60 protein-coding genes (2 of these 60 cut by a window edge) are annotated in these 55,327 nt (G+C 57.6%); 30 read left to right on the top strand and 30 right to left on the bottom strand.

The genetic code is table 11. The annotated features are described in order from the left end of the window. The 5 genes from AC2TEM_RS14425 to AC2TEM_RS14405 all read left to right on the top strand — a co-directional run. Nucleotides 1-1,248, top strand: partial view of an ABC transporter ATP-binding protein gene (locus AC2TEM_RS14425; RefSeq protein ID WP_480856272.1) — the 3' portion only. 282 nt of this gene lie to the left of the window's left edge; only the last 1,248 of its 1,530 coding nucleotides appear in the window; its start codon lies beyond the left edge, outside the window; the stop codon is at nt 1,246-1,248. 3 nt (nt 1,249-1,251) lie between these two features. Next, nucleotides 1,252-2,346 (top strand): ABC transporter permease, encoded by a 1,095-nt coding sequence (locus tag AC2TEM_RS14420; protein ID WP_170408320.1) that lies wholly within the window; start codon nt 1,252-1,254, stop codon nt 2,344-2,346. Further along, on the top strand, nt 2,346-3,356 hold the full coding sequence (locus AC2TEM_RS14415; RefSeq protein ID WP_170423741.1) for an ABC transporter permease: 1,011 nt from the start codon (nt 2,346-2,348) through the stop codon (nt 3,354-3,356). Before AC2TEM_RS14420 ends, AC2TEM_RS14415 begins: the two co-directional genes overlap by 1 nt. A 260-nt stretch (nt 3,357-3,616) precedes the next feature. Beyond that, entirely contained in the window at nt 3,617-4,537 is a 921-nt protein-coding gene (locus tag AC2TEM_RS14410; protein ID WP_170395834.1) for a sulfite exporter TauE/SafE family protein, read from the top strand. A gap of 1 nt (nt 4,538) precedes the next feature. Further along, nucleotides 4,539-5,303, top strand: coding sequence for a TIGR02186 family protein (locus tag AC2TEM_RS14405; RefSeq protein ID WP_170597281.1), 765 nt, complete (start codon nt 4,539-4,541; stop codon nt 5,301-5,303). Between the two features lie 3 nt (nt 5,304-5,306). Here the strand turns inward: AC2TEM_RS14405 and AC2TEM_RS14400 are convergent, their stop codons facing one another. The 7 genes from AC2TEM_RS14400 to AC2TEM_RS14370 form a co-directional block, all read right to left on the bottom strand. Further along, nucleotides 5,307-6,035 (bottom strand): SDR family oxidoreductase, encoded by a 729-nt coding sequence (locus AC2TEM_RS14400; protein WP_480856270.1) that lies wholly within the window; start codon nt 6,033-6,035, stop codon nt 5,307-5,309. Then, on the bottom strand, nt 6,032-7,564 hold the full coding sequence (locus tag AC2TEM_RS14395) for an AAA family ATPase (protein WP_170566301.1): 1,533 nt from the start codon (nt 7,562-7,564) through the stop codon (nt 6,032-6,034). Before AC2TEM_RS14395 ends, AC2TEM_RS14400 begins: the two co-directional genes overlap by 4 nt. A 60-nt stretch (nt 7,565-7,624) precedes the next feature. Further along, a complete protein-coding gene (locus tag AC2TEM_RS14390; protein ID WP_170423735.1) occupies nt 7,625-8,263 on the bottom strand; it encodes an acyl-homoserine-lactone synthase in 639 nt (212 codons plus the stop codon). A gap of 83 nt (nt 8,264-8,346) precedes the next feature. Then, nucleotides 8,347-9,066 (bottom strand): helix-turn-helix transcriptional regulator, encoded by a 720-nt coding sequence (locus tag AC2TEM_RS14385; RefSeq protein ID WP_170395826.1) that lies wholly within the window; start codon nt 9,064-9,066, stop codon nt 8,347-8,349. Further along, nucleotides 9,005-9,223 (bottom strand): hypothetical protein, encoded by a 219-nt coding sequence (locus AC2TEM_RS14380; protein ID WP_152610760.1) that lies wholly within the window; start codon nt 9,221-9,223, stop codon nt 9,005-9,007. The genes AC2TEM_RS14385 and AC2TEM_RS14380 overlap by 62 nt, the downstream gene beginning before the upstream one ends. Before the next feature lie 210 nt (nt 9,224-9,433). Further along, nucleotides 9,434-10,720: a crotonyl-CoA carboxylase/reductase gene (gene ccrA, locus AC2TEM_RS14375; protein ID WP_170395824.1), complete on the bottom strand. Its 1,287-nt coding sequence runs from the start codon at nt 10,718-10,720 to the stop codon at nt 9,434-9,436. A gap of 111 nt (nt 10,721-10,831) precedes the next feature. Next, a complete protein-coding gene (locus tag AC2TEM_RS14370) occupies nt 10,832-12,214 on the bottom strand; it encodes a 1-acyl-sn-glycerol-3-phosphate acyltransferase (RefSeq protein ID WP_170423733.1) in 1,383 nt (460 codons plus the stop codon). A 145-nt stretch (nt 12,215-12,359) separates the two neighbouring features. Here AC2TEM_RS14370 and AC2TEM_RS14365 point away from each other — a divergent pair, with 145 nt between their 5' ends. The 3 genes from AC2TEM_RS14365 to deoD all read left to right on the top strand — a co-directional run bounded on the left by AC2TEM_RS14365 (nt 12,360) and on the right by deoD (nt 15,483). Continuing rightward, on the top strand, nt 12,360-14,327 hold the full coding sequence (locus tag AC2TEM_RS14365; RefSeq protein WP_480856269.1) for a methylmalonyl-CoA mutase family protein: 1,968 nt from the start codon (nt 12,360-12,362) through the stop codon (nt 14,325-14,327). Between the two features lie 115 nt (nt 14,328-14,442). Continuing rightward, on the top strand, nt 14,443-14,754 hold the full coding sequence (locus AC2TEM_RS14360; protein WP_170423729.1) for an H-NS histone family protein: 312 nt from the start codon (nt 14,443-14,445) through the stop codon (nt 14,752-14,754). A gap of 18 nt (nt 14,755-14,772) precedes the next feature. Then, on the top strand, nt 14,773-15,483 hold the full coding sequence (gene deoD / locus AC2TEM_RS14355; RefSeq protein WP_170423727.1) for a purine-nucleoside phosphorylase: 711 nt from the start codon (nt 14,773-14,775) through the stop codon (nt 15,481-15,483). A gap of 12 nt (nt 15,484-15,495) precedes the next feature. Here deoD and AC2TEM_RS14350 read toward each other — a convergent pair whose 3' ends face one another. The 11 genes from AC2TEM_RS14350 to AC2TEM_RS14300 form a co-directional block, all read right to left on the bottom strand. Further along, entirely contained in the window at nt 15,496-16,359 is an 864-nt protein-coding gene (locus AC2TEM_RS14350; protein ID WP_170423725.1) for a DUF1989 domain-containing protein, read from the bottom strand. A gap of 286 nt (nt 16,360-16,645) precedes the next feature. After that, nucleotides 16,646-16,786: a hypothetical protein gene (locus tag AC2TEM_RS14345; RefSeq protein WP_170395806.1), complete on the bottom strand. Its 141-nt coding sequence runs from the start codon at nt 16,784-16,786 to the stop codon at nt 16,646-16,648. 137 nt (nt 16,787-16,923) lie between these two features. Continuing rightward, on the bottom strand, nt 16,924-17,703 hold the full coding sequence (locus AC2TEM_RS14340) for a succinate dehydrogenase iron-sulfur subunit (protein WP_170408332.1): 780 nt from the start codon (nt 17,701-17,703) through the stop codon (nt 16,924-16,926). A gap of 12 nt (nt 17,704-17,715) precedes the next feature. Then, the gene (gene sdhA, locus AC2TEM_RS14335; RefSeq protein WP_170423723.1) at nt 17,716-19,524 is read right to left on the bottom strand and encodes a succinate dehydrogenase flavoprotein subunit; all 1,809 of its coding nucleotides are present in this window, start codon (nt 19,522-19,524) and stop codon (nt 17,716-17,718) included. A 12-nt stretch (nt 19,525-19,536) separates the two neighbouring features. Then, the gene (locus AC2TEM_RS14330) at nt 19,537-19,920 is read right to left on the bottom strand and encodes a succinate dehydrogenase, hydrophobic membrane anchor protein (protein ID WP_170395800.1); all 384 of its coding nucleotides are present in this window, start codon (nt 19,918-19,920) and stop codon (nt 19,537-19,539) included. A 13-nt stretch (nt 19,921-19,933) separates the two neighbouring features. Further along, nucleotides 19,934-20,317, bottom strand: coding sequence for a succinate dehydrogenase, cytochrome b556 subunit (gene sdhC / locus AC2TEM_RS14325; protein ID WP_170423721.1), 384 nt, complete (start codon nt 20,315-20,317; stop codon nt 19,934-19,936). A gap of 207 nt (nt 20,318-20,524) precedes the next feature. Beyond that, the gene (locus tag AC2TEM_RS14320) at nt 20,525-21,196 is read right to left on the bottom strand and encodes a DUF1194 domain-containing protein (RefSeq protein WP_370644346.1); all 672 of its coding nucleotides are present in this window, start codon (nt 21,194-21,196) and stop codon (nt 20,525-20,527) included. 66 nt (nt 21,197-21,262) lie between these two features. Beyond that, complete coding sequence (locus tag AC2TEM_RS14315) at nt 21,263-22,291, bottom strand: MaoC family dehydratase (protein WP_170423719.1); 1,029 nt, start codon at nt 22,289-22,291, stop codon at nt 21,263-21,265. Beyond that, nucleotides 22,291-22,497 carry a DUF1737 domain-containing protein gene (locus AC2TEM_RS14310; RefSeq protein ID WP_170408336.1) on the bottom strand — a complete coding sequence of 69 codons (207 nt, stop codon included), beginning with the start codon at nt 22,495-22,497 and terminating at the stop codon, nt 22,291-22,293. Before AC2TEM_RS14310 ends, AC2TEM_RS14315 begins: the two co-directional genes overlap by 1 nt. 12 nt (nt 22,498-22,509) lie before the next feature. After that, a complete protein-coding gene (locus tag AC2TEM_RS14305) occupies nt 22,510-23,064 on the bottom strand; it encodes an NnrU family protein (RefSeq protein WP_170395794.1) in 555 nt (184 codons plus the stop codon). A 6-nt stretch (nt 23,065-23,070) separates the two neighbouring features. After that, nucleotides 23,071-23,928 (bottom strand): HpcH/HpaI aldolase/citrate lyase family protein, encoded by an 858-nt coding sequence (locus tag AC2TEM_RS14300; protein WP_170395792.1) that lies wholly within the window; start codon nt 23,926-23,928, stop codon nt 23,071-23,073. A gap of 175 nt (nt 23,929-24,103) precedes the next feature. Between AC2TEM_RS14300 and AC2TEM_RS14295 the strand changes: the two genes are divergently transcribed. Further along, nucleotides 24,104-24,403, top strand: coding sequence for a hypothetical protein (locus AC2TEM_RS14295; protein WP_170408338.1), 300 nt, complete (start codon nt 24,104-24,106; stop codon nt 24,401-24,403). On the opposite strand, the gene AC2TEM_RS14290 is transcribed toward AC2TEM_RS14295, so the two are convergent. Beyond that, nucleotides 24,400-25,155, bottom strand: a complete 756-nt coding sequence (locus tag AC2TEM_RS14290) for a sulfite exporter TauE/SafE family protein (RefSeq protein ID WP_170423717.1) — start codon at nt 25,153-25,155, stop codon at nt 24,400-24,402. The two genes, AC2TEM_RS14295 and AC2TEM_RS14290, sit on opposite strands and share 4 nt — an antisense overlap. Nucleotides 25,156-25,316: 161 nt before the next feature. On the opposite strand from AC2TEM_RS14290, the gene mdh reads away from it, so the two are divergent. The 9 genes from mdh (at nt 25,317) to AC2TEM_RS14245 (ending at nt 35,954) form a co-directional block, all read left to right on the top strand. Continuing rightward, entirely contained in the window at nt 25,317-26,279 is a 963-nt protein-coding gene (mdh, locus tag AC2TEM_RS14285; RefSeq protein ID WP_170353522.1) for a malate dehydrogenase, read from the top strand. A 309-nt stretch (nt 26,280-26,588) separates the two neighbouring features. After that, nucleotides 26,589-27,782, top strand: a complete 1,194-nt coding sequence (gene sucC / locus AC2TEM_RS14280) for an ADP-forming succinate--CoA ligase subunit beta (protein ID WP_170395786.1) — start codon at nt 26,589-26,591, stop codon at nt 27,780-27,782. A gap of 83 nt (nt 27,783-27,865) precedes the next feature. Further along, nucleotides 27,866-28,747: a succinate--CoA ligase subunit alpha gene (gene sucD / locus AC2TEM_RS14275; protein ID WP_010443702.1), complete on the top strand. Its 882-nt coding sequence runs from the start codon at nt 27,866-27,868 to the stop codon at nt 28,745-28,747. Nucleotides 28,748-28,781: 34 nt separating this feature from the next. Continuing rightward, nucleotides 28,782-29,321 carry a DUF805 domain-containing protein gene (locus AC2TEM_RS14270; protein ID WP_170423715.1) on the top strand — a complete coding sequence of 180 codons (540 nt, stop codon included), beginning with the start codon at nt 28,782-28,784 and terminating at the stop codon, nt 29,319-29,321. Next, on the top strand, nt 29,318-32,275 hold the full coding sequence (locus tag AC2TEM_RS14265) for a 2-oxoglutarate dehydrogenase E1 component (RefSeq protein WP_170423713.1): 2,958 nt from the start codon (nt 29,318-29,320) through the stop codon (nt 32,273-32,275). Before AC2TEM_RS14270 ends, AC2TEM_RS14265 begins: the two co-directional genes overlap by 4 nt. A gap of 3 nt (nt 32,276-32,278) precedes the next feature. After that, nucleotides 32,279-33,793: a 2-oxoglutarate dehydrogenase complex dihydrolipoyllysine-residue succinyltransferase gene (gene odhB / locus AC2TEM_RS14260; RefSeq protein WP_170423711.1), complete on the top strand. Its 1,515-nt coding sequence runs from the start codon at nt 32,279-32,281 to the stop codon at nt 33,791-33,793. A 1-nt stretch (nt 33,794) separates the two neighbouring features. Continuing rightward, entirely contained in the window at nt 33,795-34,064 is a 270-nt protein-coding gene (locus tag AC2TEM_RS14255; protein ID WP_170395780.1) for a hypothetical protein, read from the top strand. A gap of 71 nt (nt 34,065-34,135) precedes the next feature. Continuing rightward, complete coding sequence (lpdA, locus tag AC2TEM_RS14250) at nt 34,136-35,524, top strand: dihydrolipoyl dehydrogenase (RefSeq protein ID WP_170423709.1); 1,389 nt, start codon at nt 34,136-34,138, stop codon at nt 35,522-35,524. Nucleotides 35,525-35,645: 121 nt separating this feature from the next. After that, complete coding sequence (locus tag AC2TEM_RS14245) at nt 35,646-35,954, top strand: EthD family reductase (protein WP_170423707.1); 309 nt, start codon at nt 35,646-35,648, stop codon at nt 35,952-35,954. A 17-nt stretch (nt 35,955-35,971) separates the two neighbouring features. On the opposite strand, the gene AC2TEM_RS14240 is transcribed toward AC2TEM_RS14245, so the two are convergent. The 4 genes from AC2TEM_RS14240 to AC2TEM_RS14225 are packed head-to-tail and all read right to left on the bottom strand — an operon-like array spanning nt 35,972 to nt 38,877. Beyond that, a complete protein-coding gene (locus tag AC2TEM_RS14240) occupies nt 35,972-36,577 on the bottom strand; it encodes a pyridoxamine 5'-phosphate oxidase family protein (RefSeq protein WP_170423705.1) in 606 nt (201 codons plus the stop codon). Continuing rightward, nucleotides 36,564-37,304 (bottom strand): lysophospholipid acyltransferase family protein, encoded by a 741-nt coding sequence (locus tag AC2TEM_RS14235; protein WP_170395772.1) that lies wholly within the window; start codon nt 37,302-37,304, stop codon nt 36,564-36,566. The genes AC2TEM_RS14240 and AC2TEM_RS14235 overlap by 14 nt, the downstream gene beginning before the upstream one ends. After that, the gene (locus AC2TEM_RS14230; RefSeq protein ID WP_480856267.1) at nt 37,304-38,203 is read right to left on the bottom strand and encodes a cell division protein FtsX; all 900 of its coding nucleotides are present in this window, start codon (nt 38,201-38,203) and stop codon (nt 37,304-37,306) included. The genes AC2TEM_RS14235 and AC2TEM_RS14230 overlap by 1 nt, the downstream gene beginning before the upstream one ends. After that, nucleotides 38,200-38,877: a cell division ATP-binding protein FtsE gene (locus AC2TEM_RS14225; protein WP_170423929.1), complete on the bottom strand. Its 678-nt coding sequence runs from the start codon at nt 38,875-38,877 to the stop codon at nt 38,200-38,202. The genes AC2TEM_RS14230 and AC2TEM_RS14225 overlap by 4 nt, the downstream gene beginning before the upstream one ends. 182 nt (nt 38,878-39,059) lie before the next feature. Between AC2TEM_RS14225 and AC2TEM_RS14220 the strand changes: the two genes are divergently transcribed. Then, nucleotides 39,060-39,827, top strand: coding sequence for a zinc-ribbon domain-containing protein (locus AC2TEM_RS14220; protein WP_480856266.1), 768 nt, complete (start codon nt 39,060-39,062; stop codon nt 39,825-39,827). Here the strand turns inward: AC2TEM_RS14220 and AC2TEM_RS14215 are convergent. The 4 genes from AC2TEM_RS14215 to argH form a co-directional block, all read right to left on the bottom strand. After that, nucleotides 39,824-42,310 carry a TIGR02302 family protein gene (locus AC2TEM_RS14215; RefSeq protein WP_480562823.1) on the bottom strand — a complete coding sequence of 829 codons (2,487 nt, stop codon included), beginning with the start codon at nt 42,308-42,310 and terminating at the stop codon, nt 39,824-39,826. The genes AC2TEM_RS14220 and AC2TEM_RS14215 overlap by 4 nt on opposite strands. A gap of 96 nt (nt 42,311-42,406) precedes the next feature. Continuing rightward, complete coding sequence (gene lysA, locus AC2TEM_RS14210; RefSeq protein WP_170423699.1) at nt 42,407-43,672, bottom strand: diaminopimelate decarboxylase; 1,266 nt, start codon at nt 43,670-43,672, stop codon at nt 42,407-42,409. A gap of 294 nt (nt 43,673-43,966) precedes the next feature. Then, on the bottom strand, nt 43,967-44,149 hold the full coding sequence (locus tag AC2TEM_RS14205) for an argininosuccinate lyase (protein WP_170395762.1): 183 nt from the start codon (nt 44,147-44,149) through the stop codon (nt 43,967-43,969). After that, a complete protein-coding gene (gene argH / locus AC2TEM_RS14200) occupies nt 44,149-45,537 on the bottom strand; it encodes an argininosuccinate lyase (RefSeq protein WP_170408352.1) in 1,389 nt (462 codons plus the stop codon). The genes AC2TEM_RS14205 and argH overlap by 1 nt, the downstream gene beginning before the upstream one ends. Before the next feature lie 21 nt (nt 45,538-45,558). On the opposite strand from argH, the gene AC2TEM_RS14195 reads away from it, so the two are divergent. The 10 genes from AC2TEM_RS14195 (at nt 45,559) to yddG (ending at nt 53,579) form a co-directional block, all read left to right on the top strand. Then, a complete protein-coding gene (locus AC2TEM_RS14195; protein WP_170395758.1) occupies nt 45,559-46,125 on the top strand; it encodes a TlpA disulfide reductase family protein in 567 nt (188 codons plus the stop codon). A gap of 93 nt (nt 46,126-46,218) precedes the next feature. Beyond that, complete coding sequence (locus AC2TEM_RS14190) at nt 46,219-46,548, top strand: hypothetical protein (protein ID WP_170395756.1); 330 nt, start codon at nt 46,219-46,221, stop codon at nt 46,546-46,548. A 59-nt stretch (nt 46,549-46,607) separates the two neighbouring features. Then, nucleotides 46,608-46,994 (top strand): DUF4123 domain-containing protein, encoded by a 387-nt coding sequence (locus AC2TEM_RS14185; protein ID WP_170423697.1) that lies wholly within the window; start codon nt 46,608-46,610, stop codon nt 46,992-46,994. Next, nucleotides 46,991-47,962: a sterol desaturase family protein gene (locus AC2TEM_RS14180; RefSeq protein ID WP_170423695.1), complete on the top strand. Its 972-nt coding sequence runs from the start codon at nt 46,991-46,993 to the stop codon at nt 47,960-47,962. The genes AC2TEM_RS14185 and AC2TEM_RS14180 overlap by 4 nt, the downstream gene beginning before the upstream one ends. Nucleotides 47,963-48,052: 90 nt before the next feature. Then, complete coding sequence (locus AC2TEM_RS14175) at nt 48,053-48,241, top strand: hypothetical protein (RefSeq protein ID WP_170395750.1); 189 nt, start codon at nt 48,053-48,055, stop codon at nt 48,239-48,241. Nucleotides 48,242-48,351: 110 nt separating this feature from the next. Continuing rightward, on the top strand, nt 48,352-49,185 hold the full coding sequence (locus AC2TEM_RS14170; protein WP_170423693.1) for an EAL domain-containing protein: 834 nt from the start codon (nt 48,352-48,354) through the stop codon (nt 49,183-49,185). 194 nt (nt 49,186-49,379) lie between these two features. Beyond that, complete coding sequence (locus AC2TEM_RS14165) at nt 49,380-50,555, top strand: acetyl-CoA C-acetyltransferase (protein WP_170395746.1); 1,176 nt, start codon at nt 49,380-49,382, stop codon at nt 50,553-50,555. Nucleotides 50,556-50,742: 187 nt separating this feature from the next. Next, nucleotides 50,743-51,465, top strand: a complete 723-nt coding sequence (phbB, locus tag AC2TEM_RS14160) for an acetoacetyl-CoA reductase (protein ID WP_170395744.1) — start codon at nt 50,743-50,745, stop codon at nt 51,463-51,465. Between the two features lie 303 nt (nt 51,466-51,768). Further along, complete coding sequence (locus AC2TEM_RS14155) at nt 51,769-52,716, top strand: transcriptional regulator GcvA (RefSeq protein ID WP_170423691.1); 948 nt, start codon at nt 51,769-51,771, stop codon at nt 52,714-52,716. Continuing rightward, nucleotides 52,713-53,579, top strand: coding sequence for an aromatic amino acid exporter YddG (gene yddG / locus AC2TEM_RS14150; RefSeq protein WP_170423689.1), 867 nt, complete (start codon nt 52,713-52,715; stop codon nt 53,577-53,579). The genes AC2TEM_RS14155 and yddG overlap by 4 nt, the downstream gene beginning before the upstream one ends. A gap of 4 nt (nt 53,580-53,583) precedes the next feature. Here yddG and AC2TEM_RS14145 read toward each other — a convergent pair whose 3' ends face one another. The 3 genes from AC2TEM_RS14145 to AC2TEM_RS14135 form a co-directional block, all read right to left on the bottom strand. Beyond that, nucleotides 53,584-53,748 carry a YdcH family protein gene (locus AC2TEM_RS14145; RefSeq protein ID WP_170395738.1) on the bottom strand — a complete coding sequence of 55 codons (165 nt, stop codon included), beginning with the start codon at nt 53,746-53,748 and terminating at the stop codon, nt 53,584-53,586. 124 nt (nt 53,749-53,872) lie between these two features. Beyond that, nucleotides 53,873-54,640, bottom strand: coding sequence for a methyltransferase (locus tag AC2TEM_RS14140; RefSeq protein ID WP_170423687.1), 768 nt, complete (start codon nt 54,638-54,640; stop codon nt 53,873-53,875). Beyond that, on the bottom strand, nt 54,637-54,852 hold the full coding sequence (locus AC2TEM_RS14135; protein ID WP_008755664.1) for a putative signal transducing protein: 216 nt from the start codon (nt 54,850-54,852) through the stop codon (nt 54,637-54,639). The genes AC2TEM_RS14140 and AC2TEM_RS14135 overlap by 4 nt, the downstream gene beginning before the upstream one ends. Before the next feature lie 56 nt (nt 54,853-54,908). Here AC2TEM_RS14135 and AC2TEM_RS14130 point away from each other — a divergent pair, with 56 nt between their 5' ends. Then, a protein-coding gene (locus AC2TEM_RS14130; protein WP_170395734.1) for a polyprenyl synthetase family protein crosses the window boundary here: on the top strand, nt 54,909-55,327 show its start. Its footprint extends 580 nt past the window's final position; the window shows 419 of its 999 coding nt (coding positions 1-419); its start codon is at nt 54,909-54,911; its stop codon lies off the right edge, out of view.

The raw sequence follows: 55,327 nt of genomic DNA, 5'->3' as shown, positions 1-55,327 counted from the left end.
TTCACCGTTCTGGAAAACATCGTTCTGGGTGCGGAAGACGGTGGGCTGTTGGCTCCGTCGCTGGCGAAAGCCCGGAAAGAGCTGAAAGACCTAGAGGAAGAATACGAACTGTTCGTCGACCCGGACAAACGCATCGATGAGATCGGTGTGGGCATGCAGCAGCGGGTTGAGATTCTCAAGGCGCTCTACCGCAAGGCCGAAATTCTGATTCTGGACGAACCCACGGGCGTTCTTACCCCTGCCGAGGCGGACCAGCTGTTTCGCATTCTCGACCGGCTGCGGTCCGAGGGTAAAACAATCATCGTGATCACGCACAAGCTGCGCGAAATCATGGAGAACACCGATACGGTTTCGGTTATGCGCCGTGGTGAGATGACCGCCACCGTCAAAACAGCTGATACCAATCCGCAGGCACTGGCCGAATTGATGGTTGGCCGCAAGGTCTTGCTACAGGTTGATAAGGTGCCTGCACAGCCGGGCAAACCGGTTCTGGAAATCGAAAACCTCAATGTCACCGATTCGGCCGGTGTCGAGCGTGTCAAAGGCATCGACCTAACCGTTCGCGCGGGTGAGATCGTTGGCATCGCGGGCGTTGCTGGCAACGGGCAGTCCGAACTGCTTGAAGTTTTGGGCGGTATGCGACCCGGGGTAGGCTCGATCAAACTGAACGGCGAACCTCTGGCGTTGCACGGCCCCGGATCGGACGGGCAAGCGCGGCGCGCCCGACATATCGCTCATGTCCCCGAGGATCGGCAGCGCGAAGGTCTGATCATGGATTTTCACGCGTGGGAGAACGTGGCGTTCGGCTACCACCGCGACCCTGCTTACAAACGCGGGCTGTTCATGGACAACGCTGCCCTGCGTGCCGACACCGAAGCCAAGATCGAGAAGTTCGATGTGCGCCCGCCCAATGGCTGGCTGACGGCAAAAAGCTTCTCGGGCGGCAATCAACAGAAAATCGTCGTTGCACGAGAAATCGAGCGCAATCCCGATCTGCTGCTGGTGGGCCAACCCACGCGCGGCGTGGATATCGGTGCCATCGAGTTCATTCATAAACAGATCGTCGCCTTGAGGGATCAGGGCAAGGCGATACTGCTGGTTTCGGTCGAGCTAGAAGAGATCTTCTCACTCTCGGACCGGATCGCGGTTATGTTTGACGGACATATCATGGGCGAGCGTCTGCCCGCCGAGACGGATGAAAAAGAACTGGGCCTGCTGATGGCCGGTGTTGCAGGAGAGGCCGCCTGAACCATGGAAAAAATGCCCAAATGGGCCGATGTGGTACTGATCCCGCTAATCAGTCTGCTTCTAGCCACAGTCCTTTCGGCAATCGTGATCCTGGCCATCGGGGAAGATCCGCTTGAGGCGGTAAATCTGATGGTCACTGGGGCCCTAGGGTCAACCTACGGCTGGGGCTATACACTTTATTATGCAACGAACTTCATCTTCACCGGACTCGCGGTTGCAGTTGCCTTTCACGCGCGCTTGTTCAACATCGGCGGCGAGGGTCAGGCCATGCTGGGCGGACTGGGCGTTGCCATCGTCTGCCTATCGGTTCCTTGGCCGCATTGGACTATAGCTTTGCTGGCCGCCTGTGCTGCTTCGATGATCTTCGGTGCAGCCTGGGCCGCGATCCCGGCCTATCTGCAGGCGAAGCGGGGCAGCCATATCGTGATCACCACGATCATGTTCAATTTCATCGCTGCCGCTTTCCTGAATTACATGCTGGTCAACGTCATGCGCCCGCAAGGGTCGCAAGACCCAGCAACGGCTCGTTTCCCCGAGGCAGTGCATCTCCCGACTTTCCAGTCGATGTTCTCGAGCGCCGAAAACATCGTTTTCCGAGGTGCGCCTGCCAACATCTCGTTCTTCGTCGCAATCCTTGCGTGTTTTGTTGTCTGGGCGCTGATCTGGCGAACTCGGTTGGGCTATGAAATCCGCGCCTACGGCCATTCGGAAACCGGTGCCGTCTACGCCGGTATCTCGCCTGTACGCATCACGATTATTGCCATGCTGATCTCGGGCGCTCTGGCGGGCCTGATGGCAGTCAACAACGTGATGGGCGAAGCCGAGCGGTTGGTGCTGAACGCAACCGAAGGCGCGGGTTTCATTGGAATTGCCGTGGCACTGATGGGTCGGTCGCATCCATTCGGGGTATTTCTAGCCGCTATTCTGTTTGGGTTTCTGTATCAGGGCGGGGCCGAACTGGCGCTTTGGACATCGATTCCGCGCGAACTGATCGTGGTCATCCAAGCGCTGGTCATTCTGTTTACCGGAGCACTGGACAACATGGTGCGCATGCCGCTTGAAAAGCTGTTCATGGCGCTTCGGAAGGGGTCGGCCTGATGGATTTCTTCCTGACACTCATCCAGGTTCTGGATTCGACCATCCGACTGGCTACGCCTCTGCTGCTTGCCTGTCTGGCCGGATTGTACTCCGAACGCGCGGGCATCTTCGACATCGGCCTTGAAGGCAAGATGCTGATGTCAGCATTCTTCTCGGCTGCCGTCGCCGCCGTAACCGGTTCGGTGTGGCTGGGATTGCTGGCCGGGATCGCGGCATCTCTGGTCCTTTCGGCGCTACACGGGTTTGCGTCGATCACGTTTCGGGGCAATCAGCTGATCTCGGGGGTTGCGATCAACTTTCTCGCCTCAGGTATGACCGTTCTTGTCGCCCAAAGCTGGTTCAAGCAGGGTGGTCGTACGCCATCATTGTTCGGTGAAGGGCGGTTTGAATCTGCAGAATTCCCTTATGCGATCGGTCCGGCTGACGCCGAACTGACAGGCCGTCCGGTTTCCGAGCTGATGTCTGAAACCAATGCGCTGCATATGGCCTATTCCGAGCTTCTGTCTGGCCATTCCATTCTGGTCTATGTGGCTTTCCTTATGGTGCCACTGACTTGGTGGATTCTGTTCCGCACCCGGTTCGGGCTGCGTCTGCGCGCGGTCGGAGAGAATCCTGCGGCGGTGGATACTGCTGGAGTTTCGGTTGTAGGTCTCCGCTACGCAGCGGTTGCGATTTGCGGCGTACTTTGCGGCATCGCAGGTGCCTACCTGGCCACCGCGCTGCAAGCAGGCTTTGTGAAAGAGATGACCGCTGGGCGCGGATTTATCGCACTGGCTGCTCTGATCTTTGCAAAATGGCGTCCGTGGCACGCGATGTGGGCATGCCTCTTGTTCGGGCTGTTGCAGGCCATTGCCTTGCGGTTCCAGAACATCGATTTGGGCGGGGTCGTGATCCCGGTGCAGGTCATGGACGCTCTGCCCTATATCCTGACCGTGGTGATTCTTGCCGGGTTCGTCGGCAAGGCCATACCGCCACGCGCAGGCGGCGAACCATATGTAAAGGAACGCTGATAGAGCCAGTTCAGGACTGCCCCTCAGTCCTGTTTGCTGCAAAGCGGCATACAGAGTTGATTTTGTATGCCGCAACCGCTCTAAGGGGGTATGGACGTGTCCCGCATCAGTTCCGCAGCCATGCTATCGACTATTTTCAGGTTGAGCCACGGAAACAACTAGATGGCCCCACCTGGCACGCGCGCTTCGTCTGTTGAGATTTATGTTACAAATGGCTTTGCCACACCGCGTGGTACGGCCTCACCTGTCTAGAAGAAGCCATGCAGATTTACCTCCCGATTGCCGAAGTATCCGTAAACGCGTTTCTACTGTTTGGACTGGGTGGAATGGTGGGCATTCTGTCTGGAATGTTTGGCGTTGGCGGTGGGTTTTTGATGACTCCACTGCTGTTCTTCATCGGCATTCCGCCTGCGGTTGCGGTCGCAACCGAGGCAAACCAGATTGTTGCTTCATCATTTTCTGGGGTGCTGGCGCATTTCAGGCGCCGAACCGTGGACCTTAAAATGGGCACAGTCCTTTTGGTCGGAGGGCTGACAGGCGCTGCGTTGGGTGTTGTTGTATTCAACTATCTCAAGAGCCTCGGACAGGTCGATCTGCTGGTCAAACTTTGCTATGTCGTATTTCTGGGCATCATTGGCAGTCTGATGTTTGTCGAAAGCCTGAACGCGATTAGAAAAACGCGGAAAGGCGGCACGCCGCCTCCGAAACGACGCCAGCGCGGTTGGGTGCACGCCATGCCGTTCAAGATGCGGTTTCGGACGTCGGGCCTGTACATCTCAGTCATTCCACCGCTTGTCGTAGGCCTGTTTGTCGGTGTCCTGTCTGCTATCATGGGTGTCGGCGGCGGGTTTATCATGGTGCCCGCGATGATCTATCTATTGGGCATGCCGACAAAGGTTGTTGTCGGAACTTCGCTGTTTCAGATCATCTTTGTAACCGCCTTCACCACGATGCTGCACGCCACCACCAACTATACCGTTGATGTCGTGTTGGCGGTTCTTCTGCTCGTCGGTGGCGTAGTTGGTGCCCAAATCGGAACAGTCATCGGCGCCCGAATGCCGGCTGAACAACTGCGCGTTTTGTTGGCGGCTCTTGTACTTGTCGTCTGCGGCAAGCTGGCGCTTGATCTTCTGCTTCAACCCGCCGAGTTGTATTCGCTTGGCGATGCGGGAGGGCACTAAGATGCTGCGTGTGATTGCTCTTCTTTGTCTGATCTGTCTGCCAGCCTACGCAGCCGAAGAACAGGTTGTTCTGGGCCTAAGTCAGGATCGGGTGTCGATTACCGCCAATTTTGACGGGTCCGAAATACTGGTTTTCGGCGCGGTAAAGCGCGAAGCTCCGATCCCGGACGGTCCACCGCTTGAGGTCATCGTATCGGTGGTCGGCCCATCCGAACCTGTCACCGTACGCCGCAAAGAGAAACGGTTCGGTATCTGGGTGAATACCGACAGCCTTGTTGTTGATCTGGCTCCAAGCTTTTACGCCGTTGCCACCAGCGCCCCGTTTTCCGAGGTTCTGACCCAGACCGAAGACCTACGCTATAAGGTTTCGATCGAGCGTGCCATCCGGTCGGTCGGTGCGGACATGAGCATTCAGGGCGCACAGGATTTTTCCGAGGCGGTCATCCGCATCCGCGAAGATGAAGGGCTGTACTCGATCCGGGAAAACACAGTGGCTGTGGACGAACAGACGTTGTTCCGCACATCAATCGACATGCCGTCGGACCTGACCGAAGGCGACTACAGCGCCCGTATCTTCCTGACACGAGACGGAAAGGTGGTCTCGACCTTTGAAACCTCGATCGGAGTACGCAAAGTCGGGCTTGAGCGATTCTTGTACGCGATGTCGCGTGAACAACCCATTTGGTACGGGCTTATGTCACTGGCCATCGCGATTGCCGCCGGTTGGGGCGCTTCGACAGCCTTCCGCCTACTGCGCGAGAACTGATCGTCACCCGCGACCGATATAGGGCATGGTCGTGGCCATAACGGTCATGAACTGCACATTCGCCTCAAGCGGCAGTTCGGCCATATGCAGTACCGAGCGGGCGGCATCCCCGACATCCATGGTGGGATCAGGGTCGTGGCCTTCAGCAAGCGCCTCATCGACCAGCCCCTGCACCATCGGGGTGCGCGCATTTCCGATGTCGATCTGACCACAGGCAATTCCAAAACTCCGCCCGTCCAGAGACAGGCTGCGCGTCAGACCGGTAATCGCGTGTTTCGTCGCAGAATAATGCACCGAGTTCGGGCGCGGCACATGAGCAGCGATTGAACCGTTGTTTATGATACGCCCCCCCTGCGGCGCCTGAGCCCGCATCGCAGCAAATGCAGCCCGTGCACACAGGAACATGCCGTTCAGGTTCACATTGACCGAGCCGTACCAATCCTCAAGCGCGATCTCGTCGATGGTGCCACCAGGGGCAAAAATCCCGGCATTGTTGAACAGCACGTCCAGTCGCCCGGTCTGTCGGGTGAATGCAGTAAAGGCGTTTGCAACGGCATCCGGGTCAGTCACATCGGCAACCAGCGGGATCGCCGAGGCGTTATGCTGTGCCATAGCAAGAAGTTTGTCAGCGCTGCGGGCCAGAAGCCCGACAGTCCATCCTTCTGACAGAAACAGCTCGGCGGTGGCGCGGCCTATGCCCGAGCTTGCACCGGTCACTATGATCGTCTTCATGTCTCTTCCGCCTCCAATGTCAGGGATGGTGCCGCAACCGCACGCAGGTCATCCACACGCAATGGGTGGGTCGGTTTCGACAAGCGGTTCCGCACTACCCAGATTAGCCTCTCCTGTGCGCGGGTTATGGCGACATAAGCTAAGCGCTTCCACAAAGGTTGCCCGGCCTCAGTACGGCCCATGCGGGCGGCTGCGTAGATGTCTGGCGCAAAGACCTGAACCGTGTCCCATTGCGACCCTTGCGCCTTATGGATCGTCACAGCGGCACCATGCAGGAACGTTGCCCCCATACGGGCAGCATAGGGAATGAACGGCTCCTCCTCATCGGGCTTTTCAATCTGCACGATCGACGCCGCCGAGACCTGAGGGTCTTCGGCCCCCATCACATGCAACCGCGAAAAACCCGGCTTGCGACCAGGGCCAAGATAGATGACCTGTGCGCCTTTGATCAGCCCGCGCGCCTCAAGGTCCAGCCGCTTTTTGCGGTGCTTCAACGGCAGCTCAATGCCGTCACAAATCAACGGTTCCCCTTCCAGTAGTTCAGTTTCCGGCGCGCCATGTACGGTGCGGAATGCCTGAATCAGCCGGATTCGGGTCGCATTGCGCCAGACAAGAACCGGGCTGCGCGCCATCAGATCAACTTCTACCCGCTGTCCCCAGACAACGCGGTCATCCTTTCGGGCAGTGTCCTCGATCAGACGTTCGAAATCCTCAAACCCCATGGCCGGATCGGACAGAGCATGGGCGAGGTCTAGGATCGGGTTATCCGCAGTTTGCCGATGCACGCGATGCAGGATTTGCTTGCGCGGCTCTGGCAACCCGTCAAACACCATCGAGCCCGATTGGTTGACCGGCGCCAACTGCGCCGGATCACCAAATAGCAACAATGTTGGGAAGATTTCCTTTAGATCCTCGAATTGTCGGTCGTCTAGCATCGAGGCTTCATCCACAAAACCGATATCCAGCGGCTCTTCCCGACGTTTCCAGCCGGTGATGAAATCCGAACCGCGCAACCCAGCAGCGGCCAGCGCACCGGGGATGGATTTGTTGTTGGCATAGAACGCGGCTGCGCGGTCCAGCGCTTCGTCTGTCAGCCCTTCGATCTCGGGCCGTTCGTCATTGCCCGCTAGCCATTCGGCGATCCGCTCGTATTCAGGGTCGTAAACAGGCGTATAGAGGATACGGTGGATCGTGGTCGCGGGCACCCCACGCAGCCGCAATACGCTGGCGGCCTTGTTCGTCGGCGCGAGGATCGCAAGGCTGCGCTTGTCGCGGGATTTGCGGCTTTCGAAATCACCCGAGATCAGGTTGACCCCCGTCTCGGCCAAAGCTTTGTAAAGCTCTGCCAGCAACAGGGTTTTGCCCGATCCAGCCTTGCCAATAACAGCCATCACACCAGACTTTCCGTTGCCGGGCAGTTTCAGCAGAGCGTCGTCTTCAAGGTCTACTCCGGCACCTCGCAACATCTCGGCAATGTTGTCAAAAGCGGCAGCCTGATCTTCGGAAAATGTGACTTGGGGCAAGGACATGGCGCGACCCTACAGGGACGCGCCGCGCGCTGCCAGATGCCGATTGGTTTTTCCGTATGCTTATGCCGACAAAGCGAACCGGTGCTGTGCGCCATGGCCAAATGCTGTCTTGAACCACAGGCGCGACAACTCTCGCGGGATGCCTGCGCGCGCTGCTACACGGTTGCAATCATCCGCTGAATAAGGCCACAGGCCGACCGAGATCTGATCGCGCCCTTTCCCTTCGGTGCCCAAAACCACCGGAGACGATCCGATCATACGGTAGATCCGGATCATGCGGGCATCAAAAACGCCCGCTATGTGGGTCAGGCCAAACCCTTCCATCACCTCACCGCCGCTCAGCATGATGGCCCCGGCGGTATGAGCGCTGGCGTTGCGCGAGAGGCAAAAGCGAGTGACCTCCCAGATTAGTGGGCTTCGGATCGGACTGCCCCCGGTGAGATGTCCGAATATGTCGTTCACCATGACCGGACCGGTCGTCGGTAGGATCCGCATGGACCCGCCATGGCTGCCATCTGCCTCTTCCCAAATCACATAGAGCGGGTTCAGGTCATCGTACTGATCCCGCTCTTCCCCCTTTTCATTAACCTTAACATCCCAGCCAAGGCGGGTTTTGAACTGATCCGCGCGATCCCTGAACATCCCCCTGGCCAATTCCGGAAAGTTATGCAGCTCATCGGCATACAAATAACGCAACATGACGTGTTCCCCTTATCGTCCATAGTTGGAACAAAGGGGGTACGAACACGTGGTTAATTTAAGGTGAGACCACCGTACGGTCGTTAAACGACTATTAATCCTCTACTGAGTGCAGTGGCGATTGCATGAGTCGTATTTTGCGCACCGAGTTTTGATCGTGCGCTTTCGATATAGGCCCTGAGCGTATGCTCAGAAATGGAAAGCGAGTGCGCCACCTGCGCTCGGCTATACCCCAGCGCCAGCAATGTCATTGCATCGATTTCGCGGGGCGAGAGCCCCCGCATGTTGTCCGGCTGCCGTTCTTTTGCAAATTCCAGCGCTTTTCGATTGAGGAAATGCGCCACCAATATGAGATCTCGGCCATACGTTTCGACAAATGCCTGCCATGCGATGTCATCACAGCTGTTGTTGACCGTAAACAGCGCAAACTGTCCGCCTGGCCCCCGCAGCGGGATCGAATATCCCTGATTGCCGACGCCATGTTCCTGCGCGTCCTGCAGGAAGGCCTTTACTGCTTTGCCCGACCAATTCAGCTGTTTCCAGTCCACAGCGTGAAATCGCTGAAAACAACCCAGAATAACCGGATCAATACGATGATAATTCCTGTCTCGATACCGTTCATCCCAGGCATCCGAATAAGTCGTGAACCCGTATTGATCCCCGGCCCCATCAACCCAGTGATATGTCATGTGGTCAATTTGCAGCTTGTCCCGCAACTGGACCGCTACGCTGGTCAGCTCGTCAAGCGTGCTGGTGCTTTCCAAATCCCCTAGGATCTGGCTCAAATCGAATTTTCTTCCCATTCGCGGGCGCGCAAGCCTCATCCTTTGAGGACGCAATCTCGGCCGCGGCGATCAGTCTTGTGTCGTCAAGCTGCTCGGCCAGCGCGCTCAACCCATTCGCCACTGCAAAGGCGTTGAGGTCCGACAGAACGTCCAAAATCCACTCATTTTGCGCCATCAGGGTGTCCCCGAAATAGTTAACGAAGGGTTAACACAACCATAACATGTGCAGACTAATTCGGCCTACTCGCTGCTTTCTACTCCCCAGAAATAGCGGGGTGCGATTTCTTAAAGCATTGAAAATGCATAATCATCGATAGAAACGATGAACACCCGCAAGGCGTGTTTGCGCCCTGCGGGTGTTGCAGCTGCTGTTTGCCTGAGTCCGTTAGTCGCGGGCAGCCAATACTTCTTCAAGGGTGCGCATGCCTGTATGCGGAGCCTGAACCAGCACCGACATGTTGCCCGGCTTGTGTTCGTTGCGCATCATCTTCATGTGCGCCTCAGGCAGATCCTGCCAAGTGAACACTTCGGACATGCACGGATCCAAGCGACGCTCGACCATAAGCTGGTTTGCAGCCGATGCCTGTTTGAGGTGCGCAAAATGCGAGCCCTGCAAGCGTTTCTGGTGCATCCACATGTAACGCACGTCGAAGGTCAGGTTGTAGCCAGTGGTCCCGGCGCAGATCACAACCATACCTCCCTTTTTTACGACAAAAGTAGACACCGGGAATGTGCTTTCGCCGGGGTGCTCGAACACCATGTCGACGTTCACACCTTTGCCGGTAATATCCCAGATGGCCTTGCCAAACTTGCGGGCTTCTTTGAACCATTCAGCATATTCCGGAGTATTCACCGTGGGCAGCTGGCCCCAGCAGTTGAAATCCTTGCGGTTGATGACGCCTTTGGCGCCAAGGTCCATCACAAACTCACGCTTGCTTTCATCCGATATCACGCCGATCGCATTGGCGCCCGCAGTGTTGATCAACTGTATCGCGTAAGAGCCCAGACCGCCCGATGCGCCCCAAACCAGGACGTTCTGGCCCGGCTTTAGATCGTGCGGTTCGTGCCCAAAAAGCATCCGATAGGCTGTTGCCAAGGTCAGCGTGTAGCAGGCGCTTTCTTCCCAGGTCAGGTGCTTGGGACGCGGCATCAGCTGCTGTGCCTGAACATTTGTAAACTGCGCGAACGAGCCATCAGGTGTCTCATATCCCCAGATGCGCTGGCTGGGCGAATACATCGGATCACCACCGTTGCAGTGTTCGTCATCGCCATCGTCCTGGTTGCAGTGAATCACGACTTCATCGCCGACTTTCCAGCGCTTCACTTTGTCACCAACCGCCCAGACGATGCCCGACGCATCTGAACCTGCGATGTGAAAGGGTTGGCCGTGGCCATCAAACGGGCTGATCGGCTTGCCAAGCGATGCCCAGACGCCGTTGTAGTTCACACCCGCCGCCATAACGAGAACCAGCACTTCGTGGCTGTCCAGCTTCGGGACATCAACGACTTCCAGCTGCATCGCTGTGTCTGGCTCACCGTGGCGCTCTTTCCGGATGGCCCAGGCATACATTTGCTTGGGAACGTACCCCATCGGGGGGATTTCACCCATCTCGTAGAGGTCCTTTTCCGGCGCCTCATACGACGCGATACCGCTGTCGACATCCAAAGCCATGCTGGCCTCCTTTTTCCAACTGTTGCCGCGCCGCAGAATCGCGGCTTTACAAAGACGAAATATTAGCCTCTGAGTAATATTGCAACCGTTATTGGTATCTATTTTGTAATTTTATGACCCAGCAGCTGCAGAAATACTTTCTGCACTTGCATCATTCTCAGCCCGAACAACGGGTTCTGATGCTGCCGCGTAATAAGCAAGCAGCTCTGATCGCTCGCCTGATGGGCGCAACACTCCAGCCTCGCGACGCAGAATCCGTCGCTCGACCAACTGATTGATGGCATCGTCAACAGCCTCTCCATCATCCTGGGCAACCGCGTCGCCGCCCAACGTCAGCAAACGCGCCTTCAACTCCTGCTCTGACATCTCACCTTCTTCCTGAACCAGCCGACACGCTGCAGGCACTGGAACAAAGGGAATTGCGGCGCCGATCCTGCGCATCAACTCGCGGGCCAGATCGGTCGTTAGGTCCCGTTCGTGCGCGACTCGAAATTCCTTCAGAGAAATCGGTGTCGCATACCGCACTGAGGCAATCCCGAATCTCTTGTAGCGCCCGACTAGCCTGCGCCAAATCTGCTTGAGCGACCAGCGGGTGATAACCCCGATCCGCGCGCGGAAGCGGCGTTCACTATCCTTCGCTGCCGCTGTTAATACGGTATCTTCAAGCACCCGATCATAGTTCAAAGCAACCGGAACAAACACCACATCCCGCCCCTGCGGTTCGACTCCGTCAAGGATATACTTCAACAATCCCAGCTTGGGGCGCCCCAGTTTGCCAGTCAGACTCAGCCCGCCCTCAGGGAACATGGCCTGCGTCACGCCCGCTTCGGTCGCGTGCCTTACATAGCTTGCAAGGACCTGTCGATATAGGTCGCTACCCGACTTGCGGCGAATGAAATAGGCCCCCATCGCGCGAATCAATCGACTTAGAGGCCAGACACGGGCCCACTCGCCCACAGCATAGGATAAGGTCGAATGGTCTGCCGCCAGATAGGTGACCAGCACGTAATCCATATTGCTGCGGTGGTTCATGACATAAACGACCGTCGCATCGGGATCGATACTGTCCAGCGCGGCTTTGTCCTCGTAACCCAACTGCACCTTGTAAAAGGCGTTACTCAGCATGCGGGCAAAACGGATCGCGATGCTGAAATACGCCACTGTCGAGAATGAGGGCGCAATCTCGCGCGCATAACGCCGTGCCAATTCTGAGGCAACAGCGTCAGGCACACCTTCTTCTTTGGCATGCTGCTGCACCGCGCGGCTTACTTGCGGGTCATAGATAAGCCGTTGAATCATGTCATGCCGCCCCGCCAACTTGAACGGTTGGATCGGACGCTGCAGTCGCTTGTTCAACCGTGCGACGGCGCGCTCAAGGCGGCGGCGGAAAAACCAGCGCACCGACGGAAACAAAAAATGCGAGGCAAATGTGACCGCGGCAAACAGCACGATCAGCACAAACAGCCAAAGCGGGATTTCCACAGTCTGCATCATTCGGGCACAGTGCCATCAAACGCGACCACCCACAATCTGCAGAAACCGTCGATGCCGCAACGCAGCGAATTGACATGTACTGAAAATTACTATTTACCACCATAGAACGTAATTTTGTTACCCACCGATCCGCGAGGCCCGACCCATGACGCAGTTGCAGAAAGATCGCCCCTGGCTCATCCGTACATATGCCGGTCACTCAACGGCCAAAGCGTCAAATGCGCTTTATCGTGCGAACCTAGCCAAAGGTCAGACCGGCCTGTCCGTGGCCTTCGATCTGCCAACCCAAACAGGGTATGACAGCGATCACACTTTGGCGCGCGGCGAAGTTGGAAAAGTTGGGGTTCCGATCTGCCATCTGGGGGACATGCGGGTTCTGTTCGATCAAATTCCGCTGGAACAGATGAATACCTCGATGACGATCAATGCGACTGCTCCTTGGCTTTTGGCGCTTTATATCGCAGTTGCCGAGGAACAGGGCGCGGATGTCTCGAAATTGCAGGGGACCGTCCAGAACGACCTGATCAAGGAATACCTGAGCCGCGGCACTTATGTGTGCCCACCAAAGCCATCGCTGAAGATGATCGCGGACGTGGCCGAATATTGCTACGATAACGTGCCCAAATGGAACCCGATGAATGTGTGTTCGTACCACCTGCAAGAAGCAGGCGCGACGCCCGAGCAAGAGCTGGCCTATGCTCTGGCGACTGCCATTGCAGTGCTGGACGAACTTCGCCCGCGCGTTCCGGCTGAAGACTTCCCAGCACTCTGCGGGCGGATTTCGTTTTTTGTGAATGCGGGCATCCGGTTTGTCACCGAAATGTGCAAAATGCGCGCCTTTGTGGATCTTTGGGACGAAATTCTGAAGCAGCGCTATGGCATTGAAGACCCCAAGTTCCGCCGATTCCGTTATGGCGTTCAGGTAAACTCGCTGGGACTGACCGAACAGCAGCCGGAAAACAACGTTTATCGCATACTGATTGAAATGCTTGCGGTGACGCTATCCAAACGTGCCCGCGCACGTGCGGTGCAGTTGCCTGCATGGAACGAAGCGCTCGGCCTGCCTCGTCCCTGGGATCAGCAATGGTCGATGAGGATGCAACAAATCCTCGCCTATGAAACCGATCTGCTGGAATATGGCGATTTGTTCGACGGCAATCCGGTTGTCGATGCCAAAGTCGAAGAACTTAAAAATGGCGCACGAGCCGAATTGGCTAATCTCGAATCGATGGGCGGCGCGGTAGCCTCGATCGAATACATGAAATCGCGGCTGGTCGAGTCCAATGCCGAGCGCCTGAACCGTATTGAACGCAATGAAACCGTCGTCGTTGGCGTAAACAAATGGACCGAGGGCGAAGCCTCGCCTTTGCAGACCGAGGATGGCGGCATCATGGTCGTCGACCCGGCGGTTGAACAGGAACAAATCGGGCGCTTGAACGACTGGCGTGCGGATCGGGATGACGCAGCAGTGGCCGCGGCGCTGCAAGCATTGCGCGAAGCAGCGCGATCCGGTGCCAACGTGATGGCACCTTCAATCGCTGCGGCCAAGGCCGGTGTCACAACTGGCGAATGGGCCGAGGAAATGCGCAAGGCCTACGGTACATATCGTGGACCAACCGGCGTCTCGGGATCTGTTTCGAACAAAACCGAAGGTCTGGAAGACCTGCGCGCAGCCGTAGATGCGGTAAGCGACCGACTGGGGCGCAGGCTGAAGTTTCTTGTTGGCAAACCTGGTCTGGACGGACACTCGAACGGAGCCGAACAGATCGCCTTCCGCGCACGCGACTGTGGCATGGATATCAGCTACGAAGGTATTCGTCTTACGCCCGAAGAAATCGTAACTGCGGCACAAGAAGACAAAGCGCATGTGATTGGTCTATCGATCCTCTCTGGCAGCCACCTGCCTTTGGTGAAGGACGTGATGACGCGGCTGAAAGCAGCAGGGCTAAGCGATATTCCCGTCATTGTTGGTGGGATCATCCCCGATGAGGACGCGGAACAATTGCGTTCCCTGGGTGTATCGAAAATCTATACGCCGAAAAATTTCGAATTGAATGCAATCATGGGCGATATCGTCACGTTGGTTGACCCAACGGAAATTGCGGCTGAATAGAAAAGCATATTACAGAAATCTCCATTTCTATTTCCGGTAAAATGGGAATAGATAGGTTCGGGTTTATTCAATTTCCCCTGCAATAAGTAGGGGAATAGCCGAAATGGAGAAGATTATGGCGATCGATCTTGAAATAATGTCGCGCAAAGAACTGCTCGAATTGCGCAATCGGGTCGAAAAGGCGCTAAAAACCGCCGAAGTGCGTGAGCGAAAAGAAGCGTTGAAAGCCGCCGAAAAGGCGGCGGCGGAATATGGGTTTTCGTTGTCTGAATTGTCAGGAGACAGCGCTAAGTCGGTAAAATCATCTAAAGCGAAATATCAAAATCCGAACAATCCGTCGCAAACCTGGACTGGGCGGGGCCGCAAACCGCAGTGGGTTCATGACGCCATAAAAGCCGGTACCGATATTACTGATCTGGAAATCTGATCGGGGGAAAGTGGCAAAATGACTATCCATATTGGAGCCCAAAAAGGCGAGATTGCCGAAACCGTTCTTTTGCCCGGCGACCCGTATCGCGCAAAATGGGCGGCCGAAACGTTTCTTGAAGACGTAAAGCTGGTAAACGAAGTGCGTGGCATGCTGGGGTTCACCGGCACCTGGAAAGGAAATCGTGTTACCATTCAGGGTAGTGGCATGGGGATGCCGTCTCTGTCGATCTACGTGAACGAATTGATCCGTGACTACGGCGCCAAAACTCTGATCCGGATCGGGTCATGTGGCGGGATGCAAGACAGTGTGAATGTGCGTGATGTTATTCTGGCGATGACGTCGACCACACTCAGCACCCCTTCGCGCGGGATTATGAAAGAGGTGAACTTCGCCCCTTGCGCGGATTGGGGTCTTTTGCAGTCTGCAGCATTGGCTGCACAAGCCAAAGGTACGCCAACCCATGTTGGCGGCATCTATTCATCCGATGTCTTTTATGACGAACGCCCGGACCTGAACGAACAAATGGTTCGGCACGGTATTTTGGGTGTCGAGATGGAAGCGGCAGAGCTTTACATCCTTGCCGCGCGTCACAAATGCCGCGCATTGGCGGTACTGACAGTCTCGGACCACCTGCTGACCGGCGAAGCCCTGCCCTCCTCGGACCGAGAAAGCAGTTTTGGCGACATGGTCGAAATCGCGCTGCAGGCGGCGTTCCCGGACAGCTGAATTGCGCGATATCTAGCGCCCGTGCGTGCGGTCATATCCGTTGCGCGCGGGGCTGCGCCATCCCTCAAGCGCACCTTCAGCCGGGGCAAAGGTCTCTACCAATAGGGGATAACAGGCTGCGGTATCCGATGAATGCTCGGACGAGCAATCACCGCCCGGGCACGCGCTTAGATTTCCCAGCAGGTCAATCTCGGCGAAAAACTCAAGATAGTCTCCCGGACGGACAGGTGAGGCTTTCATGAAATACTGCCCGGTATCACGCGTGAAACCGGTGCACATGAACACGTTCAATACATCATGTACCGAAGGCTCGGCTTCGGCCAAAGAGACGCCCAAATGATCCGCCAGCGCGCGTGTCAGATTCGAATGGCAACAGTGATGGTACTGGGATCCAGTTAGCAGATTACCGGTATAGGGATCACATCGGGTCCCGATCACATCGTGCACCGACCCGCCGAAATCATCGATTCCGTACCACCCCAGCGTATCTGCAATGATTGTCGCCATCGGTCGCATATGTGGAAAGCTCGACCACATGCGCTCACCCACGGTGATATGTGTGCCATGCAACGCGCGCGTCTTGCCGGAATAGAACCGCTCGGAAAGGTCGTTGAGGTTCCACAGGTTTAGATCGCCAACTTGCGATCCTTCAACAGAAGTGATCCGAAAGAAATGCCCTGCAGGCACCTCAAAGCATTGCGCATCTCGCGGTGGCACCAACACCTCACCCGTTTTGTGCGCTGTATCACGCGCAGTTTGATAGAGCCCTAGATCGGGTTTTGGTAGCCCTTCATTCGGGTAGCAAATAACGGGCGCAATCGCGCGGCGCGCATCTGCATCCATGGGTGGGCGGGGAGTATTCCGAGATTCTGACATGGGCCGAGAGTGGCGCAGTTCGGCCCGGTGGGAAACCCCAAACAGCAGCTATTGCCCTTTCAGACACTGCGTGGGCTCAACGTCAGATTTTGACACCGCGCCACAGTAAGCACAGCGCCACTGGCCCTCGCTTCGATGTTGCCGCCACCTGCAGTCGCGCGTTAGAGACGACGTGCGGGACCGCCAGAAAAAATAGGCAAATACGCCAGCGGCGAGCAGAAGCAATAGAACGGGCATAGCTCTGCATTGCCTATTGTGTCGTAATTTTCAAGCCCGCGCGACACGGTCAGGCCGCGTTCGCATATTCAAACAATTCTGGTGTTTCGTCTTTGGCCGGAACTTTGGGCTCGGGCGTATAGTAGGCCCAGGCTTGCTCCAGAAATTCCAGCGCTTTGGCCGCGTCGTGTTTTTGGTTTTGCATGTTCATCGGAGTGACCTCTTTTCGAACTCATCACTCCCCCCTGCGCGGACTTTAGATCCGCGCTTGTACAAGCGCATCGCATAGTTTTGCAGAGGCGGCATGCACTTGCCGCAACCCGGCAAGTGCTTTGTTTTGGTGCGTGATCAGACCGCGCGGTCCACCATCATCTTCTTGATTTCTGCAATCGCTTTGGCCGGATTCAGACCCTTGGGGCAGGTCTTGGCGCAGTTCATGATGGTGTGGCAGCGATACAGCTTGAACGGATCTTCCAACTCGTCCAAGCGCTCACCGGTGGCCTCATCCCGACTGTCGATGATCCAGCGGTAAGCATGCAACAGCGCGGCAGGGCCGAGATAACGGTCGCCGTTCCACCAGTAGCTGGGGCACGAGGTCGAACAACTGGCACACATCACACATTCATAGAGACCATCCAATTTCTTGCGGTCTTCGATGGATTGCTTCCACTCTTTTGCCGGACGATTGGTCTTAGTCTCCAACCACGGCATGATCGAGGCGTGTTGGGCGTAGAAATGAGTCAGATCAGGGATCAGGTCCTTGACCACTGGCATATGAGGCAGCGGATAGATTTTCACGTCGCCCTTGATCTCATCCATGCCATAGATACAGGCCAGCGTGTTGATCCCGTCGATATTCATCGCGCAGGAACCACAGATGCCCTCGCGGCAGGACCGGCGGAAAGTCAGGGTTGGGTCAATCTCGTTCTTGATCTTGATCAGCGCGTCCAGAACCATCGGGCCGCAAGTGTCCATGTCGACGAAATAGGTATCGACACGTGGGTTCTGGCCATCATCCGGGTTCCAGCGATAGATCTGGAATTTGCGCACATTGGTCGCGCCATCGGGCTTGGGCCAGGTTTTACCGGTGGTGATCCGGGAATTCTTGGGGAGGGTCAGTTGTACCATAAGTTCCTCTCCTTAGAACGTCCGCGCCTTGGGCGCGATTCTTTTCATGCTGATGCCGCCTTCGTCTTCGGTCGTCAGCGGATCAACGATAACCGGACGGTAGCTAAGCTCTACTTTGTTGCCATCGACACGGCTGACCGTGTGGACGCGCCAGTTCTCATCGTCGCGCTCGGTGAAATCTTCATGGGCGTGCGCACCGCGGGATTCCTTACGCGCTTCGGCACCAACGATGGTGGCGAGCGCGCTTGGCATCAGGTTGGTAAGCTCGAGCGTCTCCATCAGATCGCTGTTCCAGACCAACGATCTGTCAGAAACCTTCAGATCATCCATCTTGGCGGCGATCGCAGTCATCTTCTCGACGCCCTCAGCCATGGTCTTCGAGGTGCGGAAAACCGCCGCGTCCTCTTGCATGGTGCGCTGCATCTCAAGCCGCAGATCTGCGGTTGGAATTGCACCGCTGGCGATGCGCGCCGCATCGAACCTGTCAAACGCCTTATCGACAGAGGCCTGGTTCAGAACCGGGTTCGACGCGTCGGCATCCACAACTTTGCCCGCTCGGATCGCCGCAGCGCGGCCAAAGACCACGAGGTCGATCAGCGAGTTTGAACCAAGACGGTTTGCCCCGTGAACCGAGGCACACCCGGCCTCGCCCACAGCCATCAGACCAGGGACCACGGCGGTCGGGTTGTCGGCTGTCGGGTTCAGAACTTCACCCCAATAGTTCGTCGGGATACCGCCCATGTTGTAGTGCACGGTCGGCAGAACCGGGATCGGTTCCTTGGTAACGTCAACACCGGCAAAGACGCGCGCAGATTCTGAAATGCCCGGTAGGCGTTCCGCCAAAGCTTCGGCTGGCAAATGGCTGAGGTTCAGATGGATGTGATCGCCGTTGTCACCGTGGCCGCGCCCTTCGCGAATTTCCATGGTCATTGAACGGCTAACGTAGTCGCGCGGCGCGAGGTCTTTGTACTGAGGCGCATAGCGCTCCATGAACCGCTCGCCTTCCGAGTTGGTCAGGTATCCGCCTTCACCACGTGCACCTTCGGTGATCAGGCAGCCCGATCCGTAGATGCCGGTTGGGTGGAACTGAACAAACTCCATATCCTGCAGTGCAAGACCCGCGCGGGCCACCATACCGCCACCGTCGCCGGTGCAGGTATGTGCCGAGGTTGCACTGAAATAGGCGCGGCCATAGCCGCCGGTCGCCAGAACAACCATCTTGGCGTTGAAGACGTGCATCGTGCCGTCGTCCAACTTCCAGCACACGACACCCTGACACTGTCCGTCCTCAGACATTATCAGATCAATGGCGAAATACTCGATGTAGAACTCGGCGTTGTTCTTCAGCGATTGACCATACAGCGTGTGCAGGATCGCATGACCGGTCCGGTCGGCGGCGGCACAGGTCCGCTGCACAGCGGGGCCTTCGCCAAATTCGGTGGTGTGGCCACCAAATGGGCGCTGATAGATCTTGCCTTCTTCGGTCCGGCTGAATGGCACTCCGTAATGTTCTAGCTCATATACGGCTTTGGGTGCTTCACGCGCGAGGTATTCCATCGCATCGGTGTCACCCAGCCAGTCCGAGCCCTTGACGGTGTCATACATGTGCCACTGCCAATGGTCTGGCCCCATATTCGACAAGGACGCCGCAATGCCGCCTTGGGCGGCCACTGTGTGTGAACGGGTCGGGAATACCTTCGTCACGCAAGCGGTGCGCAAACCCTGCTCGGCCATGCCCAATGTTGCACGCAGACCCGCGCCACCGGCACCGACAACCACCACGTCATATTCGTGGGTTTCGTATTCATATGCTGCTGTCATTGTTCTTGTTCCTTACTGCGCATATCCGAGGGCCAGACGCGCGAGCGCAAACAGACCCGCAGCAATCAGTGTGTATGCAAAAGCTTGCGCGGCCATCAGCGCCAGCTTTTCCGCGACGCCATGCACGTAGTCCTCAATCGCTTCCTGGGCTTCGCGCAACAAATGCGGGACGACAACAACCAGTGTCAGACCCATGATAATCGCCGGGAACGGGCGGCTGTAATAGGCCAGAGCCTCTTCGTAGGTTCCACCTAGGGCGTGCCCGAAGGTAAATACAAACAGCGGTACAAGGATGACCAATGCCGCCGAGCTGAGCATCATTTGCCAGTGGTGATGTGTACCTGCACGTCCGGCCCCCATGCCCTGCGCGCGTTTACGGTCTGTGAGAAACTGCATCGCGAACCTCCCCTTAAAGCGCTACGGCTGTGATCAGAGCCAGAACAGTTGCCAGCACGAACATGCCAATGCCCATCTTCTCGGACACCTCAACATCCACGCAATATCCCAGATCCCAGATGACGTGCCGCAAACGGCCCAGCATGTGATAGAAAATGGCCCAAGCCGCGCCGAACATGATCAGATCACCCAGGAAACTGGTCATCAATCCATTGATCAGCTCAAAGGCGCTTTCCGATGTGGCCGCAGCAAGTAACCACCAGACGACCAACAAAGCCAAACCAAAAGACGCAAGACCCGTGATGCGCACCATAATCGAAGATATGGACGTCATCTGTGGACGATAGATCGTCAAATGTGGAGAAAGCGGGCGGTTGCCTCGATTTACATCGGCCATGTTGGCTCCTTTTCGGTTGGCTACCGAACGTTTTACTGTTTTTTACGACTCTGTCACGCGCTGCAGGTGCAAAATCCAGTAAATTTAACGCAAAATCGCTGATAAGCCGTGTTTGTGATCACACAAAATATTCTCGTGATCACAAATCACATTCGATACCGCCAATGTTAGCGTTTTCAATGAAAAAGCAATGTGATCACGAATCTATTATTGGAGCGGCGTCAGCCCTGCAGTCTGCTGTGTCACCTCGCGTAAAAGCTTCTTGCGAATACGTTCGGGATAATCCGCGAAGCCTGCTGCAGAGACGACAAAGGCCCCCTCGCCAACGATGACGTTCTCGAAGAAATAGGCTGTCAGATCGGGTTCACTTTCTTCAATCGCGATCGCGTTCACGGTGATGCCGCGATCCCGCAGTTTGGCGTGGATGGTCGACGGCTCGATTCCTTCATTCGAAATTCCGTCGCCCGAAAGATCAATAAGATGCCTTTCGCATTCGGGCACGTCGTCAAAGCTGGCAACCGTCATATCGAGCGCCTCACCTATCGCAGTTGAGAAGTTACGCCAGACACGAGGATCAGCTGCGACCTGATCAGCAAAACTGTCCAAGGTGTTAAAACTATCGATCCGGGTCCAGGGGATCGTGATCCTCTGGCGAGAACTGCCTGTCCATTGCACGAGCATCAGCCGAGCCTGTCCGCGCACCAAGGCCTCGGATACGATAGGGTCCCGCAGACCTGCGGCAAGACCGTCCATTTGGATACGATATTCCTCGGAATCAACCGAGCCTGAAACGTCTACGGCCAAGGCCAGAGCCAAATCACAAGCATAGGCCTGAGATGCCAGATACAGGCTGGCGGCGAGCGCACGAAACATCATCATGCGCCAAGCGTAGCATGGATTTCGCGGACCGTGATCACTTGAATGTCAGCCGCCAGAAGGCATTGGCTACATCGGCATAAGAGCCCAATAATCCAAATCTAGCAGAACGTTAGGAAGATATCTCCCCTCGTCATTGCGCAGAACGAAGGGCTCGCCGCCTTTGGTCGCAACAAGGCGCAAGCGGATGGCACCGATTCCGGGAGTTCCGGTCTCGGCCTTGTCCAAAACTTCGGACCAGGCTTTGATCGTATCGCCCGAGAAACAAGGATTGGCGTGGGCACCGCCGTTCAGACCAACGATCATCTGCGCATTCGCCAGGCCATTAAACGACAAGGCACGCGCCATTGAGATAACGTGGCCGCCATAGATCAGCCGCCCCTCTGGACGGAAGGTGAGGTCGAAATGCACTTTGGCGGTGTTCTGCCACAGGCGGGTGGCCAGCATGTGCTCGGCCTCTTCGACGGTCACGCCATCGACGTGATCGATCGTTTCTTCCGTGTTGTACGCATCCCAGCGGTGGTTTTCGCCGGATTGTACAAAATTATATTTCGAGAAATCGAGCCCCTGCGGTACCGCCAGATCGCTGACATCAAGCGCCTTTTTCAGATTGGGCACCACCGTCTCTGGTGCAGGCGCATCGAGGTTTGATTTGCGCACCATGACCCAGCGAACATACTCGATCACCACTTCGTCGCGCTGGTTCAGCCCGCGGGTGCGGACCCAGACGACACCGGTTTTGCCGTTTGAGTTTTGCTTGAGGCCGATCACCTCGGATTCGGCGCGCAAGGTATCGCCGGGATAGACCGGTTTCAGCCAGCGACCCTCGGCATAGCCCAGATTGGCGACCGCGTTCAGCGAGATATCGGGAACCGTTTTGCCGAATACCACATGGAACGCCGCCAGATCATCAATCGGGCTTTGCGGCAGGCCACAATTCCGGGCAAACTCATCCGAGGAATAGAGTGCGTGTCGTGCAGGGTAGAGCGCGTGATAAAGCGCGCGCTCGCCATCCGTCACCGTGCGCGGCACGGCGTGATGCAGGATCTGACCGACTGAATAATCCTCGAAAAAGTTACCCGGATTGGTTTTTGCCATTATTGCTGTCCCAGTTTCATGTCGGGGGTGTAATCAGCGGCGACCTCTTTGGTCACAGCCTGCGCGCAACGCATCACGTTATTTGCGGCGTCAAAGGCATAGGACGGGTCGCCATAAAGCTCCCATCCCTTTGCCAACGCGTCCGAGACCTTGTGGCAGAAGGCTGATGTGTCTTCCTCGGTCAACAAACGATAAAGTTTCGCCATTGATTAGGTCCCTTATCCACCAAACGGAGACGGACCAACCAGCCCGTGAATATAGCCCACAACGCCCAGCAGCACGATGGAGCCCACAAAGAACATGGCATCTTTGCCGTATGTGCCGGGTTCGCCCGGCGCCCAGTCTGGTTCGGATTTGTTGATCACGATCACTTCGACAATTGCCCAGGCCAGCAAGCCACCAAACAGGATGATCGAGGCCAGATCACCGTTCACCAACAGGTGCGCAAAGGCCCAGAGTTTAAAGCCACCCAGCATGGGGTGACGGACTTTGTTCAACAGGCGACCTTTGGTTCCCGCAGGGCTGGCCAGATAGAACGCGATCAACACCAGCAGGTTGTTGACGTGAATCAGAAAGGTTGGCGGCGCCCAGACATATATGAAATCGGTCATGCGATAACCGAAGATCATCAACAATACCGAGGCCACCAAGGCGAGCGCCACGACGCCCTTGCCCGCGTCGCCCATGGCGGCACGTCGTTCCGGCATCGCGCGCTTAAAAAGATGTGCGGCCCACCAAAGTGCCACACCAAGGATCAGAAGAACAAAGCCCATACTGGCTTACCCCGCTTGCAAAGCTACTATCGCCTCTGCTTTTGCCAGAGTTTCGCGGGCAGTTACAACGTGTAGGTTTTCAACAATCTTGCCATCGACAACGGCGACCCCCTGCCCCTGCGACTCGGTTTCCTCGAAAGCGGCAATCTGACGGCGAGCCAGATCAATCTCATCCTCGGAAGGGGCAAAGGCGGAGTTTGCGATGTCGACCTGGGCCGGGTGGATCAGGGTTTTGCCATCAAAGCCCATGTCGCGGCCCTGGGCACACTCGGCGGCCAGACCGTCGGTGTCCTTGAAGGCATTGTAGACGCCATCGACGATGATCAGCCCCTCTGCCTTGGCCGCCAACAGGCACAGGCCAAGCGAGGTCATCATCGGCAAACGGTCGGGGCGGAAGCGCGTCTGCAGCTCTTTCGCAAGATCGTTGGTCCCCATGACAAAGCCTGCCATCAGCGGATGTGCGGCAATTTCGGCTGCGTTCAGCATCCCGCGCGGCGTCTCCATCATCGCCCAGATCGGCAGGTCTCCGGTGATTGAGGTCAGCGCATCCACATCCGCAGCAGAACTCACCTTTGGCAACAGAACGGCATCTGCATCCATCTCGCGCACGGCTTCGGCATCCGCGCGCCCCCATTCGGTATCAAGCCCGTTGATCCGCACGATCTTGACCCGAGCGCCATAGCCTCCGGCGGCCAAAGCCGCCTTGAGGGTCTCGCGCGCGTTCTCTTTCTCATCAGCCGCAACCGCGTCTTCAAGATCAAAGATGATGGCGTCCACCGGCAATGTGCGGGCCTTATCAAGCGCGCGTTCACGCGAGCCGGGGATGTATAGTACCGAGCGATAGGGGCGTTGGCGCGGGTCCACGGGACTCTCCCATTGAAATAATGTTGCGCGGAATGGGGCATTTTTTGACGGAAAGTTCAAGAACAAAATCGCCGCAGCGCAGCATTTCCTGCGCTGCGCAACGTGCGTTGCCTTAACGCGATGTCCTTTTGCCTACGGCACGCTGCTTTGAGGAAGAGCTTGAAAGGGGTGACCAATGAAAACGATTATGCTGAAAATGACGATTGGCTTGGGCATCATGGTACTGGCAGCGCAACAAGTCAGCGCACAGAATTGTGCGCCACGCGAAGACGTGATCAAGCGATTGACAAAGTCATATGGCGAAACCCGACGAGGCATCGGTATTGCGCGTCGGGGAGCGGTGATGGAGGTTTTTGCCTCGGACCAAACCGGCAGTTGGACCATTGTTGTGACCTTGCCGGAAGGTGTGACCTGCCTGATCGCCTCGGGCCAGTCTTATGAAACACTGGCCGAAGCATTGCCGCCCAACGCCTAAACCAGCGCATCCCAAATAAGTTTGCTTCCCGTCAGGGTCAGCAAGACGTAGGCAATGTTGAAAAACAATCGTTCGGAGAGCATGAAATGCGCCCGGACGCCCAGCCAGGCCCCGAGGATCGCAAACGGGGTCAGCAACAGGTCTGCCAAGGCTGTGTGCCAAGTGAAGAGGCCCAGATAGGCGAAGGGCACGAATTTGACGGCGTTGATCACCCAGAAGACCAGCACGGTCGAGGCTTGAAATTCGGTTTTCGTCAGGCGTTGTGACAGCAGGTATACGGCGGCGGGTGGGCCGCCCGCATGGCTGACAAAGCTGGTGAATCCGGCGATAAGCCCGGCAAACAAACCCGCCGATGGAGGCAATTGGTTGGCAAAGCCCCGCACCCAGCCTCTGGTCTGGGCAACGTGCCAGATCACGAAACCGACCGATATTCCGCCAATCAACAGACGTAGCAGATCGTCATCCGTCGCACGATAAAGCCACGCGCCCAGCGCGATACCGGGTACTGCGCCCAACATCAGAAGGCGCGAATCCGGCCAGCTCCAGCGTTTCCAATACGGCTTTAACGTCGCCAGATCGATCACCATCAGTATCGGCAGCATTAGCGCTAGCGCCTGTCCTGGCGTCAGTATCAGAGCCAGAATCGACGAAGATGCAAACGCCACTCCCGAGCCGAACCCACCTTTCGAGATCCCCGCGAAGATCACCGCCGGGATCGCCACTGCAAAAAACATCAGGTTCATGTCGAACATCAGGCACCCCGGAATTATGCATGATTCACAGGCGGTTTAGCGCAATCGGCGGGGTGGGTGCAAACGGTATGCGGTGGCATGCCGCGCCGCAGAAGGCTTGCGTGACGCCGCTTTTGCGACTAGCACAACCGCGATTTCAAAACCGACCGGAGATATTCCAAATGGCCAGACCCAAGATCGCGCTGATCGGCGCAGGTCAGATCGGCGGCACGCTCGCCCACCTCGCTGCAATGAAAGAACTTGGTGACGTCGTGCTGTTCGACATCGCCGAAGGCACCCCGGAAGGAAAGGCGCTGGACATCGCCGAATCCGGCCCCTCGGAAGGCTTCGACGCCAAACTGAAGGGCACCCAGTCCTATGAGGACATCGCCGGTGCCGACGTCTGCATCGTCACCGCTGGCGTGCCGCGCAAGCCGGGCATGAGCCGCGACGACTTGCTGGGCATCAACCTGAAGGTCATGAAATCGGTCGGTGAAGGCATCGCCGCAAACGCTCCGGATGCGTTCGTCATCTGCATCACCAACCCGCTGGACGCGATGGTTTGGGCGCTGCGTGAATTCTCGGGCCTGCCGCACAACAAAGTCTGCGGCATGGCGGGCGTTCTGGACTCGGGCCGTTTCGCACACTTCTTGTCGGAAGAGTTCAATGTGTCCATGCGCGACGTCACCGCCTTTGTTCTGGGCGGCCATGGCGACACGATGGTGCCTTCGGTACGCTACTCGACCGTTGCCGGTATCCCGCTGCCCGATCTGGTTGAGATGGGCTGGACCACGCAGGAAAAACTGGACGCCATCGTTCAGCGCACCCGTGACGGCGGCGCAGAAATCGTTGGCCTGCTGAAGACCGGCTCGGCTTTCTATGCACCGGCGACTTCGGCGATCGAAATGGCCGAAGCCTATTTGAAAGATCAGAAGCGCGTTCTGCCTTGTGCAGCCTATTGCAACGGCGAACTGGGTGTCGACGGCATGTATGTCGGCGTGCCTACCGTAATCGGGGCAGGTGGTATCGAGCGCGTCGTCGACATCAAGCTGAACGAAGAAGAACAGGCCGGTTTCGACAATTCGGTCAATGCCGTTAAGGGCCTGATCGAAGCATGCAAGGGCATCGACAGCTCGCTGGCCTAAGTCACGAACCCTAAAACCAATGAACCGGCCCTCTTCACGGGCCGGTTTTCTTTTACACGGTGCCAAGCTGGCTAAAAGATGTTCGCGCAAACGTCGCAAAACTCATCTATGAATGTGTTTTGTGGGCATGATCCCGGATCATCGAATCAATTTCCACGCCCCGCAATTTTTGTGATCACACCCCAAAAACCTGTGATCACAAATACTGAAAATCTTCGACAATTTCCCGTGACCCGTCAAAAAACTCTTTAATTTTGGCGCTTAGACACCCCTATAACGGTGTAATCGTAGTCAGACGGGACAATTTCGATGAACATTCACGAATATCAAGCCAAAGCGCTTCTTCGCAGCTATGGCGCTCCGGTCTCCGATGGTCGCGCAGTTCTGCGCGCCGAGGAAGCCAAAACCGCAGCCGGTGAATTGGACGGGCCGCTTTGGGTCGTCAAGGCGCAAATCCACGCGGGTGGTCGCGGCAAGGGTTCCTTCAAAGAGGCCGACGCCGGTGAAAAGGGCGGTGTCCGTCTGACCAAATCGGTGGAAGAAGCCGCCGAAGAAGCCAAAAAGATGCTGGGCCGCACGCTGGTCACCCATCAGACCGGCCCCGCAGGCAAGCAGGTGAACCGCATCTACATCGAAGCCGGTTCGGGCATCGAACGTGAACTTTACCTGGCCCTGCTGGTGGACCGCCAGACCAGCCGTATCTCATTCGTATGCTCGACCGAAGGCGGCATGGACATCGAAGAGGTGGCCGCTGCGACGCCTGAGAAAATCCTGTCCTTCTCGGTTGATCCCGCCACTGGTTATCAGCCCTATCACGGCCGCCGCATCGCGTTCTCGTTGGGACTGGAAGGCGCGCAGGTCAAACAATGCGTCAAGCTGATGAACCAGCTCTACAATGCCTTCGTCGAGAAGGACATGGAGATGCTGGAGATCAACCCACTGATCGTCTCGGACAAGGGCGACCTGAAAGTACTGGACGCAAAAGTCGGCTTTGATGGTAACGCGGTATACCGCCACCCGGATATTGCCGAGTTGCGCGACACGACCGAGGAAGACCCCAAGGAACTGGAAGCGTCCAAATACGACCTGAACTACATCGCGCTGGACGGTGAGATCGGCTGCATGGTCAACGGTGCCGGTCTTGCGATGGCCACGATGGACATCATCAAGCTTTACGGTGCCGAGCCTGCCAACTTCCTGGATGTGGGCGGTGGCGCGACCAAAGAGAAAGTAACCGAGGCGTTCAAGATCATCACCTCGGACCCCAACGTCAAAGGCATTCTGGTCAACATCTTCGGCGGCATCATGCGCTGTGATGTGATTGCCGAGGGCGTCGTTGCCGCGGTGAAAGAGGTGGGCCTGCAGGTCCCGCTGGTCGTGCGTCTGGAAGGCACGAATGTCGAGAAGGGCAAAGAGATCATCAACACCTCGGGCCTCGATGTGATCGCAGCGGACAATCTGAAAGACGGTGCCGAGAAAATCGTGAAGGCCGTCAAAGGCTGAGTGTCATCCCGTAGGGTGGGCTTCAGCCCGCCTTTCCCAAGATTTTGGCGGGCAGAAGCCTGCCGTATAAAGGAGAACGCCAGATGGCAGTCCTCATCGACGAAAATACCAAAGTGATCTGTCAGGGCTTTACCGGCTCGCAGGGCACATTCCACAGCGAACAGGCCATCGCCTATGGCACCAAGATGGTCGGCGGCGTGACCCCCGGCAAAGGCGGGATGACACATCTTGACCTGCCCGTGTTCAACTCGGTCCACGAGGCCAAGCATGTGACCGAAGCCAATGCCAGCGTGATCTACGTGCCGCCGCCGTTTGCAGCGGATTCGATCCTCGAGGCGATTGATGCCGAGATGGAAGTGATCGTCTGCATCACTGAAGGCATCCCCGTTCTGGACATGATGAAGGTGAAGCGTGCGCTGGAAGGGTCGAACTCGCGCCTGATCGGCCCGAACTGCCCCGGTGTCATCACGCCCGACGCCTGCAAGATCGGCATCATGCCCGGCCACATCCACAAGCGCGGCTCGGTCGGTGTTGTGTCTCGTTCGGGTACCCTGACTTATGAGGCCGTCAAACAGACCACCGATGTGGGTCTGGGCCAGTCCACCTGCGTGGGCATCGGCGGCGACCCGATCAAAGGGACCGAGCATATCGACGTGCTGGAATGGTTCCTGGCGGATGACGAAACCGAGTCGATCATCATGATCGGTGAAATCGGTGGCTCGGCCGAGGAAGAAGCTGCACAGTTCCTGGCGGATGAGGCCAAGAAAGGCCGCAAGAAGCCCACGGCAGGGTTCATCGCGGGCCGCACGGCCCCTCCTGGCCGCCGCATGGGCCACGCGGGCGCCATCGTCGCCGGCGGCAAAGGCGGCGCCGAGGACAAGATCGAAGCCATGCGCTCGGCTGGTATCGTCGTGGCCGAAAGCCCGGCGCAGCTGGGTGAGGCTGTGCTGGAAGCCATCGGTTGACCAGAATTTGACTGCTTTGGGAGGAGCGGTAAACATGACTTTCGGCGAAGCCATTAGAACCTGTTTCTCCAAGTTTTTCACCTTTTCGGGCCGTGCCTCGCGGCCCGAATACTGGTTTTTTTTCCTGTTCATCGTGATCTGGAGCATCATTGCCGGGATCATCGACTGGCAGTTCTTCACTCAGGTCGCAGTGACTGAAACCGAAACATCCAAATCCGTCACGGCCACCTCAACAGGCCCGGTCCAAAGCATCGTCAGCCTGATTGTCTTCTTCCCGCATCTGGCCGTTGCATGGCGGCGGATGCATGATACCGGGCGCAGCGGGCTTTATGCTCTGCTGCCGATCCTGCTGATACTTGGTGCGCTTGCCGTCCTGATCTTTGGCATCGGCCTTGCCAGCCAGTTCCATGGCGGCACGTTGGATATCCTGTTCACCCGCGCAACTCTTCTTATTGTCATTCCGACACTTCTTGTCCTGTTTGTGTCGCCCCTCCTGGTTCTGTGGTGGCTGACCCGCCCCAGCGAACCAGGCACCAACCAATACGGTCCCAACCCATATGAGGTAGCCCAATGACCGAACACTCGCCCAACACCGCCTTTCATGCCTCAAGCTTCATGCAGGGGCATAATGCCGAATATCTGGAGCAGCTTTATGCCCAGTACACCAAGAACCCCGGTGCGGTCGACGCAGCCTGGGTCGAGTTCTTCAAGGCCATGGGCGATGACGCGCCGGATGTGCAGCGCGAGGCCGAGGGCCCTTCGTGGGCGCGCAGCGATTGGCCTCCGATGCCTGCCGATGATCTGACGGGTGCGTTGACTGGCGAGTGGGCCGAGATCGACGCCAAAGCAGCGGGCAACAAAATCAAGGACAAGGCGGCGGCCAAGGGTGTTGAGGTCAGTGATGACCAGATCAAGCGCGCGGTGCTGGACAGCCTGCGGGCGCTGATGCTGATCAGGGCCTATCGTATCCGGGGCCATCTGGCAGCTGATCTGGACCCGCTGGGCATGCGCGCCGCCAGTACGCATCCCGAGCTGGACCCGAAGACTTACGGGTTCACCGATGCTGACATGGATCGACCGATCTTTATTGACAACGTGCTGGGCCTGCAGATGGCCAGCATGCGCCAAATCGTCGAGATCGTGAAGAGGACCTATTGCGGCACCTTCGCGCTGCAATACATGCATATCTCGAACCCGGAAGAGGCCGCGTGGCTGAAGGAACGCATCGAGGGGTTCGGTAAGGAAATCGCCTTCACCAAGGAAGGCCGCAAGGCGATCCTGAACAAGATGGTCGAGGCCGAGGGTTTCGAGAAATTCCTGCATGTGAAATACATGGGCACCAAGCGGTTTGGTCTGGACGGTGGCGAGGCACTGATCCCCGCGATGGAACAGATCATCAAGCGCGGCGGCGCCTTGGGCCTCAGCGATATCGTCATCGGTATGCCACACCGGGGTCGTCTGAACATTCTGGCCAATGTGATGGGCAAGCCCTATCGCGCGATCTTCAACGAGTTTCAGGGCGGCAGCTTCAAGCCCGAAGACGTGGATGGATCAGGCGACGTGAAATATCACCTCGGCGCGTCAAGCGACCGAGAGTTCGATGGCAATAGCGTTCACCTGTCGCTGACCGCAAACCCCTCGCACCTTGAGGCAGTGAACCCGGTGGTTCTGGGCAAGGTCCGTGCCAAGCAGGACCAGTTGAACGACGAAGACCGCACCAAAGTGATGGGCATTCTGCTGCACGGCGACGCAGCCTTTGCCGGACAGGGTGTTGTGGCCGAAGGCTTCGGCCTGTCGGGTCTGAAAGGGCACAAGACCGGCGGCACCATGCATATCGTGGTGAACAACCAGATCGGTTTCACCACCGCGCCGCATTTCAGCCGTTCCAGCCCTTATCCCACGGATATCGCGCTGATGGTTGAGGCTCCGATCTTCCACGTGAATGGCGACGACCCCGAGGCGGTGGTGCATGCCGCCAAGGTGGCGACCGAGTTCCGCCAGAAGTTCCACAAGGACGTGGTGCTGGATATCTTCTGCTACCGCCGGTTTGGTCATAACGAGGGTGACGAACCCATGTTCACCAACCCGATCATGTACAAGAAGATCAAGACGCATAAGACCACGTTGTCGTTGTATACCGAGCGCCTTGTCAGGGACGGGCTTATCCCCGAAGGCGAGATTGAAGACATGAAGGCGGCCTTTCAGGCACATCTGAATGAAGAGTTCGATGCCGGGAAAGACTACAAGCCAAACAAAGCCGACTGGCTGGATGGGCGCTGGTCGCATCTGGACAAGCACAAAGACGAATACATGCGCGGTGAAACCGCAATTACACCAGAGACGCTGGCCGAGATCGGCACCGCTCTGACCAGCACCCCTGAAGGTTTTGCGATGCACAAAACCGTGGGCCGGTTGCTGGACCACAAAAAACAGATGTTCGAAAACGGAACCGGCTTTGACTGGGCAACGGGCGAGGCTCTGGCGTTTGGCTCTCTGCTGACCGAAGGCTACCCTGTACGTTTGGCCGGACAGGACGCGACGCGTGGCACATTCAGCCAACGCCATTCTGGATTTGTCCATCAGGAAACCGAGGAACGGTATTACCCGCTGAACAATATCCGCAAGGGCCAATCACATTACGACGTGATTGACTCGATGCTGTCCGAATACGCGGTGCTTGGGTTCGAGTATGGCTATTCACTGGCCGAGCCCAACGCGCTTGTTCTCTGGGAGGCACAGTTTGGCGATTTCGCCAACGGGGCGCAGATCATGTTCGATCAGTTCATCAGTTCGGGTGAATCGAAGTGGCTGCGGATGTCTGGTCTGGTCACGCTGCTGCCGCATGGGTTCGAAGGGCAAGGCCCAGAACACTCATCTGCGCGGCTTGAGCGGTTTCTGCAAATGTGCGGTCAGGACAACTGGATCGTGGCGAACTGCACAACGCCTGCGAACTATTTCCACATCCTGCGCCGTCAATTGCACCGGACCTTCCGCAAGCCGCTTATCCTGGTGACGCCGAAGTCGCTGCTGCGCCATAAGCTGGCGGTCAGCAAGGCCGAGGAATTCACCACAGGCTCGAGCTTCCATAGGGTGCTGTGGGATGATGCTCAACAGGGCAACTCGGACACTAAACTGGTGGCAGATGACAAGATCAAGCGGGTCGTCATGTGCTCGGGCAAGGTCTATTTTGATCTGCTTGAGGAACGCGATGCGCGCGGCATCGACGACATCTACTTAATGCGGATCGAGCAATACTATCCTTTCCCTGCGCATTCGCTGATCAACGAGCTTGAGCGCTTCAAGGGGGCCGAGATGGTCTGGTGTCAGGAAGAACCCAAGAACCAGGGGGCTTGGACCTTTATTGAGCCCAATATCGAATGGGTTCTGACCCGCATTGGCGCAAAACACACTCGTCCGGTCTATGCCGGTCGCGCAACTTCGGCCTCGCCCGCGACGGGTCTGGCCAGCCAACACAAAGCCCAACAAGAAGCGCTGGTGAACGAAGCGCTGAGCATTGAAGGAAAGTAAACGATGACGATTGAAGTTCGTGTTCCCACGCTGGGCGAGTCTGTCACCGAAGCCACCGTTGCGACTTGGTTCAAAAAACCCGGCGATGCAGTCGCCGTAGATGAGATGCTATGTGAACTTGAGACCGACAAGGTCACGGTCGAGGTGCCCTCACCCGCTGCTGGCGTGATGGGTGAGATCGTTGCAGCCGAAGGTGAGACCGTGGGCGTCGATGCCCTGCTTGCCACGATAGCGGCGGGCGAAGGGGCTGCGCCTGCTCCGGCAGCGGCGGCCCCGGCCCCGGCGGCAGCGGCACCCGCAGCATCAGGCGGCAGTGTAGATGTGATGGTGCCGACATTGGGTGAATCCGTCACCGAGGCTACAGTCTCGACATGGTTCAAACAGGTCGGCGACAGCGTTGCACAGGATGAAATGCTGTGCGAATTGGAAACCGACAAGGTCTCGGTCGAGGTCCCTGCCCCGGCGGCAGGCGTTCTGGCTGAAATCGTTGCGCCTGAAGGCAGCACGGTCGATGCTTCTGCCAAATTGGCGGTGATCTCGGGCGCAGCCGCAGGTGCGGCAGCGGCTCCGGTGGCGGCCGTCGCCGCTCCGGCTGCAGCCAGCACAGGTAAAGACGTGTCCAACGCTCCATCGGCTGAGAAAGCGATGGCCGAAGCCGGTCTGTCCGCGGATCAGGTCACTGGCACCGGACGCGATGGTCGTATCATGAAAGAAGATGTGGCAAAGGCAGTTGCAGCAGCTACGGCCCCAGCGCCTGCGGCGGCTGTGCCCGCCCCCGCTGCCCAAACTCCGCGCGCGCCTGTGGCTGCCGAGGATGCGAGCCGCGAAGAGCGCGTGCGCATGACCCGTCTGCGCCAGACCATCGCCAAGCGCCTGAAGGACGCGCAGAACACCGCCGCGATCCTGACCACCTATAACGAGGTGGACATGACTGAGGTGATGGCCCTGCGCAACCAGTACAAGGACCAGTTCGAGAAGAAGCATGGCGTACGTCTGGGTTTTATGTCCTTTTTCACCAAGGCCTGCTGTCATGCGCTGAAAGAAGTGCCCGAAGTGAATGCCGAGATCGACGGCAATGACATCGTCTACAAGAACTTCGTGCATATGGGTGTGGCCGCAGGTACGCCGCAAGGGCTGGTGGTTCCAGTCATCCGGGATGCGGACTCGATGTCTTTCGCAGCGATCGAGAAAGCCATCGCCGAAAAGGGCAAGCGCGCCCGTGATGGTAAACTCTCGATGGCGGAAATGCAGGGCGGCACTTTCACGATCTCGAACGGAGGCGTCTACGGCTCGCTGATGTCTTCACCGATCCTGAACCCGCCGCAATCGGGCATTCTGGGCATGCACAAGATCCAGGATCGTCCCATGGTCATCAATGGTGAGATCAAAATCCGCCCGATGATGTATCTGGCGCTGTCCTATGATCACCGTATTGTGGACGGCAAGGGTGCTGTGACATTCCTTGTCCGCGTAAAAGAGGCGCTGGAAGACCCGCGCCGTCTGCTGATGGATCTTTAAGATGGCGACTCATGTACTGTGGCAAGCCGATGTGGCCGATTTCGATGCCTGGCTGAAAGTGTTCCGCGAGGATCAACCGATGCGCAAGGCCGCGGGTATCCGCGACCTGCATGTCTGGCGCGATCCAGATCAGCGGGATCATGCGATAGCGATGTTCGAGGTTATGAATCTGGATAAGGCCAAAGCCTTTTTTGGGTCCGAAGAACTGGCGATGCACCATGAACGCGGCGGCATTGCGCATATATCAATCAAGCTGCTGGAACCCGTTTGAAATATAGGTACCCGACCCGCCATACCGGATCGGGACGCTGCCGGATCAGCCGGTCGATTTAGGAGAATGTAATGGCAAATTATGACGTCATCGTAATCGGCGCCGGACCAGGCGGCTATGTCTGCGCCATCCGTTGCGCCCAACTGGGCCTTAAAACCGCAGTTGTCGAGGGGCGCGAGACGCTGGGTGGGACTTGCCTGAACGTGGGCTGCATCCCCTCGAAAGCATTGTTGCATGCCAGCCATCAGTTGCACGAAGCCGAACATAACTTTGCAAAAATGGGCCTTAAGGGGAAATCGCCTTCGGTCGATTGGAAGCAGATGCAGGCCTATAAGGACGAGGTCATCGACGGCAACACCAAGGGCATCGAGTTTCTGTTCAAGAAGAACAAGATCGACTGGCTTAAAGGCTGGGGCTCGATCCCCGCTGCGGGCAAGGTCAAGGTTGGCGATGAGGTACATGAGGCCAAGAACATCATCATCGCATCGGGCTCTGAGCCGTCGGCGCTGCCTGGCGTCGAGGTTGACGAAAAGGTCGTGGTGACTTCGACCGGCGCGTTGTCTCTGGGCAAAGTTCCCAAGAAAATGATTGTGATCGGTGCCGGTGTGATCGGGCTTGAATTGGGCTCGGTCTACAGCCGTTTGGGCGCAGAGGTGACGGTGATCGAATTCCTCAAGGAAATCACGCCGGGTATGGACCCCGAGGTTCAGAAGACTTTCCAGCGCATCCTGAAGAAACAGGGTTTGAAATTCGTCATGGGCGCTGCGGTGCAAAAGACCGAAGCCACCAAGACCAAAGCCAAGGTAACGTACAAGCTGCTCAAGGATGACAGCGAGCACGTCATCGATGCTGATACCGTACTGGTGGCCACCGGGCGCAAGCCATATTCGGATGGGCTGGGGCTGGACGCTTTGGGCGTCGAGATGACCCCGCGCGGCCAGATCAAGGTCGGTAGTGATTGGCAGACCAACGTGCCGGGCATCTACGCCATCGGCGACGTGACCGAAGGCCCGATGCTGGCCCACAAGGCTGAAGACGAGGGCATGGCCGCAGCCGAGCAGGTTGCAGGCAAGCATGGTCATGTGAACTATGGTGTCATTCCTGGGGTCATCTACACTTGGCCCGAAGTGGCCAATGTGGGTGAGACCGAAGCGACACTCAAAGAACAGGGCCGCGCCTACAAGGTCGGCAAGTTCATGTTCATGGGCAATGGCCGGGCCAAGGCGAATTTCGCAGCCGACGGGTTCGTTAAGATTCTGGCAGACAAAGAAACCGATCGCATTCTGGGCGCGCATATCATCGGCCCCGCGGCCGGAGACCTGATCCACGAGGTTTGCGTCGCCATGGAATTCGGCGCATCAGCCGAAGATCTGGCCCTGACCTGTCACGCTCACCCGACCTATTCCGAAGCAGTGCGCGAGGCGGCGCTCGCCTGTGGTGACGGGCCAATTCATAGCTGACCCAACCTGAGCAGGTCCTCTACCCAGTCTCCTTGAGCGGCACCCCGTGTCGCTCAAAACCATTTGCGGCAGGTGATCAGACGCGGTTTACTGACTCCATTGCTTTTGGAAAGGAAGTCAGATGAGCGTCAGTTTACAGGTGATCTATCCCATAGGTACAGAAACACATTTCGATTTCGACTATTATGTCGACACACATCTTCCGCTTGTCGGCGAGCACATGGGGTCACATATCGAACGTACGGTCGTAACCAAAGGCATTGCGGGAGGCCCGGATGAGGCGGCGGGTCACTACGCGATCGCAACGATCATATTTGAAGATCAGGAAGCGATGAACGACGGTATGTCAAAGGCAGGCCCTGTACTGGCTGATCTGCCAATTTTCACCAATGTCAAACCGCAGATGCTGATCGGTGAGGTGATAGGCTGAATCAGAACCATGTTTACCTACCACATGGTTTTTGCGGCGCGGGCACCCCATTCCTGATCATATTGCGCGCCGCCTTCCTCTCCTGACGTCATTTCCGACAATATCTCGCCAGCCGTCGGCAGGCCCTCGCTTTCATCGTGGCCACTCCAGGTTCTGGCCCGGATCAGGGCGCGCGCGCATTGTGTGTAAATCTCGGATATCTCGATTACGATGACGGTTGCGGGGCGTTTTCCGTGTTTTTCGAACCGGGCGCGCAGGGCTTCATCAGCAGTCAGTTGAGCGTTCCCATTTACCCGAACCACATTGTTCGAACCGGGCACCATGAACAACAATGAGACGCGTGGATCGAGTACGATATTTCGCAGGGAATCCAAGCGGTTGTTTCCCCGCCAATCCGGCAGTGCCAGGGTGCCTTGGTCCAGTTCCAACACAACTGGCCCTTCATCTCCACGCGGGCTGCCATCGACACCTTCGGAGCCGACGGTGCTGAGGACACACAGGCGTGAGGCCATAATCCATTTGCGGTAGAGCGGTGTTAGCCGCCGCGCCACTTTGCGTATGGAGGCTGCGCCGGGCGTGCCATACAGAGCCTCAAGGGCAGTGATATCCTTAACGAATTCCATCCGGGTCAAACCCCACTTCTCTCATCAATTCGTTCGAGCGTGTCTCAATCACGTTTTCCAGCTGCTCAAGAAAGGCATTCCGCGCAACGCCGGGTTCGATTGGATTAAGGAAATCGACAATCGCGGTGCCTGGCTTGCGCATGACACCGGTTCTGGGCCAGAAGACGCCCGCATTGGTGGCAACTGGCACGCACGGGAACCCGAGCCCTTCATACAGAACCGCCGTTCCAACCTTGTAAGGCTTGTGTACCCCTGGCGCGACGCGCGTACCTTGCGGGTAGATCACCAACTGACCGGGTTCGCTGAACTCGCGCGCAACATCCTTGACCATCTTCGCAACCGCCGCCCCGCGTTTGCCGCGATTGACCGGGATACATCCCAGACGGCGCGCATACATTCCGATGACCGGCGTCCACAGAAGCTCTCGCTTCATGATGAATTTGCCGTGTGGGATGGCGTCGAAGATTATGATGATGTCCAGAAACGACTGGTGCTTGGCGCCGATCACAACCTCGCCATGTGGGACTTCCCCGCGCACTTCGCAGCGAATACCAACCATCCAGCGGGCCAACCACTTGGTTGTGCGCGCATAGGTTTTGCATGCTCGCAATGCGCCACGCTTGGCGAACAGCGCATAGGGGGCGAAGACAAGCCCCAGCACCAGCATCCAGGCATAGATGGTGATCATAAAGATCAGCGACCGGACCCATTGAATAGCCATGAACATCACGAAAGCTCCTTCAACTTGCGCTGCGCGGCTGACCATGTGGCCAGAAACGCAACGGCCGCGCCCAATACCGGGATCAGCACGGGCAGGATCCAACCGATACCCTGAAACCCAAGGCCAGTGAGAAAACCACCCGCATCCGAGGCTTCAGGGAGCAACAATACACCCGTCATACCCAGCAAGGTGCCAACCGCTGCCCCAAACAGCGCCCGGAACGTAATGCGGCGCACGAACGCTCCGGCGATGAACCGGTCCCGCGCGCCGACCTGACGCAGAACCTCGATTATCTGCGCGTTGGCGGCAAGCGAGGCGTTGGCGGCAAGCGTGATCATAGCGGCAGTGGCGCCACCGATCAGCAGGATCGAAATCCAGCCCAGACGCCGCAGTGAATTGGCCGCATCAACCAATGGCTCGCGCCAGCGAGTGTGATCATCCAGCACTGCGCCCGGCACCTCAGCCCCTAGCCGCAGCCGCAGGCCAGCCGCATCAAGACCCGGCTCACCTTCGATAATCTCTATCAGCTGCGGGATTGGTAAAGTGTCCAGAGGCAAGTCCGGTCCGAACCAGGGTGTAAGCAGTGTGGCCTGCTCTTCGCTCGTCAACGCGCGAGCCGAAGCCACACCCGGCGTTTGCTGGAGGACATTCAAAGCAGCCTCGGTTTGCGCCGCACGTTGATCTGCAGGGGCATTGATCCGCAAAGTCGCTGCCCCCGCCAACTCCGAAGCCCAACGATCCGCCACACGGCCCGAGGCTAAAGAAAGAGCCAGCGCAAAAACCGCCAGAAAGGCCATTGCACCAGACACGAACAGGGTCAATTGCGCGGTAAAGCCCGTGGGTGGCACCACCCGGTCGGCGCGGCTGTCACGGCGCAGCAAATTGCGGATCGTGCCCTTGCTCATAGATCCGCCCCCGCAAGCTGCACCCGGCGCTGCGCGATGCGCAGTACGCGAGCCTGAACTTGGCTTTTGGCGGCGCGGATCAGGCTTAGGTCATGGGTGGCGATCAGCACGGTTTTTCCCATCCTGTTCAACTCGACCAACAGGCGCAGAAGTCGTTGCGACATCTCCCAGTCCACATTGCCGGTGGGCTCATCCGCAAGCACCACATCGGGCGATAGGATGACTGCGCGGGCCAATGCGGCACGCTGGCGTTCGCCCCCCGATAGTTCAGGCGGGTGCGCCTCAAGCCTGCTGCCAAGCCCGACCCAGCCCAGCAGTTCGGTCAGATCGTCCTGCTGCCCATTTTCAGAGCGCCCCGAGACCATCAGCGGCAACGCGACATTCTCGGCCAGCGTCATGTGATCCAAAAATCGGCAATCCTGATGCACCACGCCAATTCGGCGGCGCAGCAGCGCCATCTGATCGCGGTCCATGCGGGCGATATCCTCACCAAAGGCCATCAACCTGCCCGAGGTTGGCAACAACGCGCCATAACAGAGTTTCAGCAATGTGGTCTTGCCCGCACCCGAAGGCCCGGTCAGAAAGTGGAACGATCCGGGCTGTAATTGCAGCGAAACATCGCTTAGCAACTCACCACCGCCGTAGGTATAGCTGATATTCTCCAGCTCGATCACGCCTGCCCCCTTTATTCTGCTCACCTCTTGCCCGAGCGCAGCGGTGGATTCAATGCCTTGGGCGGGGCCAATTGGCGACACTTGGCCCGCGAAACCGAAAACACGCTTTGCTGTTGGGTCTTAACGGAATATCATCCCTGAAAAAACTATTATCAGGCCAGCCTTGAAGGCCAGGAGGCAGAATGCGTTTAACGTGTCCGAATTGCAGCGCCCAGTACGAAGTCCCGGACGAAGTGATCCCCGAGGACGGGCGCGAAGTTCAATGCTCGGCTTGCGAAGAGACCTGGTTTCAGGAAAAGTATCCAGTCGCCAGCAAAGCAGAACCGGAAGCGAAATCTGCGACTGCAATCCAGGCAGCCTTTGCCGAACCGGAAGATGTTAAGTCAGAGGATGCGCCAGAACCCGATACGGCCAAGGCCGAGCCAGAAAAGGTTAAGGCAGAAGACACACCAGAACCCGATGCGCCCGAGGAATTGAGTGTTGGAAACGTAGACCCAGTGGTATCCAGCATCCTCAAGGAAGAGGCTGCACGCGAGGCAGAGCTGCGCGAGCGTGAAGGCAGTAATCTGGAAAGCCAACCTGATCTGGCATTGGATCCGCCTGAAGAGCCCAAAGTCAAACCGAAACGGCCCTCGGCCACTGAAACCGCCGCTGACGCAGGTCAGAAAGATGAGCTGCCGGATGTTGAGGCGATCAACTCGGGTCTGCGCAGCGACTTGACATCGGACGAAGCTGAAACCGATGCTCCGGCCCGCAAATCCGGTGGGTTTCTGCGTGGCTTTGCCTTGATCATTATCATCGGTGTCATTCTGTTTCTGATATATGGAAACGCCAATCAGATCAGCGAGGCGGTTCCTCAGGCTGATCCGATGCTGAAATCATATGTCTCACTGGTCGATCAAGCGCGCCTTTGGCTTGAGACACAGACCGGGGGCGCAGGGCAGAACTAGAACCTTTCGAGCAATCGCTTGAGGTATTCCAACTCGATCTGAGGCCGATCCTGTTCACCGGTCCTACGGCGGATTTCATCCAGCAACTCGCGCGCACGGCGATATACATCTTCGCCTTGCAGCAGGTTGTCGTCGGTCGAGATTGATCCCGCGGAACCTGGCGTACGACCCAATGGATCGCGGTTATTGGCCTGCATGTCGCCGGCCTCGGTCCCTTGACCCGGCTGGTTCTGCTGGTTCTGCGCCAGGGCTTCGCCCAGTGAACGCATGCCTTCGCGCAAGGCTTCCATCGCCTCGGATTGACGGTCAATCGCCTCGGCCAGATCATCGCTGCGCAAGGCGTCTTCGGCGTCGTCCATGGCCCGGCCCGCACGGCCCAATGCTTCGCGCGCAGCGTCGCCTTCGGGTGTACCACCGCCGGGCAGACCTTGTTGTTGCCGACTCAACTCATCCCGCAGCGCCTGCTGCCGATCCGCCAGTGACCCCTGACCTTGCTGGCCTTCACCAGCCTCATCCTGACCCTGGCCCCGACCGCCTTGGCCTTCATGGCTCTGGCCGCGTCCCAGACCACCGTTGCGACCCTCATTGCCCTGACTTTCGCCCGCTTGCGCACCGGGGTTGAACTGTTCCTGCAGGTCGCGGAATGCCTGATCGCTGAGGCCCTGTTGTTCGCGCAGGGTTTCTGCCAGCCCTTCCATGGCCTGCTGTCCTTCGGACTGGCCACCTTGGCCCTGCCCTTGTGTGACGCGCATGTTTTCCATCATTTGCTGGAACTCTTCCAATGCCTGCTGCGCTTCGGCCATGCGGCCTTGTTCCATGAGCTCCTGAATGCGGTCCATCATTCGCTGCAGGTCATCCTGCGTCATCTGCAGGGTTTCGCCGTTCTGGCCCTGCTGTCCTTGCTGCGTCTCACCGTTTTCCTGCGCCAGACGCTGGAGTTGCCGCATGTAATCCTGTGTCGCTTCGCGCAGCTCCTGCATCAGTTCGGCAATCTCTTCGTCGCTGGCACCGTTCTGCATCGCTTCGGTCAGACGCTCCTGCGCACGGCGCATCCGTTCCAATGCGTCGGCCAGCGTGCCATCCTCGATCAGAACCGCCAGATCCCACAGCGCTTGCGCAATTTCTTCCTGCTGTTTGACGTTCAGTGCGCCGTATTTGTCGAAGGTCTCCAGCCGCCGCAGGATCACACGCAGACGCAGATACGCTGTATCTGAGCGGAACAGGTCCTCGGGTAGGTGCGAAACCGCACGCAGCAATTGCGATACACGCAGCGCGTTTTCGCGCGACCAGAGCAGATCGCGCCGCTGTTCGATCACCGCAGCAGCCAATGGGTCAAAGAACCTACGGGCCGGCAGTTCTGTCAGATAAGGTTCTGCCACCGTCTCTTGAACTGCCGCGTCGATGGCCATGAGGGTTATTTTCACCGGCAAATGTGCCCAAGGGTGCTGCGAGAAATCCTCGATCAAGTCTTCGGTGAAATCGGTCCGATCGCCTGTAATCGGCATTGGCAACTCGACCGTAATGATCTCGCGCGGTTCTGGCTCGGTCGCAAGACCGAATTGACGGTTGACCGCTGGCAGGTCCAATTCGATCCGGGCTGTGCCGGAGACGATTCCATAGTCATCCGCAGCAGCGAAGGGCAGCTTCATCTGTCCGCCAGCCTCTGATTGCGCCACTCCTGCCGTCGCGATCCTGGGGGCAGTGTCTGGAAGGATCTCAAGCGCCCAATCGCGCCCTGCCGGGCCATCAATCCGCATCTGACCCGAGCGTTCGGCAACAAATTCCTGTTCCGGGTCCGTCGCGGCTTCGGTGCCCAGAGGCGTCGAAGTTTCCGTCAGACTATGTGCGCCGACCTCGCCATAAAATCGAAGCGTGATGCGGCTGCCTTTGGGCACTGTCAATGTTGGATCGGTCTGATCGGCCAGATAGAGCGTTGGCAGTCCGGTGTAGCGCGGCGGTTCAACCCAACCCTCCCAAGTCGGGCCCTGCCCCGCCTGAGCGGTCCCCGGCGTCATGTCAGCGACCGAGCCTATCCGCCAGAACGAGCCGAACAGAGCCGCAACGACGAGTGCCAATAAGGCAGCATAGCGAAGCGCATAGGGATCGCGAGACGCCAGCCGCAAGTCGGGTTTCACCGGATCGGCCTTTGATGCACGATCTGCCATGCGCGTCTGGTGCGCATGCCACAGTGCCACCGAATCCGCATCCATCGCACCGATTGCCTGATCGTCCATCAGTGCTTGTATCGGGCGTCCGGGCAGGGTTTCATCCAGCCGAACCAACGCCTCGGCCCGGGTTGGCAGATGGAACCGTTTTATTCCGAAAACCGCTGTCGCAATCAAAGCAATCAATCCGACCGCTGCAGAAATCCAAACGGCTTCAATGCGCACAAGATCGTGCAGACCCAGCATTAGGGCGGCCAGCAGCGCCATGAGAATAGAAAAGAACGGCCAGAAGGCGCGCATCACCTGCTCAGCCAGCATACCCGCGTGCGTCAGCCACAGGGACAGTCTTGGAATTGGCAAGGTCTGGTTGTCGCGCAAGGCGGGCCTCCTGATCGGCCCGACGCGCCTATCGCGTCAAAGCCACTCTGGTATGGTATCGCGGTTTATGATTTCGTCAAAGCTTGGGCGTTCACGAATTACGGCAAATTGATCCCCGTTCACCAGAACCTCAGGGATCAGGGGCCGCGTATTGTATTCGCTAGACATGACTGCACCGTAGGCACCTGCACTGCGGAATGCGATAAGATCGCCCGATTTCAGAGGGGGCATGTTGCGTTGTTTTGCAAAGGTATCCCCGGATTCACAGACCGGACCAACGATATCATACGGGCGCTGTTCGACCCCTGCGGCAGGTTCTTCGACCGCCACTATATCATGATACGCCTCATACATCGCGGGGCGGATCAGGTCGTTCATCGCGCCATCGAGGATCAGGAAATCGCGGTCTTCGCCGGATTTAACATAGATGACCTTGGACACCATCAGACCCGCATTGCCAGCGATCAGCCGACCGGGCTCAATCTCGATTTCGCAGCCCAGATGGCCCAGTGTTTTCTTGACCATCGCACCATATTCAACCGGCAGCGGAGGCGCGTCGTTGGAACGGGCATAAGGAATACCCAAGCCACCGCCCAGATCGAGGCGGCGGATGTTATGCCCCTCTGCGCGTAGGCGCTCTGTCAGTTCCGCAACCTTCTTATAAGCCAGTTCAAACGGCTCAAGCTCGGTTAGTTGCGATCCGATATGGACATCGATCCCAATCACCTCCAGTCCCGGAAGGCTTGCGGCCAGTGCATAAACCTCGGACGCACGCGAGATTGGGATGCCGAACTTGTTCTCGGACTTGCCGGTGGCGATCTTGGCGTGGGTTTTTGCATCCACGTCCGGATTCACCCGAACAGTGATCGGCGCAACCTTGCCCAATTCCAGTGCAACCGCATTGATCACCTGCATTTCGGGCTCGGATTCAACGTTGAACTGACGAATTTCACCGGTCAGAGCGGTACGAATCTCATCCGCTGTCTTGCCGACGCCCGAAAAGACAATCTTGTCTCCGGGCACGCCCGCGGCTTTGGCGCGCAGATATTCCCCGCCCGAAACCACATCCATTCCCGCACCTGCCTGCGCCAGCGTCTTCAGGATGGCCTGATTGCTGGCCGCTTTCATCGCATAGCAGATAAGGTGATCAGTGCCCTCAAGCGCGTCATCGAACAGCTTGAAATGCCGCTGCAGCGTCGCCGTCGAATAGACATAGAACGGGGTTCCGACCGCGGCTGCGATTTCGGAGATTGGCACATCCTCGGCGAAAAGCGCGCCGTCGCGGTAGAGAAAATGATCCATGCCTGCGCGCTTAGACCAAAAGAGGTATGTGGATCAAATGATTCCGGTAGGGTTGTGGTCACCGTCGCGGTTCAGAACGTCTTTGACGCGCCAACCCTCGCATATCCTGAAACCGAGACCCCGGACCCGCTAGGTGCGGCCGTTGGTTCCGTTCGGGGTGCGCCTGACGGGTCGCAAGCTGCAAGTACGGCGAGGCAGAGGATCAGGCCGGCAGGTCTCATGCATTTTCTCTTTGTCATTCAGGACGTGTCAGATGCAGATGGGTGTGCGATCAGCAAATTGCAATTTTGGAGTTCAGAGCCCCAGATAAACGCCCAGCCCACCGCGTCTGAGACCAACGCCAACACCGCCATAGGTGCCGCTGCTGCCTACGCCGACGCTTGCGCTCATGGTGGGCTGTATGGGTTCGCCATCGGCACCACACCCGGCCAAGGCCGCTGCGACCGCAATCAATAGCACCACCCGTCGTATCTGCATTACACCAGCGCCTTCCATCGCTTGATCTGGGCCCGCACCTGATCCGGTGCGGTGCCGCCATAGGATTGGCGAGAGTTTACCGAATTTTCGACGGTAAGAACAGAATAGACGTCGTCGGTGATGTCCGCGTGGACCGATTGCATGTCCTCCAGCGTCAGATCCGGCAGGTCGCAGCCCTTGCTTTCAGCCATGGCCACCAGCGATCCAGTGACATGGTGCGCATCGCGGAAGGGCAGGCCCAGCACGCGGACCAACCAGTCGGCCAGGTCGGTCGCAGTTGAAAAGCCAGACCCGGCAGCGGCAGCCAGGCTTTCGCGATTGGCGGTCATGTCCTTGACCATGCCTTCCATCGCGGCAAGTGCCAGCATCCAGTTATCTGCCGCATCAAATACCTGTTCTTTGTCTTCCTGCATGTCCTTGGAATAGGTCAGCGGCAGCCCCTTCATCACCATCATGAGGCCAGTATTCGCACCAAATATGCGGCCAACCTTGGCACGGATGAGCTCAGCTGCATCGGGGTTCTTCTTTTGCGGCATGATTGATGAACCAGTCGAGAAGCGATCAGACAGTGATACAAACCGGAATTGGGCCGAGGACCAGATTACCAATTCCTCGGCAAAGCGCGACAAGTGCATGGCGCAAATCGATGCGGTCGACAGGAACTCCAACGCGAAGTCGCGGTCGCTGACAGCGTCCAATGAGTTGGCTGCGGGGCGGTCGAAGCCCAGCGCCTCAGCTGTCATCTGGCGGTCGATTGGGAAAGAGGTCCCGGCCAACGCGGCTGCGCCCAAGGGGGATTCGTTCATCCGGGCACGGGCGTCGCGCACGCGGGACAGATCGCGGCCAAACATCTCGACATAGGCCATCATGTGGTGACCCCAGGTTACTGGCTGCGCGGTTTGCAGGTGGGTGAAACCGGGCATGACCCAGTCTGCCCCGGCCTCGGCCTGCGCCAAAAGCGCGCGGATCAGAGCCAGAAGACCGGATTCTGCGGCATCTAGCTGGTCGCGAACCCAGAGTTTGAAATCGGTCGCCACCTGGTCGTTTCGCGACCGGCCCGTGTGCAGACGGCCTGCGGGTTCTCCGATCACCTCTTTCAGCCGCGCCTCGACATTCATGTGAATGTCTTCCAGCGCAGTCGAGAACTGAAATTCTCCGTTCTGAATTTCTGACAAAACGGTGAGCAGGCCTTCCCGAATGGCGTGCGCATCACTATCAGTAATAACGCCTGTGGCAGCCAACATGGCGGCATGGGCGCGCGAGCCTGCGATGTCCTGGGCTGCCATCCGCTGATCGAACCCGATCGAGGCATTTATCGCCTCCATGATCGCGTCTGGACCAGCGGCAAAGCGGCCGCCCCACATCTGGTTCGAAGATTGATCGGTCATGAAAGAAAACCCGGAGTTGATATGCGCCTGTTACGTCTGATCCCCCTTTATATGGCCCTAGCGCTGGGTGCAAACGCCGCTTTGGCAACAGATGCGGCAACGCTTGGCCCATTGCGTGAGGGCAGCCTGAAGCGGCTGATCCTGCATAGTGAGCCCAAGCCGGTCAAAGTGGTCGATTTTGAACTAGAAGATGATGGCGGCACCGGATCGCTGGCCGACTACAAAGGCAAGTATGTGCTGCTGAACTTCTGGGCCACATGGTGTGCGCCGTGCCGCAAAGAAATGCCTCAGATCGCTGAACTGCAACAGGAGTTTGGCGGTGACAAATTCGAGGTTCTGACCCTGGCGACCGGTCGCAACACACCTGCCGGGATCAAGAAGTTCTTTGACGAAAACGGCATCGACAACTTGCCGCGTCATCAGGATCCGAAACAGGCGGTTGCACGCGAAATGGGAGTGATTGGCCTTCCGATCACTGTGATCATCGACCCCGATGGCAATGAGATCGCACGCCTGATCGGTGATGCAGAATGGAACTCGGACAGTGCCAAGGCGATAATTTCAGCGCTTGTCGAAGGCAATAGCTGAGGTCCCGCGCGCTCTTGCAGAAAATCTGTGTTAGAATGAGACCGGCCCCAACGGGCCGGTTTTCGTTTGCGACCGGAAGAAAGGGAGACTCCGATGAAACCGGTAGTTCTGTTGATTGGGCGGTTGCCGAATGTAATCGGCAACGTGGCACAACAACTGGATCACCTGCCGATTCAGTGGCTGGGCGCGCATGATCAGGATGAGGTGCGGCGGCAGCTGGACGCGGAACCGCGCATCGCCTGTGCGATCATGGGCGCGGGTCTTGATGACAAGATACGCGGAGAAATGGTTGGCATCATCGCCGCGCGCAGGCCCGATATCTGCATCCATCTCAAAGATCGGGCCTCTGGCCCTGACGGGTTAATGCCGTTTGTCGCACGCATCGTCCAGCATGAGATTCTGGAAAGCCTGGAAAGCGGCTGACGCCACGCCACCTTTGACAGACAAATCGCCCGCTTGCAGGTTATCTGCAGGAGGATGGAATGCCGCTGGAAATACTATTGATCCTCGTCGTCGGCGGCATTGCCGGGGTCGCCTTGCTGCTGCATCTGACGGGCAAATCACGCTTGCAAGTGCTGACGCCCAAGACAGCACAGGAACAGTGGCTGCGTCACTTTCCAGATGATTCAATCATTGACGTAACCGTTGCCCATGATAGTCACGCCGCCCTTATCCGAACCGAAACCGGAGCCGGTCTGCTGTGGTCCTTTGGTGCCGATACCGTGGCCCGCCATTTACGGGATTTCGATTGGCTGGATCATCCCGAAGGCTTTGAAGTCCTATTCCACGATTTCAGCACTCCTCGGGTCATCGTCCACCTTGATGAGACCGAACGCCAGCACTGGCAAAATCTGATGGATCCCGCATGACCGATCACGTGAGCTTTCCCGACGCGGTGCAATGGGCCGTGCCCTTCTTCATCGCGGCCATTCTGGCCGAATTCATTTGGATCGCGATCAAAGGCCGGGGCGGTAGGTACGAAACCCGCGATGCCTTGACCTCGCTGATCATGGGGGCAGGCAATATCGCCTCGGGCTTTTTGCTGGGCTTCATCGCATATGCGTTTTTCATGTGGCTGTGGCAGATCACACCGCTCAACCTAGGGACCTCGATCCCGGTCATCATCTTGTGCTTTGTACTGGACGATCTGCGGTATTACTGGGTGCACCGCTTTGGGCACCGCATTCGCTGGGTCTGGGCCAGTCATGTGAACCACCACAGCTCACAGCATTACAACCTGACAACGGCGCTACGGCAGACCTGGACCTATACATTCACCTTCATGATGGTGGTACGTGCGCCGCTTATCCTGCTGGGCTTTCACCCGGCGATGGTGCTGTTCGTCGGAGGTCTGAACCTGATCTACCAATTCTGGATCCATACCGAAGCGATCGGCAAAATGCCGCGCTGGTTCGAAGCCGTCATGAATACGCCCAGTCACCACCGCGCCCATCATGGGCGAAATGCGCGATATCTTGATTGCAACTATGCGGGTGTCTTTATCATCTGGGACAAGATGTTCGGCACATTTGTCCCCGAGCAAGAAGATGACAAGGTCGACTATGGGCTTGTCCACAATATCGGCACGTTCAATCCGCTGCGCGTGGCGTTTCATGAATGGGTTGGAATCTGGCGGGACGCCACCCAACCGGGCCTGTCCTTGCGCCAACGTCTGGCTTATTGTTTTGCCCCTCCGGGCTATAGCCACGATGGAAGCCGCGACAATTCCCAACAGATCAAGGCCAAGCACCTTGTCCGCCATCCGCAAGATCATGGCACACCGGGATTCGAGCAGTTCGGCACCAAATCACCTGCTTCCACAGCCAAGCGGGCCTAGGTCTCAAAAAGACCTTTTCTTTGCTTGAAATTTGGCACAAGCGCTCCATATCCCCTGAGATGTTTTAAGAGTGCATTTCCGGAGGCCCGCATGTCAAAGCTGATGAGAATTTCTACGATCACAGGTTTGCTGGGCCTCGTCATCACAATGACAGCCGCACTCAACGGAGCAATGCCCGCGCTATTGGGGCTGGGATTTGTCATGGCCGCGCTGGGACTTTTAGGAGCGCTTATCGGTGCAGCTGCTTCGCTGCGTCATGCATGGCAATCAACACACTGATCTTCCGCCCCACCACCTGCGATAAAATTTTGAGCGTTAACCCCGGTTTTACCTGTCTTCCCTGAAACTGGCCCCGGCCAAAATCATCGGGATCAGGGGAACGGTACGTCATGGGAAACAGGAAACGCGCAGACCTGCCCGAGGGATCGGACGACCCTTTGAGCGCCGCCGTCACTTCACGGGATCGATCGGTGGTAGAGATGGCGACCGAAGCCGTAAAGCATAGACAATGCAGGCTGGCGTTCCAGCCTGTCGTTCAAGCACATCCTCCTCAGGGAATAGCGTTCCACGAAGGGTTCATCCGTGTATTGGATGAAACCGGCCGCGTCATCCCCGCGCGCGAGTTCATGCCACAGGTTGAGAACACGCCAATTGGCCGGGACCTTGATTGCGTCGCGCTTGAAATGGGGCTGCGCACTCTGATCCGCAACCCTGGCATCCGCCTGTCGATCAACATGTCCGCGCGGTCCATCGGTTATTCCAACTGGTCGCGTGTGCTGGATAGGTTTCTGAAAAAAGACGCAAGCTTGGGCGAAAGGTTGATTCTGGAAATCTCAGAATCTTCGGCGATGCAGGTGCCCGAACTGGTGGTGGATTTCATGGATCGCCAACAAGCCCGCGGTATCGCCTTTGCGCTGGATGATTTTGGGGCCAGTAACTTTGGCTTTCGCCACTTTCGTGAATTTCTGTTCGATGCCGCCAAGATCGATGGGCAGTTCATCAGGGGCATCAGCAGCAATCCCGACAATCAATCGCTGGTGCGCGCACTGATTGCGGTTGCGCGGGAATTCGAAATTCTTGTCACCGCCGAATCGGTCGAAAGTGACGAAGATGCTCATTTCCTGATCGCAAACGGTGTCGATTGTCTGCAGGGCTTTCTGTATGGAGCGCCTTCAGTCACTCCGCCCTGGAGCTCGGAAAAAGCTGCAAAAACGGGCAGTTGATAGCAGCTGGTCGCGCGGAACACCGCCAAGGCTCACTCTGAGACAAGCTGTCCGTTGCTGCAGATGCAGCATTGCGCTATTGCAGAAGATGCTTGAGCGGGGGATCACGAGGCGCTCTTGCACCCGGAGAAGACTTCTCCTCACACCGCGCCGTCAGATTTCCCACAGGACCATGACGGTAAAGGATTGACTTTATGACCAACGTAGTAATCGCATCCGCCGCACGTACGGGCGTCGGTAGCTTTAGCGGTTCGTTTGCGAACACCCCCGCACATGATCTGGGCGCTGCCGTCCTTGAAGCAGTTGTCGAACGTGCCGGGATCGACAAGGGCGAAGTAAGCGAAACCATCATGGGCCAGGTCCTGACTGCCGCCCAAGGTCAGAACCCAGCGCGCCAGGCGCATATAAATGCGGGCCTACCGCAGGAAAGCGCGGCTTGGGGCATCAACCAGGTCTGCGGTTCGGGTCTGCGTGCTGTTGCTCTGGGTGCACAGCATATCCAATTGGGCGATGCCGACATCGTTGCCGCTGGTGGACAAGAAAACATGACCCTGTCGCCCCATGCCGCCGCCCTGCGCGCCGGTCATAAAATGGGTGACATGAAATACATCGACACGATGATCCGCGATGGTCTGTGGGATGCCTTCAACGGCTATCACATGGGTCAAACGGCTGAGAACGTCGCCGAGAAATGGCAGATCAGCCGCGATATGCAGGATGAATTTGCGGTCGCCTCGCAAAACAAAGCCGAAGCGGCCCAGAACGCTGGCAAGTTCGCCGATGAAATCGTGCCCTTCACCATCAAGACCCGCAAGGGCGACATCGTGATGGACAAGGACGAATACATCCGCCACGGCGCGACAATCGAAGCCATGGGCAAACTGCGCCCCGCCTTCGCCAAGGACGGTTCTGTCACGGCCGCAAACGCTTCGGGCCTGAATGACGGTGCCGCTGCCACCCTGCTGATGTCGGCAGAAAACGCAGAAAAGCGCGGGATTGAGCCCTTGGCCCGAATTGCATCCTACGCGACCGCCGGACTTGACCCGTCGATCATGGGCGTTGGCCCGATCTACGCTTCGCGCAAGGCGCTGGAGAAAGCTGGATGGTCGGTCGATGATCTGGATCTGGTCGAAGCCAACGAAGCCTTCGCAGCGCAAGCCTGCGCCGTGAACAAGGACATGGGTTGGGACCCGTCAATCGTAAACGTCAATGGTGGTGCAATTGCCATCGGACACCCAATCGGCGCGTCCGGCTGCCGGGTTCTGAACACCCTGCTGTTCGAAATGAAGCGCCGGGATGCCAAGAAAGGTCTCGCGACCCTCTGCATCGGCGGCGGCATGGGTGTCGCCCTGTGTGTGGAGCGTGACTAAGTGCGCTGAAAACTAAATACAAAAGGGCGTCCACTGGGCGCCCTTTTTTGTTACAATCGGATCATACCCCTTAGATGCGACAATATCGCCGGACAGAAAGACAAGATCGATCACGAAACGATATTGCGCACCCTTAACTCTCAGAGTAACAGAATTACCAAGACGACTAAATTTGGAGGAGTCCTAAATGGCACGTACAGCACTCGTAACCGGCGGTTCCCGCGGCATCGGCGCAGCAATTTCCAAGGCGCTGAAGGCCGAAGGATACAATGTTGCCGCCACTTATGCAGGCAATGACGAAGCCGCCGCAAAGTTCACCGACGAAACCGGTATCAAAACCTATAAATGGAATGTTGCGGATTACGACGAATCCAAAGCGGGTATCGAAAAAGTCGAGGCCGAGGTCGGCCCGATCGACATCGTGGTCGCCAACGCCGGTATCACCCGCGACGCACCGTTCCACAAGATGACACCTGAACAGTGGCATCAGGTCATCGACACCAACCTGACTGGTGTGTTCAACACCGTGCACCCGGTATGGCCGGGTATGCGCGAGCGTAAATTTGGTCGTATCATCGTGATCAGCTCGATCAACGGTCAGAAAGGCCAGTTTGCGCAGGTCAACTATGCCGCAACCAAAGCGGGCGATCTGGGCATCGTGAAATCTCTGGCGCAGGAAGGTGCGCGGGCCGGCATCACGGCCAACGCGATCTGCCCCGGCTACATCGCGACCGAAATGGTCATGGCCGTGCCGGAAAAAGTACGCGAATCGATCATCGGCCAAATCCCGGCTGGTCGTCTGGGTGAACCGGAAGAAATCGCGCGTTGCGTCGCCTTCCTGGCATCGGACGATTCGCAGTTCATCAACGGCTCGACCATTTCCGCAAACGGTGCACAGTTCTTCGTCTAAACCGACGATCTGAGAATGAAAACGGGCCGGACCATCAAGGACCGGCCCTTCTTTTATCCCGTAAGATCACGCGCGCTGCGATCAGCGGGAACCGAATAGCCAGGACCAGAATTCTACAACCGCCTTGCCGCGCTCTTCATGCGCGCGGTGAATGGCGTTCTGAATGGCTGGGTTTGTTGTCATCTCGATCATGCTGAACCCTTCTCAATCAAGTTGGTTTTGTCTTGCCATTAACATGGCCTTTGATTTTAAATTGCACAAACGAGAGTTTTCGATCCTTCAGTTAAGAAAAAATTAACCGCCATGACCGACCGCCTGCCTCCGCTGACTGCTTTGCGCGCCTTCGATGCCGCCGCACGACATATGTCGTTTGCCAAGGCGGCGGAGGAGCTGAACGTGACCCCGGCTGCCCTGTCCTTTCAAATCAAGTCGTTAGAAGAGCATCTGGGCCACCCCGTGTTTCGCCGGCTCAATCGCGCCGTCGAACTGACCGAAGCCGGTCGCACATTGGCACCCGGAACAGCAGATGGCTTTGCCGCCCTGCAAGCCGCGTGGCAAGCGACGCGGAGGCTGCAGGATGAAACAAGCCTCACGGTTACAGCAGGCCCTGCCCTGACAGCAAAATGGCTGGCTCCGCGCCTTTATGAGTTCGCCCGTGCAAATCCGGGGATTGACCTGAAATTCTCGGCCACTCTGCGCAACATGGACCTTGAACGCGATGACGTGGACGTGGCGATCCGCTTTGGCTATGGGCCGGATGAGGGGCTCTATTCCGTTCCCGTCCGCAAGGAATGGCTGACACCGGTTATGACCCCGGAGCTGGCCGAACAATTCCCCACGCCAGCGTCGTTGCGCGACGCCCCCCTGATCCATGACGATTCGATCAGTTTCCTCAAGCCGCGTTGCGACTGGCCCGCGTGGTTCCGTGCGGTTGGATTGGATTTCACTCCGACCCATGGGGCGCATTTTTCGAACGCCGATCACGCCATCGACGCTGCCGTGGCCGGGGTGGGCGTGGTTCTGGGGCGGCGCGCCATGATCCTGAAAGACCTGGCCGAAGGGCGGCTGGTCGCGCCGTTCAAAGTGGCACTGGAGACCGCCGGGCGATTTCGTTTCCTCTGCCTGCAAGGGGCAGAGAAGCGACCGCAGATCGCAGCGTTCCGCGACTGGTTCATTTCCGAGATTGAAAAGACCGCGCATATATCGGATGAGTTTGAAATCATCCCTGTTGAGAAGGTAGCTGGTGAATGAGCAGAATGGGCGCGACCGCGATTGGTTTTGTCGCCGTTTTGCTGTGGTCTCTGCTGGCGCTGTTCACTGTGGGTTCGGCCCCGACGCCGCCTTTGTTGTTGAACGCGATCTGTTTTACCATCGGCGGTACGCTGGGTCTGATTTGGACATTCGCCAGCGGCGGGCTGGTTCAACTGCGCCGGGTCGCGTGGACGACATACCTGCTTGGATCAATTGGCCTTTTTGGCTACCACGCGCTGTACTTTTCAGCCCTTCGCATGGCCCCTGCAGCCGAGGCTGGGCTTATCGCTTATCTCTGGCCTTTGCTGATCGTTCTTCTGTCAGGTCTGCTGCCCGGAGAACATCTGAAACCTGGTCACCTTATCGGAGCCTGCCTTGGCTTTGCTGGAGCCGCCGTCATCATCACGGGTGGTGGCAGCGCAGGATTTCAGGTCCAGCATCTGCCCGGCTACGGGCTGGCCTTGCTGTGCGCGCTTACATGGTCCAGCTACTCGGTTCTATCGCGACGGCTGGGTGATGTGCCGACAAGTTCGGTCGCGGTGTTCTGCATTTTGACGGCGATCGCCTCATGGGCCTTGCATTTCACGGTGGAAGAAACGATCTGGCCGCAAGGTACATTTGGCTGGGCCTCGACCTTTGCACTTGGCCTGGGACCGGTTGGGCTGGCGTTCTATGTCTGGGATATCGGCGTCAAGCGCGGGGACATTCAAATACTGGGCACCGCCTCATACGCGGCACCTTTGCTATCGACGCTTGTGTTGGTTCTGGCCGGGATCGCCGCCCCGTCCTGGGGCCTGGCGATCGCGGCCTTGTTTGTCACCGGTGGCGCTGCCATCGCGGCCCGCGCCAGCCTGAAGGCCTAGAACCTTAGGTCGACAGGCGCTCGATCTCTTCTTTTAGCTTCAGCTTTTGCTTCTTCAGCTGTGCGATATGGAGATCGTCAATACCAGGTGAGCGTTGCGCTTCTTCCACTTCAAGACCGAGAATTTCGTGTTTTTTCTTCAACTCCGTCAGATGTGCGCTCACGCTCATGGCGGTCCTCCTTCTCTGGTTTGTAAGTGTCACGTAAGAAGTTGATCACATCATTTCCAGCCTGTCACGCTGCAGACGCACGAAATCTATAATAAATCCGACAAATTCGGCTGGTCATTGCCGATCAGGCAAAGTGCCCGCTCAAATCCGCCGCATCGCGCAACACCGCCGAAACCACAGGAGTATAGCTTTCACCGTCTTCTACGTGCTGTTCACCGAGGTGCAGAATCAGCGGAGCGTGCAGCCGAAATGCGGCGCGTCCGCCCTTTCTGGCGCGCAAAACCACTAGCTCAGCCCCGCGATCCACACGGGGGGCCAGAGGTAGCACCTGAATCGAGCCCAAGCGGCCCGCGCACCCCGCAAGCATATCGGGCAGCCGGTCTGCCTTCTGGATCATGTGAAGATAACCGCGCGGCGCCAGACGTCGGGCGGCGACATTGATCCAGTCCTCAAGCGGCGTGTCTTCACCCAGTGCGATCTGCCGACCCGCGTCGGTGGCAGGGCTATGCGCGCCTGCCCGGTAGTAGGGCGGATTGGCGATCACATGATCGAACTGTTCTTGTCGCAGATCATTCGGTAGTGCGTTCAAATCCGCCTCAACCACGGTGATCGCTGCGTTTTGTTCCGAATTGCGGCGGGCCAGATCTGCATAGCCAGCCTGCAGTTCAACCCCAGTTGCCTTCAGGTGCGGCACTCGCGCCATTAGGCACTGAATAGCAGCCCCTGCCCCGCAGCCCAATTCCAGCACCGACTGGCCAGCTTGTGCCGGGACCGATGCCGCCAGTAAGACCGGATCGACCCCTGCACGATATCCTGAGCGCGGCTGCCACAGACGCACACGCCCGCCCAGAAAATCATTGCAGGTCAGATCACTGTCGGAAAAGCTGCTCATCGCCCCAGCGGGATCTCGTTATCGCGCATGACCCGTTCGGCGCGGGTCAGATCATCTGCCCGCACCATTAGGCGACGGGGAAAGATTCCGATGCCGCCTTCTAGGATGCTCATATTTACGTCCATCTGAAAGCAGTCTATATCCTCGCCCTCAAGGAGAGCCGTTGCAAAGGCTAGGATTGTCGGATCGGTGCTGCGCAATAGTTCTTTCATGGGGATGGATGTAAGGGCAAGGTGACAGGGATGTCGAGCCTTGTGTCAGGAGAGTGATGAACGTCAGCACGATCTCGAAACCGCATGAGCGTCTGGCAGAGATGCTTGCGGGCGAAATGGCAGCAGTAAATACGCTGATTCGGACGCGTATGGCGTCGGAACATGCCCCGCGCATTCCCGAAGTGACCGCGCACCTGGTCGAGGCGGGCGGAAAGCGTCTGCGCCCGATGCTGACCCTGGCGGCGGCGCAGCTGTTCGGCTATTCAGGCGACCATCACGTCAAGCTGGCTGCAACGGTCGAGTTCATTCATACCGCAACCCTGCTGCATGACGATGTCGTCGATGAAAGCGGGCAGCGGCGCGGGCGACCCACGGCAAACCTGCTATGGGACAATAAATCCAGTGTTCTGGTTGGCGATTACCTGTTTTCCCGCAGCTTCCAGTTGATGGTCGAAACCGGTTCGTTGCGGGTTCT

Source organism: Ruegeria sp. HKCCD3925 (genome assembly GCF_057221175.1).
This window is presented reverse-complemented; position numbering and strand designations above follow the sequence as displayed.

Bases quoted from the DNA above. Each gene is read 5' to 3' on its own strand.
- AC2TEM_RS14420 (WP_170408320.1), top strand. From the start codon at position 1,252: ATGGAAAAAATGCCCAAATGGGCCGATGTGGTACTGATCCCGCTAATC.
- AC2TEM_RS14415 (WP_170423741.1), top strand. From the start codon at position 2,346: ATGGATTTCTTCCTGACACTCATCCAGGTTCTGGATTCGACCATCCGA.
- AC2TEM_RS14410 (WP_170395834.1), top strand. From the start codon at position 3,617: ATGCAGATTTACCTCCCGATTGCCGAAGTATCCGTAAACGCGTTTCTA.
- AC2TEM_RS14405 (WP_170597281.1), top strand. From the start codon at position 4,539: ATGCTGCGTGTGATTGCTCTTCTTTGTCTGATCTGTCTGCCAGCCTAC.
- AC2TEM_RS14400 (WP_480856270.1), bottom strand. From the start codon at position 6,035: ATGAAGACGATCATAGTGACCGGTGCAAGCTCGGGCATAGGCCGCGCC.
- AC2TEM_RS14395 (WP_170566301.1), bottom strand. From the start codon at position 7,564: ATGTCCTTGCCCCAAGTCACATTTTCCGAAGATCAGGCTGCCGCTTTT.
- AC2TEM_RS14390 (WP_170423735.1), bottom strand. From the start codon at position 8,263: ATGTTGCGTTATTTGTATGCCGATGAGCTGCATAACTTTCCGGAATTG.
- AC2TEM_RS14385 (WP_170395826.1), bottom strand. From the start codon at position 9,066: ATGGGAAGAAAATTCGATTTGAGCCAGATCCTAGGGGATTTGGAAAGC.
- AC2TEM_RS14380 (WP_152610760.1), bottom strand. From the start codon at position 9,223: ATGGCGCAAAATGAGTGGATTTTGGACGTTCTGTCGGACCTCAACGCC.
- ccrA (WP_170395824.1), bottom strand. From the start codon at position 10,720: ATGGCTTTGGATGTCGACAGCGGTATCGCGTCGTATGAGGCGCCGGAA.
- AC2TEM_RS14370 (WP_170423733.1), bottom strand. From the start codon at position 12,214: ATGATGCAGACTGTGGAAATCCCGCTTTGGCTGTTTGTGCTGATCGTG.
- AC2TEM_RS14365 (WP_480856269.1), top strand. From the start codon at position 12,360: ATGACGCAGTTGCAGAAAGATCGCCCCTGGCTCATCCGTACATATGCC.
- AC2TEM_RS14360 (WP_170423729.1), top strand. From the start codon at position 14,443: ATGGCGATCGATCTTGAAATAATGTCGCGCAAAGAACTGCTCGAATTG.
- deoD (WP_170423727.1), top strand. From the start codon at position 14,773: ATGACTATCCATATTGGAGCCCAAAAAGGCGAGATTGCCGAAACCGTT.
- AC2TEM_RS14350 (WP_170423725.1), bottom strand. From the start codon at position 16,359: ATGTCAGAATCTCGGAATACTCCCCGCCCACCCATGGATGCAGATGCG.
- AC2TEM_RS14345 (WP_170395806.1), bottom strand. From the start codon at position 16,786: ATGAACATGCAAAACCAAAAACACGACGCGGCCAAAGCGCTGGAATTT.
- AC2TEM_RS14340 (WP_170408332.1), bottom strand. From the start codon at position 17,703: ATGGTACAACTGACCCTCCCCAAGAATTCCCGGATCACCACCGGTAAA.
- sdhA (WP_170423723.1), bottom strand. From the start codon at position 19,524: ATGACAGCAGCATATGAATACGAAACCCACGAATATGACGTGGTGGTT.
- AC2TEM_RS14330 (WP_170395800.1), bottom strand. From the start codon at position 19,920: ATGCAGTTTCTCACAGACCGTAAACGCGCGCAGGGCATGGGGGCCGGA.
- sdhC (WP_170423721.1), bottom strand. From the start codon at position 20,317: ATGGCCGATGTAAATCGAGGCAACCGCCCGCTTTCTCCACATTTGACG.
- AC2TEM_RS14320 (WP_370644346.1), bottom strand. From the start codon at position 21,196: ATGATGATGTTTCGTGCGCTCGCCGCCAGCCTGTATCTGGCATCTCAG.
- AC2TEM_RS14315 (WP_170423719.1), bottom strand. From the start codon at position 22,291: ATGGCAAAAACCAATCCGGGTAACTTTTTCGAGGATTATTCAGTCGGT.
- AC2TEM_RS14310 (WP_170408336.1), bottom strand. From the start codon at position 22,497: ATGGCGAAACTTTATCGTTTGTTGACCGAGGAAGACACATCAGCCTTC.
- AC2TEM_RS14305 (WP_170395794.1), bottom strand. From the start codon at position 23,064: ATGGGCTTTGTTCTTCTGATCCTTGGTGTGGCACTTTGGTGGGCCGCA.
- AC2TEM_RS14295 (WP_170408338.1), top strand. From the start codon at position 24,104: ATGAAAACGATTATGCTGAAAATGACGATTGGCTTGGGCATCATGGTA.
- AC2TEM_RS14290 (WP_170423717.1), bottom strand. From the start codon at position 25,155: ATGTTCGACATGAACCTGATGTTTTTTGCAGTGGCGATCCCGGCGGTG.
- mdh (WP_170353522.1), top strand. From the start codon at position 25,317: ATGGCCAGACCCAAGATCGCGCTGATCGGCGCAGGTCAGATCGGCGGC.
- sucC (WP_170395786.1), top strand. From the start codon at position 26,589: ATGAACATTCACGAATATCAAGCCAAAGCGCTTCTTCGCAGCTATGGC.
- sucD (WP_010443702.1), top strand. From the start codon at position 27,866: ATGGCAGTCCTCATCGACGAAAATACCAAAGTGATCTGTCAGGGCTTT.
- AC2TEM_RS14270 (WP_170423715.1), top strand. From the start codon at position 28,782: ATGACTTTCGGCGAAGCCATTAGAACCTGTTTCTCCAAGTTTTTCACC.
- AC2TEM_RS14265 (WP_170423713.1), top strand. From the start codon at position 29,318: ATGACCGAACACTCGCCCAACACCGCCTTTCATGCCTCAAGCTTCATG.
- odhB (WP_170423711.1), top strand. From the start codon at position 32,279: ATGACGATTGAAGTTCGTGTTCCCACGCTGGGCGAGTCTGTCACCGAA.
- AC2TEM_RS14255 (WP_170395780.1), top strand. From the start codon at position 33,795: ATGGCGACTCATGTACTGTGGCAAGCCGATGTGGCCGATTTCGATGCC.
- lpdA (WP_170423709.1), top strand. From the start codon at position 34,136: ATGGCAAATTATGACGTCATCGTAATCGGCGCCGGACCAGGCGGCTAT.
- AC2TEM_RS14245 (WP_170423707.1), top strand. From the start codon at position 35,646: ATGAGCGTCAGTTTACAGGTGATCTATCCCATAGGTACAGAAACACAT.
- AC2TEM_RS14240 (WP_170423705.1), bottom strand. From the start codon at position 36,577: ATGGAATTCGTTAAGGATATCACTGCCCTTGAGGCTCTGTATGGCACG.
- AC2TEM_RS14235 (WP_170395772.1), bottom strand. From the start codon at position 37,304: ATGTTCATGGCTATTCAATGGGTCCGGTCGCTGATCTTTATGATCACC.
- AC2TEM_RS14230 (WP_480856267.1), bottom strand. From the start codon at position 38,203: ATGAGCAAGGGCACGATCCGCAATTTGCTGCGCCGTGACAGCCGCGCC.
- AC2TEM_RS14220 (WP_480856266.1), top strand. From the start codon at position 39,060: ATGCGTTTAACGTGTCCGAATTGCAGCGCCCAGTACGAAGTCCCGGAC.
- AC2TEM_RS14215 (WP_480562823.1), bottom strand. From the start codon at position 42,310: ATGCTGGCTGAGCAGGTGATGCGCGCCTTCTGGCCGTTCTTTTCTATT.
- lysA (WP_170423699.1), bottom strand. From the start codon at position 43,672: ATGGATCATTTTCTCTACCGCGACGGCGCGCTTTTCGCCGAGGATGTG.
- AC2TEM_RS14205 (WP_170395762.1), bottom strand. From the start codon at position 44,149: ATGCAGATACGACGGGTGGTGCTATTGATTGCGGTCGCAGCGGCCTTG.
- argH (WP_170408352.1), bottom strand. From the start codon at position 45,537: ATGACCGATCAATCTTCGAACCAGATGTGGGGCGGCCGCTTTGCCGCT.
- AC2TEM_RS14195 (WP_170395758.1), top strand. From the start codon at position 45,559: ATGCGCCTGTTACGTCTGATCCCCCTTTATATGGCCCTAGCGCTGGGT.
- AC2TEM_RS14190 (WP_170395756.1), top strand. From the start codon at position 46,219: ATGAAACCGGTAGTTCTGTTGATTGGGCGGTTGCCGAATGTAATCGGC.
- AC2TEM_RS14185 (WP_170423697.1), top strand. From the start codon at position 46,608: ATGCCGCTGGAAATACTATTGATCCTCGTCGTCGGCGGCATTGCCGGG.
- AC2TEM_RS14180 (WP_170423695.1), top strand. From the start codon at position 46,991: ATGACCGATCACGTGAGCTTTCCCGACGCGGTGCAATGGGCCGTGCCC.
- AC2TEM_RS14175 (WP_170395750.1), top strand. From the start codon at position 48,053: ATGTCAAAGCTGATGAGAATTTCTACGATCACAGGTTTGCTGGGCCTC.
- AC2TEM_RS14170 (WP_170423693.1), top strand. From the start codon at position 48,352: ATGGGAAACAGGAAACGCGCAGACCTGCCCGAGGGATCGGACGACCCT.
- AC2TEM_RS14165 (WP_170395746.1), top strand. From the start codon at position 49,380: ATGACCAACGTAGTAATCGCATCCGCCGCACGTACGGGCGTCGGTAGC.
- phbB (WP_170395744.1), top strand. From the start codon at position 50,743: ATGGCACGTACAGCACTCGTAACCGGCGGTTCCCGCGGCATCGGCGCA.
- AC2TEM_RS14155 (WP_170423691.1), top strand. From the start codon at position 51,769: ATGACCGACCGCCTGCCTCCGCTGACTGCTTTGCGCGCCTTCGATGCC.
- yddG (WP_170423689.1), top strand. From the start codon at position 52,713: ATGAGCAGAATGGGCGCGACCGCGATTGGTTTTGTCGCCGTTTTGCTG.
- AC2TEM_RS14145 (WP_170395738.1), bottom strand. From the start codon at position 53,748: ATGAGCGTGAGCGCACATCTGACGGAGTTGAAGAAAAAACACGAAATT.
- AC2TEM_RS14140 (WP_170423687.1), bottom strand. From the start codon at position 54,640: ATGAGCAGCTTTTCCGACAGTGATCTGACCTGCAATGATTTTCTGGGC.
- AC2TEM_RS14135 (WP_008755664.1), bottom strand. From the start codon at position 54,852: ATGAAAGAACTATTGCGCAGCACCGATCCGACAATCCTAGCCTTTGCA.